The sequence below is a fragment of the Streptomyces sp. NPDC102441 genome (genome assembly GCF_044765585.1).
Lineage (GTDB): Bacteria > Actinomycetota > Actinomycetes > Streptomycetales > Streptomycetaceae > Streptomyces.
Genome location: NZ_JBIWKH010000013.1, coordinates 182,109 through 235,218, shown reverse-complemented (window position 1 = coordinate 235,218; position 53,110 = coordinate 182,109). Strand labels below are relative to the sequence as shown.

Sequence of the window (53,110 nt, the reverse complement as noted above, 5' to 3'; positions counted from 1 at the left end):
GCCACCAGTCGTCCGGAGGCCGTCTGCACGGCGAGCGTGCGGCCGAAGCGGGGGCTCAGCAGGTGGTCCAGATACCGGTCGGCGTCACGGACCGGACCGTGGTAGCGCAGGCCGAGGGTGTGCTCGGAGCAGCGTCCGTGCATGGCGAGGGCGGAGTCGAGGTCGCCGCGGTCCGCGCGGCGCACGGTGATCTCGTTTCCCTCGGGCAGGGTGAGGACGTCCTCACTGCGCGGCACGCGCGGGCCGAGCCGTGCGTCGAGCTCGACCAGCGCCCGGGCGCGGGCGAACTCCGTCGGGGTGAAGGGGAGGTAGGGGCGCTCCACGGTGATGACGCCGCCCGACGGATCGCACAGCCTCATCACGGTGTCCTCCAGGACACCTTCGACCGGTGCGTTCTCCCCGGTAGGGCGGCCCGTGGCCGACTGCGCGGGCAGCGAGTGGATGGTGCACCGGCCCAGGAGCTGACGCAGCGCCAGCGGCAGCTCCGCCGCGTCCAGCGCGGTGCGTGTGGCGAGGCCGAGCACCCGGGTGGGTGTGTCCACCAGGTCGTGGGCGTCCGCGCGCTCGATCCAGGTGGCGGACCCGCCCGCGGCTGAGATCTCCCGGGTGAGCTGCTGGGCCGGCAGCACCGCGGGGGCACGCAGCAGGAACTCGTCGACCGTGCCCTCGGCCAGCGGGTGTGTCTGCAGGGTCAGGACGTCGATCCGGTGACGGGCCAGGGCGACGCAGAGGGAGGCCAGGGTGCCTGGGGTGTCCCGCACGGTCGTCCGCATCCGCCAGAGCACCGTTCCGGCACCCTCTTCGGCGTCCGCGTCCGCGTCCGCCTCGGCGTCGGCGGAGGGAAGCTCCGGACCGGTGCCGGTGCCGGTGTCCGGGGGTGGTGCGTGGCTGTGCCGTCGCGCCCACCATGTGTGGAAGGCGGCCGTGGCGACCAGGGCCACGGCCGAGGCCATGAGCAGATAGGGCCCGTCGGGCTGGTGCCCGATCAGGTTGGCGATCGCGTCGGCCACGGCCACGGCGGTGAAGAGCGCGGCCAGTTCGATCAGGTCCCGCCGCCAGTGGTGCGGACGGCGGGCACTCTTCGCGGATGTCACATCAGTCATGCCTTCACTGTGACCCAACGGTGTTGCCTGGTCACGAACGCATTGTGACTGATGGGTTACGTGTGGATCTGGTCGCCTTCAGTACGTTATTCGAGCAGTCACTGTGCAGTGCGCCCCGGCTGCAGCACCTTGCTGAACAGGACCGCCCCTCCCTGTGCCCGGAGCCGCACGGTCAGCTCCCCGCTCCCGCCGTCGATGTCGACCTCTCCGAAGAACTGCGGCTGCTCCATGGGGGACACGTTCTCCCGGTCGGGCGCTCGGACGAAGACCCGCTCCGGGCCGAACGTGCCGTCCAGCGCGTTGGCGGGGAAGCTGCCCGCGGCCAGTGGGCCCGAGACGAACTCCCAGAACGGCGCGAAGTCCTTGAAGGCCGCACGCTCGGGCGCGTAGTGCTGGGCGGAGGTGTAATGCACGTCGGCCGTCAGCCAGACGGTACCGGTGATACGCCGGTGCTTGATGTAGCGCAGCAGCTCGGCGATCTGCAGTTCGCGCCCCAGGGGTGCGCCCGGGTCACCCTGGGCGACCGCCTCGAAGTCCGTGGCTCCGTCCGGGACCACCAGCCCGAGCGGCATGTCGGCGGCGATCACCTTCCACACCGCACGCGACTTCGACAGTTCGCGCTTGAGCCAGCTCAGCTGTTCGGCGCCGAGGATGCCCGTGATGTCGTCGGGCTGCCGGCCGGGGGAGTTGGCGTTGCGGAAGGACCGCATGTCCAGCACGAACACATCGAGCAGCGGACCGTGCCGCACGACGCGGTGCATGCGCCGCTCGTCGGGAGAGACCTGGAGCGTCGGTACCGGGAAGTACTCGCGGAACGCCCGCATCGAGCGCGCCGCGAGCCGGTCCACGTTCTTCTCGGTGTACCGGACGTCGTCGAGGATCTGTCCGGGGTACCAGTTGTTGCGTACCTCGTGGTCGTCCCACTGGATGATGGAGGGAACCTGCGCGTTGAACGCCCGCAGATTGGCGTCGAGCAGGTTGTACCGGAAGTTCCCGCGGTACTCGTCCAGGGTCTCGGCGACCTTCGACTTCTCGGGGGTGGTGACGTTGCGCCAGATCCGCCCGTCGGGCAGCGTCACGCTGGGCTCGAGGACCCCGTCCGCGTAGATGTTGTCGCCGCTGCACAGGAAGAAGTCCGGGTTCAGTCGGCGCATCTCGTCGTACACCCGGTAGCCGCCGATGTCGGGGTTGATGCCCCAGCCCTGCCCCGCGATGTCGCCGGACCAGAGGAATCGCACCCCGTCACGCCGGCGCGCCGGTGCCGTGCGGAAGGTGCCGTACACCGGCTTGCCCGTGCGGCGGGGGTCGTGCGGGTCCGCGAGTGTGACGCGGTAGTGCACCTGCTCACCGGCCGGCAGTCCGTACAGCGGGGTCGTGCCTGTGAAGTCCGTACCGGCGCCGACCAACGGGCCGTGCCATGTGCGGGCGCGGCGGAAGGACTCGGTCGCGGAGGTCTCCACCACCATCTGTGCGGGGCGGTCCGAACGGATCCACACGAGGGCTGACGACGCCGTGACATCACCGACCTGCACGCCCCAGGACGCGCTCGGCCGGCCCGACAGCGCGAACGCGGGAGCCGTGGTGACCGCTGCGGGTACGGCGACCGCGGCCGAGGCCAGGAGCGAGCCACGCAACACGGTGCGACGGCCGGGGGCCGGGACGAGGGGACGGTTCGACATCGATGCGCCTCCATGGGCGAGAGGGCTGCCGGAGCAGCGGGGGCGGACAGGCTGATTACAGACCTATGCCTAGTCCCTGGCAGCGGCGGGCACGCCAACCGCAGATGAACAACCGGTCGGTCCGTCCCTACGCCTCGACCGCCAGGGCCTGGCCGCCGGGCCACTCGGACCGCCTCGGCCAGCAGCCGGACACCGTGCTCGATGGCGGCGGGAGCCAGATGCGCGGGCCCAGTCGAGCAGCTCGCCGCGCCGCCGGGCTGAGTACGCGATTCCGGCGGGGAACTGGTGAGCCGGGGTCGTCACCACCGCGCGCACGCCGGAGCGCAGCAGCGGTTCCACCGCCAGTCCTTCGTCGCCGAGCGGCAGCGGAACCGTCGTCAGGCCGGCGGAGGCGAACAGCGAGGCGTACTCGGGGCTGCCGGGATCCTCGGCACCCACCGCTGTCGTGCCACGCTCGCGCAGGACGAACCCCAGCAGAGTCGTCGCCTGGGCCACCCCCGAGCACACCACCAGCCGCTCCGGATCGGCCACCACGCCACGGCGCCTGGTGAGCAGGGACGCCATCGACCTAGCCGTCCTGGCCGCGGAACGTACGGCCGAACCAGCGGTACCGGGAGTGCTCGTCGGCTGCGCGCCCATCGTCGTCGGCGTCCTCGTGCCCGCCCTGGGAGGGCGCCGCCCCGCCCGGGCCGTCCTTACGCGGCGGGTCTCGTGGCCGTCGGCGCCTTCACCGTGCAGGGGTGGGGCCGGACCGACCTGGCGAGCCTCCACTCGGTGGGCGCGCTGGGCGGAGAGGTCGGCTTCGCGGTCCTCTCCGTGCCTGTGCTGCGCCCCCCCTCGGACCGAAACTGCTGTAGGCGGCCGTGTGCGCCGTGGCGGCCGTCGAATCCGCGCTGCTCGGCGTTCTCCTCGACGGAGGAGTCCTTCTGCCGACGCCCACCGTGGGGGGAGGCCCTGGCGTTGCTCTGGCAGGCGGCTGTGGTCACCGTCATCGGCTTTGTGTGCTGGTACAGCGGTATGCGCCGCATCGGGGCCGAGCGGGCCACGCTCTTCTCCGGGCCGATCCCCGTATCGGCCGCGCTGACCGCACCGCTGGTCGGCACGGGGACGGTACGGCGCGGGTCAGGGCGTGGGGAGCCTGTTGGTGGGTCTGGGGGTGGCGCTGGTCTCAGGCGTTCTGGGACGGCGCGGCAACGGTGCGTCGGCGGCTCGTGTCGAGGATGACCCGCGCGACGGCGGCAGGGTCGTCGTTCATCGGGACGTGGCCGCAGCCAGGAAGGCGGACGAGCCGGGCGCCCGGTATCACTTGCTTGGCCCTGACGCCCTGCCGGTGCAGCAGCAGACGGTCCTTGCTGCCCCAGGCGATGCTGACGGGGACGTCCGGTATGTCGTCGGTGAACGCGACGGTCAGCCCGGCCTCCAGAGTCTGCCGGAAACCTGTGGCCTCGCGCAGGGCGACGGTCTCCGACACGACCGCACCGGGTGAACGGCGGCCGGGGCGTGCGTAGATGGTGCTCGTCAGCACGGTGCGACCGGGTGAGCTCTTCGACAGCCGCTCGATCAGCGGCATCGGCATCGAGAGGGCTGCCCCGCGCATCGCCCGCAGCACCCCGAAGGCGTAGCGGCGCTCGCTCTGTGTCCAGAACCCCGCGGGGGACAGGGCCGTCACCGAGCGAACGAGCCTCTCTCGGCCCGACTCCAGTGCCAGCAAGCCGCCCAGGGAGTTCCCGGCCACATGCGGCCGTGCCACGCCGAGTGCGTCGAAGAACGAGCCGAGGACCGTAACCATGGTCCGCGGGTCATGGCTGAGCCCCTCCGGAAGCGCGGGCGAGGCGCCGAATCCGGGCAGGTCCACAGCGATGACGTCCCGCTCGGCAGCCAGGATGTGCAGGACCGGGTCCCACGCCTGACGGTGATGGCCGATCCCGTGCAGGAGCACCAACGGGTCACCCGAACCGGTTCGTTCGTGCGACACGTCGACCGTGTGGCGGCCGGCAGGAGAGCCCACTGTGAACGAGACCGTGGTGGCCATGCTGCTCCTCGGGACGAGTGTGCCGGGCCGGCGCGGGCGGCGCCGGCCAGGCGGGGACGGGCGGTCTGCCAGGCGAGGAGGGACGGTCTGCCAGGCGGGGGCGGACGGAATGAGACGCCGTGTCAACAATGATTACCGCCGGGTAGCCCGAAGTTCAAGGGGCTCGTGCGATTCCTCCTGGACACCCTCAGGCGCGTCGGCTGGGATGGAAGGGTGACTGCCGACACCGTGACCGATCTCTTCGAAGAACACCGTCCTTTCCTCACCGGGGTCGCCTACCGCATGCTCGGCCGCGTCGCCGACGCCGAGGACGTGGTGCAGGAGGCATGGCTGCGCTGGTCGTCGGCGGGGCGAGATGAGGTGCGGGAGCCTCGGGCCTTTCTCGTGCGGATCACCACACGTCTGTCCATCGACCGGCTGCGCCATCTGCGGTCCCGGCGTGAGGCGTACGTGGGGCCCTGGCTGCCCGAACCCGTGATCACCGAATTCGGCCCGGCCGCCCCTGATTCCGCCGAGCGTGCGGTGCTCGCGGACTCCGTGTCCGTCGCCGTGCTGGTCGTCCTCGAAACCCTGTCCCCGCTGGAGCGTGCGGTCTTCGTCCTGCGCGAGGCCTTCGGCTTCCCGTATGCGGAGATCGGCGCCGCCCTCGACCGGTCCGAGGCAGCGGTACGCCAGCTCGCCGGCCGCGCGAAGCACCATGTGGAGGAGCGTAAGCCGAGGTACGAGGTGGACCCGGCCGTACGACGCGAACTCACCCAGCGCTTTCTCGCCGCCGCTTCGGGCGGGGACCTCGAGCAACTGCTCGCCCTGCTGGCCCCTGACGTGCGCCTCGTCAGTGACGGCGGGGGCAAGGCGAAGGCCGCCCGGCGGATCATCGAGACCGCTGACAAGGTCGGCCGGTTCCTCCTCGCAGTGGGCAACGGTCTGCCGTCCGGTACGGAGGTGAGGCCCGCGGAGCTCAACGGGGGCCCTGCTCTGGTGTTCAGCGTCGACGGGAAGGTGGACACCGTCTTTCAGGCGGAGGTCAGCGATGGGGTGATCCGATGCGTCTACCTCATGCGCAACCCGGACAAGCTGGCTGGGGTCCACGTGCATTAGGGCCTCCGGCGGCCCGGATCCCGCCGGGCTCCGCTCCACGCGCTCGCGGCCCCGGACAGTTCCGCGAGTCCGTTGTTCCCCGAAAGCCCCACGGACGGTGCCGTCCGTGGGGCTTCGTGTTGCCGCGTCCCACAGCGGCAAGAACGTCCCGTGAACGCTCTGCGGCAGGAGGCCGTTCCACAGCGTGACGGCACGAGGATTGGTCTTGACCAAGGTGGTTCGCCGTCCTAAGGTCTGAACGATAAGGCAGGAACCTTTAATAAATAACGTCGCGGAAAACAAGCCACCGGGCGGATGCGGAGGACAAGGTGGGGACCACGCAGCTGGAATCGGTGCAGGAGCCGAAGTACTGGCACCTCAGGACCGTGCTCAGTGAGGCACTCGACTCGGACTTCGCGGTGGGAGAGGTACTGCCCAACGAGCGGGATCTCGCGGCGCGCTTCGGCGTCGCACGGGCCACTCTCCGGCAGGCACTGGAGCAGCTGGAGCTCGAAGGCAGGCTGCAGCGACGCCGCGGCGTGGGCACGACCGTCGCACCGCCCCGGGTCGGAGTAGCCGTCGCGACCGCGCAGCACGGGTGGGCGGGCGGCGATACCGACGAGGCATGGCAGCCCGTCGAGTGTGCCACCGATACCGCTCCTGCCCAGGTCACAGCGCTGCTCGGCACGGATTCCGGTGAGCCCGTGCACGTGGTGCGCCGTATCCGTGTCGCGCAGGGGCAGGCCGTAGCGGCCGAACTCCTGTATGTGCCGACGTCGTCGGTGCCCGAACTCTCGGCCATCGAAGCGCCTTCCGGGCCTGCCCGGGCGCGAAGTGTCCTCAGGGAACTGCACCGCCTCGCCCTCGACGGCCAGGACCGCTCCGTCGAACTCGGTTCGGCCCGCGCGGACGACGCGAAGGAGCTCGACCGGCTCCCCGGCGCACCGGTTCTCGTGGTCACCACGCGGCATTTCGCCGCCGCCGGCACCGCGGCGGTATCGGTCGCCACCTACAGGGCCGACACCTGCCGGCTCACCTTCGGGGATTCCGGGGCGCTGGAGATCAGCCACGACGAGCAGGAGCGCAAAGCCTCCTGACGTCCGAAAAGCTTCCCGATGTGATCGGGAGGCCGGCTTCGCGGACCATGTCCGCCCCGAATTCCCTGCTCCGGTACCGGAGTCCGGTCCTCCTTACGGCCCGTCGCTGTCAGCGGCGGGCCGTCACCGTTCCTTCCACGGCGAAGAGCTCTTCCTCCACGTGGTCCAGTGCCAGCCGCAGCGCGCCGGTGGCCACGGCTACCTCGCCGAGGAGCGACAGGGTCACCCGGGGAGGCCGCAGACAGTAGAGGGCGAGCTTGTCGCGGAGCGGATCGAGGACGCCGTCCAGGCCGGCGGCCCATCCGCCGATGACCACGAGCTCAGGATCCAGTGCCAGCACCAGAGCGGCGACATCGTGCACCAGACGCTGTATGAAGCGCGCGACCGCGGCCTGCGCCCCGGCATCGCCGTGCTTGGCCTTGGCGAAGACCGCGGCCACGGCGTGTTCGTCCAGGGGGTCCAGCGGGGTGTCCGTCGTGGAGAGCAGGTGTTCAGGCGTGACGTCGCGGCCCAGGAGATGCAGCGCGCCGATCTCCCCGGCCGCGCCGCCGAATCCGCGGTGCAGCCGGCCGCCGATGAGCGACCCGGCGCCAGGGCTCAGACCGGCCAGGACGAAGACGATGTCGTCGGACTCGGTCGCCGCGCCCTTCCAGTGTTCGGCCACCGCGGCCGCGTTGGCGTCGTTCTCCACCAGGACGGGGCACCGGAAGGAGCGCCGCAGCCTCTCGCCGAGCGCGAGGCCGGTCCAGTCCGGCAGGGCCGTGCCCAGCCGGACGGTGCCGTCGGCCTCCACGATGCCGGGGCTGCCTACTCCTACCGCACGCAAACTGCTCCGCTGCACTCCGGCACGGCGCAGAACATCGGCGATCATGCCTCTGACCTGGTCGAGTCTGTCATCCGCGCACGCAGTCTCGGAGACGTCCCGTGAGCCCGCGCCGACGATCCGGCCGTCCAGTCCGGAAAGCAGGGCGGAGATCCGGTGCGGTCCGATCTCGATGCCCAGCAGATACCCGGCCTCGGCACGGAACCTGAAGCGTCTCGCGGGCCGGCCCTGTCGCCTGGTGCCGCTCTCGTCGGGCAGCGCCTCCACCACCAGGCCCGCCCCGAAGAGCCCTTCGACGACACCTTCGACAGTGGGACGCGACAGACCTGTGATGCGGGTCAAGTCTGTGAGCGTCGGTGAATCAGCCCCTCGCAGGGCGTGCAACACCACCGCGGAATTGATCCTCCGCAGCAGAGACGGGTCCCCACCGGTCAGCCGGCCCACCGTGTGTCCTCCCAGGTCGTGCCCATGTCTGCCGGATCGTACTCGCTGACACCGACCTCGGCGACCAGCACCCGGAGAGAGACAACCGGCACCGGCCCCGGCCCCCAGCACGGCTCCGCCGGCATGGGGCCGGTAAGGCCCGCGTGGATCCACGAAGGCCGGTCCGGCGCCAGGAAGGCACCGACCCGGTGCCCCGAAATCAGCCTGGCGCCACGAACCCCGACTCGTAGGCCGCGATCACCGCCTGAGTACGGTCCCTCGCGCCCAACTTCGCGAGCACCGCGCTGACATGTGTCTTCACGGTCTCCACTCCCACGACGAGCTCGGCGGCGATCTCCGCGTTGGAACGGCCCCGTGCCATCAGGCGGAGCACCACCGCTTCGCGGTCGGTGAGGGCTGCCCGGTCCATCGCGTCCCGCGCCTTGCTCGTGCCGTACTCCGCGGCGAGCTGCCGGACCGCGGCGGGGAAGAGCAGCGACTCGCCCTCCGCCACCAGCCTCACCGCGTGGACGATCTCCGCGGGCCGGGCCCGCTTGAGCAGAAACCCGTCCGCCTCGTCACCGTGCTGGCCTCCTCCACCGTCGGGCAGGCAGAAGCGGGCAACCCGGGTAACGATCTTCTCTTCTCCGCCTTCTACGCGCTGAACTTCGGCCAGATCGCGGCCATCAGCTTCGGCGCGACCGCTCTGTCGTCCGAGTTCCTGAACGGTGCCCTACGGACATCGCTCACAGCCGTCCCCAGCCGCAGCCGCTTCTACATCGCAAAGATGGCGATGATCGGTGGGCTCACCCTGGTCATCGGGCTGATCACCAGCTTTGCCGCATTTCTGGTGGGGCAGCTGTTCATGGGCGAGTACAGGATCCGTCTGGGGGAACCAGGCACCCTGCGTGCTGCGTTCGGTGGTGGCGTCTACCTCGCTCTGATGGCGCTGTTCGCAGCGGGGCTGACGGCGGTGTTGCGCAGCGCGGTTGCTGTGCTCAGTCTGCTCATTCCCTTCATTCTGGTCGTCTCCTTCGTGGTCGGAGACATAGCGGGAGGCGTCGCCCAGTACCTCCCCGACCGAGCAGGGCAGTTGGTGCTCCGCGGACAACATGCGGGGGGCCTCGGACCTTGGACGGGGCTGGCCGTCACCGCGGGGTGGGCGGCGGTCGCACTGGTCGCCGGCTGGTGGGCCCTCAGGAAGCGAGACGCCTGAGGCGCGGCGCCGGAGTGGGCGCGGCTCGCACCCACAGCCCGTATGGCCGGCTTCCAGCATCGTCGCGTGGTCGGCTCACAGCACCTCGGGAGAGCAAGGGACGTTCTGGCCGGCGCCATGTGTCAGTGCGAGGCGGTTTACTGACGGTATGACCACCGCACATCACCTCCGCCTCATCGACGGGATGCGCACCGAGGTATTTCCCTCGGAGCGCGGTCCGTCGGGCTCGGGAATCAGCGGACCTGGCTACCACACAGCGCTCCTCCTGGGTGAGGACGACCAAGGGGACGGAGACGAGGCGGACCGCCTCGAGCTCCGGGCGCAATGCCTGGCGGAACACGACGCCCTGCTCGCGCTGCTCACCTCGCGCTGGGGCGAACCGCAGCCTGTCAGCCTGTGGAGCGCACAGGAACGGATGATGGCGGGGGAGGTGATAGCCGAACCCTGGGCCGACCCCGTCGCGAGCTGTGAGCATCTTCAGCTCTGGCGGGCGGAGGACCGTTGGATCGCCGTCGTGCTGTACCTGGAGGACGACGGACCGGGCTGCGAGCTCGGGATACTGGTCACCGTGGTCGACCCGCCCTGAGTCACCCACGACGCCCTGTCGCCGGCCCTGTCAATGGCCGCCGCGGCCGACCGCCGCCGACAGACGGGCGTACTCGTCGGCCATGGTGCTCACGGTCCAGTGTGCGTTCAGACCGCTCGGGTTGGGCAGCGCCCAGACACGCGCGCCGCCGATGGTCCGCTCCTGCGGACCGATCCGCGCACGGCGATCGCCGAAAGACGTGCGATAAGCGGTGACCCCGACCACGGCCAGCCACAGCGGGCCCAGTTCTTCCACCTTGGCCGACAGTACTTTTCCGCCCTCACGGAATTCGTCCGGGCTCAGCTCGTCCGCCCGCGCCGTGGCCCTGGCCACCACATTGGTGATGCCCAGGCCATATTGCGGAAGCTGATCCTGCTCCGACGGTTTCAACTGCCGGGGTGTGAACCCCGACCGATGCAGCACCGGCCAGAACCGATTGCCCGGATGGGCGAAATGGTGCCCCGTGGCGGCTGTCATGAGGCTCGGGTTGATTCCGCAGAACAGCACACGCAGACCACCCGCGACCACGTCGGGTACGACGCGATCGCGGGCGGCCAGTAGCTCTTCGGGTGTCATCCGGCAGTGGAGCAGGCCGTCAGAGGATGGAACCGGGGGTGTACGCCGCGGCCTCCGGGTGCTGCTTGGCGATCTCCTCGATCCTGGACACCAGAACGGCGACCTGATCGCCCGCCGCACCGGTGAACGAGAGCTTGTCCGCCATCAGGGCATCGAGCTCACCGCGGTCGAGCGGGATCCGCTCGTCGGCGGCCAGCTTGTCCAGCAGCTCGTTGCGCTCGGCTCCCTGCTCACGCATGGCGAGAGCCGAGGCGACCGCGTTCTCCTTGATCGCCTCGTGCGCGACCTCGCGGCCGACCCCGGCGCGTACCGAGCCCATCAGCACCTTGGTCGTGGCGAGGAAGGGGAGGTACCGGTCCAGCTCACGTGCCACGACCGCGGGGAAGGCGCCGAACTCGTCGAGCACGGTGAGGAACGTCTCCAGCAGACCGTCGAACGCGAAGAAGGCGTCAGGCAGCGCGACCCGGCGGACCACGGAGCAGGACACATCGCCCTCGTTCCACTGGTCGCCCGCCAGCTCGCCCGTCATCGACGCGTAGCCCCGCAGGATCACCATCAGGCCGTTGACCCGCTCGCAGGAGCGCGTGTTCATCTTGTGCGGCATCGCCGACGAGCCGACCTGGCCCGGCTTGAAGCCTTCCGTCACCAGCTCGTGTCCTGCCATCAGCCGGATGGTCTTGGCGACCGACGAGGGGGCCGCGGCCAGTTGCACCAGCGCGGTGACCACGTCGTAGTCGAGGGAACGGGGGTAGACCTGGCCGACGGAGGTGAAGGCATGGGCGAAGCCCAGGTGCCCGGCGACGCGCTGCTCCAGGTCGGCGAGCTTGCTCGCGTCGCCACCCAGCAGGTCCAGCATGTCCTGCGCAGTGCCGACGGGTCCCTTGATGCCGCGCAGCGGGTAACGGCCCAGCAGGTCCTCCAGCCGCCCGTACGCCACGAGCAGCTCGTCCGCGGCGGTCGCGAAGCGCTTGCCGAGCGTGGTCGCCTGTGCGGCCACGTTGTGCGAACGGCCCGCGATGACCAGCTCGCTGTACTCCGCCGCCAGCTTGCCCAGCCGCGCCAGGACCGCCACCGTACGGTCGCGCATCAGCTCCAGCGAGAGCCGGATCTGCAGCTGCTCGACATTCTCGGTGAGGTCCCGGGAGGTCATGCCCTTGTGGACCTGCTCATGGCCGGCGAGAGCGTTGAACTCCTCGATCCGTGCCTTCACGTCGTGCCGGGTGACCTTCTCACGCTCGGCGATCGAAGCGAGGTCGACCTGGTCGATCACGCGCTCGTAGTCGGCCGGCGCAGCGTCGGGTACCTCGATCCCGAGGTCCTTCTGAGCGCGCAGCACCGCCAGCCACAGCTGACGTTCCAGCTTCACCTTCTGCTCGGGGGACCAGAGGACGGCCAGCTCCGTGGAGGCATAGCGGCCGGCCAGGACATTGGGGATGCGAGGCTTCGCAGACACAGCAGTCACGTGTCCGGATTCTACTGGCGGTTTCTGCAGGTCCGCGCCGCGGGCCGGTATGTGGCTTCCTACGAGGACCGGCCTCCGGCTCCTCAGGGCTTCGCGGCCACGAAGCCCCACTGGTCCACGGGCTCACCCGCCGGGGGCTCCTCGGGACGCCACAGGCTGATCGACCCGAATCCGGGTTCGACGAGATCGAGCCCGTCTGCGAAGGAACCCACGATCTCCCTGGGGCGGGAGATGTACGGCATGGCGCCACCGCTGGCGTACTCGTCGGAGGCTGCCCGGGTCTCCTCGGTCTCGATGGTGTCGCACAGCATCAGGAAGCTCCCGGCGGGGACCGCGTCGAGGTAGCCGCGCAGAAGGGAGGCAGCCTCATCCGGGTCGGCGATGTGTCCCAAGGTGGAGAGCACCATCAGCGCCACCGGCTGCTGAAGGTCCAGGGTCCGGGCGGCCTCCCGCAGCACGGTCTCCGTGTCCAGGAGATCCGCGTGCACGTAGTTCGTGGCGCCCTCGGGGCTGCTTGTCAGCAGTGCGCGCGCGTGGGCCAGCACAATCGGGTCGTGATCCACGTACACCACGCGCGCCGACGGGGCGACAGCCTGCGCGACCTCGTGCGTCGCGTTCGCGGTCGGCAGGCCGGTGCCGAGATCGAGGAACTGCCGGATCCCCACATCCTCGGCCAGATAACGCACCCCCCGGGCCTGGAAGCGGCGGGAGGCCCGGGCGATGTCGATGATCTGCGGGTAGAGCTCTTCCATCGTCGCGCCGAGCCGACGGTCCACCTCGTAGTTGTCCTTGCCGCCCAGCCAGTAGTTCCAGACCCGTGCCGAGTGAGGCGTGCCGGTGTCGATCCCGTCCGCCGGTTCCTGGATGTCCGGTACGCCGCTCATGGGCACTCCCCGCTCCGGTGCCCAGGGTGTTCCTGCGCGCTGAACACCCATGCTGTCCCACCAGTCACATGCGCAACAGGAGCAACTGCGCCAACCCGTCAGCCGTCCAGCCGGCCCAGTCCGCGCCAACCCGTCAGCCGTCCAGCCGACGCCAGCCGGACACCGGGCCGGGGGCCCCCGCGTCCTCCGGAGCGACCCAGAACGCCTTCCCCAGCCCCGAGTCGAACTGCGCGCCGGCCCTGCCGTCGCCTGACGAGCGCCCGGTCAGGCGCCGTCCGATCCATGGCATCAGATGCTGCCGGGCGAACCGGACGTCGTCGACCCGTCGCCGCGCCCACCGTGCGGGCGCGGACACCGGCATCGGGGTCTGCCAGTCACTCTCCGCGGGCAGCCCCAGCGTCTGCCAGACGGCCTCCGCGACCCTGCGATGCCCCTCGGCCGTCAGATGCAGCCGGTCGACGTCCCACATCCGCGGATCTCCCAGCGACGCCGCTCCGTACAGGTCGGTCACCACTGCGCCATGCCGCTCGGCCAGATCGCCGACCAGGGAAAACAGCTCCTCCATGCGGGGGCGGAAGCGTTCCATCACCGGACCGTTCCGGCCGGGGCTGCGCATCAGCACCAGGGTCTTGCACGACGGAGCGAGACGTTCCACCGCCTCCTCCAGCCGGCCGCGGACCATCGCCATGTCGCACTTCGGCCGGAGGGTGTCGTTGAGCCCGCCGACGAGCGTGATCACGTCCGGCTGTAGTGCGGCGGCCACCGCGACCTGCTCGTCCACGATCTGGCCGATGAGCTTTCCCCGTACGGCGAGATTGGCATACCGGAATCCGGGCGTGCGGGCCGCGAGACGGGCGGCGAGGACATCCGCCCAGCCGCGGTAGGAACCGTCCGGCAGCAGATCCGACATGCCCTCGGTGAACGAGTCGCCGACCGCGACGAGACTGGTGTAGGAGGCATTCAATTCCATGGCGCTGTCGATCGTACCGCGACCGCGGCCCGCTCCCAGGGGCCCATGAGCGCGGAAGAGGGGCGAGACCGTGGCCACGCCCCTCTCCGTGCCGCTCGTCACCTGATGGCGATGTCAGCGGGCCTGTGGCCTGCCCACCAGCTCACGCAGTACGTCCTCCATCGTGATCATGCCGGCCAGCCGGCCGTCCTCGTCCAGTACGACCGCCAGATGCGTACGGCTCCGCCGCAACGCGGTCAGGACGTCGTCCAGCGGGGTCGCCGCGCGGACCCGGGCGATCGGCCGCAGAGCCGTCACCGGGAACGGCACATCGCGCGGCGTGGCGTCCAGGGCGTCCTTCACATGGAGGTATCCGATGATGCGCTGCTCGCTGTCCATCACCGGGAAACGCGAGAAGCCGGACTCGTGCGTGAGCCGCTCCAGCTCCTCCGGGGTCGTGCCGACCCTGGTGTACAGCACCCGGTCGACCGGGAGGAGCACGTCCCGGACCGGGCGGCGGCCCAGTTCCAGCGCGTGGCGCAGACGGTCCGCCGAGCGGTCGTCGACGAGCCCGGAGTCCTCGGCGTCCTTGACGAGGCGTGCCAGTTCGTCGTCGGAGAAGGTCGCGGAGACCTCGTCCTTGGCCTCCACCCGCAACAGCTTGAGCAACGCGTTCGCGAAGGCGTTGATCGCGAAGATCACTGGCTTCAGCGCCCTGGCGAGCGTCACCAGCGGCGGCCCGAGCAGCAGCGCCGTACGGACGGGCTCGGCCAGCGCGATGTTCTTCGGCACCATCTCGCCCAGCAGCATGTGCAGATACGTCGCCACGGTCAGGGCGATGACGAACGAGATCGGGTGCACCAGCCCGTGCGGCACCCCCACCCCGTCGAAGACGGGTTCCAGCAGGTGGGCGATGGCGGGCTCGGCGACGATGCCCAGCACCAGCGTGCAGAGTGTGATGCCGAGCTGCGCCGCCGCGAGGAGTGCCGACACGTGCTCCAGGCCCCAGATGACGCTGCGGGCCCGCCGGTTCCCCGCTTCCGCCTCGGGCTCGATCTGACTGCGGCGTACGGAGATCAGCGCGAACTCCGCGCCGACGAAGAAGGCGTTGACCACCAGGGTCAGCAAACCGATGAAGAGCTGGACGGCGATCATCGTTCGTCCTCCGCCGGCTCGTCGTCACCGGGCAGCGGTGCGTGCAGCAACGCCCGTGCGGCGCGATGCCCCGAAGCGTCCACCACGTCGATGCGCCATCCCGTGAGCTCGACGGTGTCGCCGGCCACCGGAATGCGGCCGACCTCCGTGGCGATCAGACCCGCCAGCGTCTCGTACGGTCCGTCCGGTACCCGCAGCCCGATGGTGCGGAGCTGGTCCGTGCGGGCCGCTCCGTCGGCGGACCACAGGGTGCGTCCGTCCGCGTCCTCGCCCGCGGCCGCCAGGTCGGGTGTCTCGTGCGGGTCGTGCTCGTCCCGCACCTCGCCGACGACCTCCTCCACGATGTCCTCCAGAGTCACGACTCCCGCCGTGCCGCCGTACTCGTCGATGACCACGGCCATGGCCAGCTTTCCGGAGAGCCGGTCCAGCAGTCGGTCCACGGTGAGCGTCTCGGGCACCAGCAGCGGTTCGCGCAGCATGTCCGACACCCGCTTACGGGGCCGCTGGTCCGCGGGGATGGCCAGCACGTCCTTGATGTGCGCGACGCCGACGACCGTGTCCAGGCTGCCCCGGTACACGGGGAACCGGGAGAGGCCGGTGGCCCGGGTGGCGTTCGCGACGTCCTCGGCGGTCGCCCGCACCTCGAGGGCGGTGACCTGGACGCGGGGGGTCATCACGTTCTCCGCGGTCAGTTCGGACAGGTTGAGGGTACGTACGAAGAGCTCGGCGGTGTCCGCCTCGAGGGCGCCCGCCTTCGCGGAGTGGCGCGCCAGAGCCACCAGCTCCTGCGGGCTACGCGCGGAGGCCAGCTCCTCGGCCGGCTCGAGGCCGAAGCGGCGCAGGATCCGGTTGGCGGTGTTGTTGAGATGGCTGATGAAGGGCCGGAAGACCGCCGTGAACGCGCGCTGCGGCGTGGCGACGGTCCGGGCCACGGCCAGAGGGGAGGAGATCGCCCAGTTCTTGGGGACGAGCTCACCGACGACCATCAGGACCACGGTGGACAGCGCGGTGCCGATCACGAGTGCCAGCGACGAGGACATCCCGGGGGAAAGCCCGGTCGCTTCCACCGGCCCCTGGATCAGCTTGGAGATGGACGGCTCGGAGAGCATGCCCACGACGAGGTTGGTGACGGTGATACCGAGCTGCGCGCCGGAGAGCTGGTAGGTGAGGCTGCGTACGGCCTTGAGCGCTCCCGCCGCGCCCCGGTCCCCTCGCTCGACGGCCCGTTCGAGCTCGCCGCGCTCCACGGTGGTCAGGGAGAACTCCGCCGCCACGAACGCGCCGCAGGCGAGAGAGAGCAGTAGCGCCACGAGGAGCAGAAGCACTTCGGTCATCGGTTCACCTCCGTCCCATGATCGGGCAGGGGCAGAAGGTTCGCTCGATGTCGGCGATGGTGACTACTGGGGGGCTCGCCCATGGGCGGACGCTCACACCTTTCGAAAGGATCGGACGGTCGAGGATCCATAGTAAAGGATCGGCAAAATGCCCTGTCCGGGTGGACGGTCGGCAGCTGATCGCGGCCTTCGGGCGGTCCTGGGCGTGGTCACAGGGACTTGACCCAGCGCCGCCAGTGTTCCTCGCGATGGTAGCCAGTCGCGCCCCATGCGTGATGCGCCCGCTCGTTGGCTTCGAGGACCATGGCGTCGACGCGTCGCCCGCCCAGAGCGAGGAAACGCTCTTCAGCGGCGTCCAGCAGAGCGCTCGCGACCCCTTGCCGGCGGCAGTCGGGGTGCACGGCCAGCCGGTACGCGGAGCACCGCCATCCGTCGAAGCCGGCTATGACGGTCCCGGCGATCCGGCCGTCGCGCTCCGCGAGGAGCAGGGCCTCGGGGTCCCGCGAGATCAGCCGGGCGACTCCGTCGTGGTCGTCGCTGATGCTGGTGCCTTCCGCGGCCTCGCGCCAGAAGCGCAGTACGGCGTCGACGTCGGTGGGAGTGGCGCAGCGGATGTCGAGATCATTCATGGACCGAGCCAATCAGAGCGCGGGAGGAAAGGGCGAACTGTTTCGCGCGGGCGCCGCCGGTGCGTCGTCCGGCTCCCCTTGCGGCTGCTAGCGCACACGCGCTAGCGTGATGGTGTGCCCAAGACTCAGCTGAACGTTCGAGTGGACGAGGCCACCGCCGAGGCGGCGCGACAGCGCGCTCTGCAGCGGGGGATGAGCGTGAACCGCTATATAGAAGAGCTCGTCAAACAAGATGCGGGCGAGGTGGGACACACCTTCGTCGAGGCCGCGGCCGACTTCATGAAGCAGTACGAGTCGGTATTCGCCGAGGAGTTCGGCCCGGAGCGCAAAGGCACCCGTTGAACCTGCAGATCGACCTTTCCTGGCTGCTCATGGTCGCCGAGCACAAGACGCCCGGTGATCCGCAGGTTGTCGACTGGGGCGCGCTCGTCGCCGCTGTCAGCCGGCACGAGGCGGAGATCTTCGGCAGCCCCGTCTACAGCGACCCGCACTCCCGGGCCGCCGCCCTGCTGCAGCTGCTCCTCCATGTGCCCGCGCTCGAGCACTCCAACGCGATGTTCGCCTCCGCCGTCGCCTACGGCTATCTCGTCGCCTCCGGGCTGAAAGTCATCACCTCGCCCGAACAGGTCCGGGACCTCGCCCGGCTCGTGAAGGAGGGCAAGGCCGACGTCCGCTCCATCGCCGACGAGCTGCGCCGCTGGAGCCTGTGACCGCTCCTCAGCCGGCCTCCGCCGAGCGGACCACGACGGCGGACCGGCGGGCCACGCCGAGCACACAGGGGGAGCTCGGCAGCTGCACGCCCCGGTCCGGGATGCGGAACCTGCGGCACACCCCCAGTTCGAAGCCGGCCTCCTCGATGGCCGCCACCGTGTCGCGCGCCGTGTGGCAGCCCCCGAAGAGTCGCGGCCAGAGGGTGCGGTCCACCGCACGCTGCGCCGTCGCCAGCGCCCGCCCGGAGGCCAGGGTGTGCTCGAAGAAGCGCAGCTCACCCCCCGGCCTCAACACCCGCTTCATCTCCGCCAGCGCCCGGGGCAGGTCCCGCACGGTGCACAGGACCAGCGAGGCCACCGCCGCGTCGAACGCCTCGCTCTTGACCGGCAGCGCCTCGGCCGTGCCCGGCACCACGTCGACCGGCACCTCCGCGCGCAGCGCCGCACCGGCCGCCAGCTGTCGCAGGCTGCGCTCCGGCTCGATCGCCACGACTTCGGACACGGCCCCGGGATAGTGCGCGAAATTGAGACCGTTGCCCGCGCCGATCTCGATGACGCGGCCGGAAAGACCGGCGAGGAGCTCGTCGCGACGGTCCGCCACACCCCCCTTGAGGTCGGCCGTGACGCTCATCCGGGCGTAGAAGCGGGCGAAGACCGGGTGGTGTACCGCGTCCCGGGGGACAGGTGTGCTGCGCCGACGCATGATCGGGCCTCCTCGGAGGGCACGTGGATACGGCTCTCCTTCGATTCTCCCCCGTACGGCTCCGCTCAGCCGTTCCTGCGGTTCCCACCGAGCTCCGGTGCCAGCCAGCCCGCGGCCCGCGCACGGAAGTCGGCCGGTTCCAGCGCCCCCGCGCCGGCCGGCACCGCGCCGAGCAGCGCGGCGCCAGCGGCGACCGGAAGGTCGTCGATGTTGCACCGGGACGCCAGATCAGGATCGGCCGGCATGCTCCCCACCACCACTCCGGGACACGTGAGTCCTCGCGAGCGCAGCGCCTCCGTCGTCAGAGCGGTGGCGTTGAGGGTGCCCAGGCCTGCGGGTGCCACCACCAGCACGGGCGCCCCCATCAGCCGCGCGGCGTCCGCGAGCGTGGCCCCCTGCTCGTCGTAACGGACGAGCAGACCGCCCGCTCCCTCGACCAGCACCAGGTCGTGCTCCGTCGCCAGCTTCTGGGCGGCCTCGGCGATCTCGTACGGGCGTACGGGCATGAGACCTGCCCGGCGTGCCGCTGTCTCAGGTGCCAACGGCTCAGGGAACCGGGCCAGTTCCACCGCGGTCACATGAGCGCCGGCCAGCCGCGCCACCTCGGCGGCGTCTCCAGGTTCGCCCGGCGCGAGACCCGTCTGGGCGGGCTTCAGCACCGCGACCCGGAGGTCACGGTAGGCGGCCGCCACCGCCGCGGTCACGATCGTCTTGCCGATCTCGGTGCCCGTACCCGTCACCACGAGGATCGTCATCTCAGCCCTCCCTCGCCGCGGCGCACACGGCCCGGCAGATCCGTGCCACATCGTCGTCGCCGGTCACATACGGCGGCATCGTGTACACGAGATCGCGGAACGGGCGCAGCCACACGCCCTCGCGGACCGCGGCCCGTGTCGCGGCCTCCATGTCCACGTCGTGATCGAGCTGTACGACGCCGATCGCTCCCAGCACCCGCACGTCCCGCACGCCCGGCGCATCTGCGGCCTCGGCCAGCCCCAGGCGCAGCCCCGCGCCGATCCGCTTCACCTCCAGCTCCCAGTCCTGGCCCAGCAGGAGGTCGACGGAGGCGCAAGCCACCGCGGAGGCGAGTGGATTGCCCATGAACGTAGGCCCGTGCGCCAGCACCGGCACGTCTCCGCTGGAGATGCCCTCCGCCACCCGCGAGGTGCACAAGGTCGCCGCGAGCGTGAGATAGCCGCCGGTCAGCGCCTTGCCGACGCACATGACATCCGGTGACACCCCGGCGTGCCCGGCCGCGAACAACTGCCCGGTGCGGCCGAAGCCCGTCGCGATCTCGTCGAACACCAGCAGCACGTCGTTCTCGTCGCACGCCTCCCGGAGCACCCGCAGATAGGCGGGGGAGTGGAAGCGCATCCCACCCGCCCCCTGGACCACGGGCTCCACGATCACCGCTGCCAGCTCGTCGGCGTGTGCGGCTATCAGGTTCCGCAGATGCCTGATGTAGGCGTCGTCCGGCTCGGCATCGAAGCCGTCCGGAGGGGCGTCCGCGAAGATCTGCCGGGGGAGGGACCCCGACCACAGCTCGTGCATCCCGCCCTCGGGGTCGCACACGGACATCGGCTGCCAAGTGTCCCCGTGGTATCCGCCGCGCCAGGTCAGCAGCCGGTGCTTGGCGGGCCGCCCCGCCGAACGCCAGTACTGAAGGCACATCTTCACCGCGACCTCGACGGAGACCGACCCGGAATCGGCGAGGAAGACGTGCTGCAGCGGTTCCGGAGTGATCTCCACGAGCCGGGTCGCCAGCCGGACGGCGGGCTCGTGCGTGAGCCCGCCGAACATCACATGGCTCATCCGGTCCAGCTGGCCGCGGGCGGCCTCGTTGAGCACCGGATGGTTGTAGCCGTGGACCGCCGACCACCAGGACGACATGCCGTCCACCAACTCGTGCCGGCCTTCGGCGGGTTCGGCGAGCCGGAGACGCACCCCGGACGCGGACTCCACGACCAGCGGCTCCTGCCGGCCCGGCATCGGGCCGTAGGGGTGCCAGACGTGAGCCCGGTCCAGGGCGCGGAGTTCGGCGGGGCGGAGCGGATCAGGCATTGGGCGCGAGGTCCGTTCCGGTACCGCGACGGCGGACCGCCACCAGATCCGTACGCGCCGCACGTACCTCGGACGACTCCGGAACGTTCTCGGCGGTGTCGCCGCACGGAGCGCAGCCGCCCTCGTGCGAAGCGCAGCCGCCTCCCGTGGGGGCGCGGTGCTCGGGGAGCGTCGTCGTGTCCGCGCCCTCCACCTCGAAGCCGGCGTCCGCGATCATGTCGAGGTCGGACTGGCCCGACTGGCCCTCGGTGGTCAGGTAGTCGCCCAGGAAGATCGAGTTGGCCAGGTTCAGTGCGAGCGGCTGCATCGAGCGCAGATGGACCTCGCGCCCGCCCGCGAGCCGCACCTCGACGTCCGGGCAGACGAACCGGACCATCGCGAGAATGCGCAGGCACCGCTGGGGGGTGAGGTGCCACTCCTTGGCGAGCGGGGTGCCCTCGATCGGAATCAGGAAGTTCACCGGCACGGAGTCCGGGTCCAGCTCGCGCAGCGAGAACACGACGTCCACCAGGTCGGCGTCGGTCTCACCCATCCCCGCGATCAGCCCCGAGCACGCCGAGAGCCCGGCGGCCTGGGCCTGCTGGACGGTGTCCACCCGGTCGGCATAGGTGTGGGTGGTCGTGATCTCCCCGTACGTCCCCTCCGAGGTGTTGAGGTTGTGGTTGTACGCGTCGGCGCCCGCCGACCTCAGCCGGTCGGCCTGGCCCTGTGAGAGCAGGCCGAGGCACGCGCACACCTCGACGTCCTCGTGCTGCCCCTTGATCGCCTCGATGGTCTGCGACACCCGGTCGACATCCCGGTCCGTCGGCCCCCGGCCGCTCGCCACCAGGCAGACGCGCTTCGCGCCGCCGGCCACCCCGGCGGCGGCGGCCTTCGACGCCTCGTCCGGCTTCAGCCAGGTGTACTTGAGGATCCCCGCCGTGGATCCGAGCCGCTGCGAACAGTACGAGCAGTCCTCGGGGCAGAGCCCGGACTTCAGGTTCACCAGATAGTTGAGCTTCACCCGCCGCCCGAACCACTGACGGCGTACCTTTCCGGCCGCGGCCACCACGTCGAGCAGTTCGTCGTCGGAGGTCGCCAGTACGGCGAGCGCTTCGTCGCGGGTCGGCAGTTCGCGCCGCAGCCCCTTGTCCACCAGCGTATTCAGCAGGTCCATGGCGTCGATCCTTACGTACGGCACCGCCTTCGGCCAAGGAGGAACCGGACAGTAGAGCCGGTCGATGCTGTGTGTATTGCCACACCCTGGCCTGTTGCGCACCCGGTTAGGGTCTGTGAGCTGCCTACAAAAGGGACCCGCTCATGTCCTATGCCCCGTTCGACTGGATCGACGACGAGGCCCGGCGCCGTGCCGACGCCGGACTCGTCCGGACGCTGCGCCCCCGGCACGCCGGGACGGAGCTGCTGGACCTGGCGAGCAACGACTACCTGGGTCTGAGCCGGAACCCGGAGGTCACCTCGGCCGCCGCCGAGGCGGCACGGACATGGGGCGCGGGGGCCACCGGCTCGCGGCTCGTCACCGGTTCCACCGCACTGCACGCCGAACTCGAGCGCGAGCTCGCCGACTTCTGCGGGTTCGAAGCCGCCCTGGTCTTCTCGTCCGGTTACGCGGCCAACCTCGCCGCCCTCACGGCGCTCTCCGGACACGACTCGCTGATCGTGTCCGACGCGGGTAACCACGCCTCGATCGTCGACGGCTGCCGGCTCGCCCGGGGCGCCACCGCCGTCGTGCCGCACGCGGACCCCGAGGCAGTGCGGAAGGCGCTCCGCACGCACGACGGACGCGCTCTGGCCGTGACCGACTCCGTGTTCTCGGTGGACGGGGACGCGGCCCCGCTGGCCGGACTGGCCGACGTCTGCCGCGACGCGGGCGCGGCCCTCCTCGTGGACGACGCGCACGGACTGGGGGTCCTGGGCGAGGGCGGGCGCGGCGCGCTCGCGGCCGCCGGCTTGGCGGGTGGCGAGGGGGTCGTGGCCACGCTCACCCTCTCCAAGTCGCTCGGCAGCCAGGGCGGAGCGGTACTCGGCCCCGCCCGGGTCATCCACCATCTGGTCAACACGGCCCGTACGTTCATCTTCGACACGGGTCTCGCTCCGGCGGCCGTCGGCGCGGCACTGGGCGCTCTGCGCCTGCTGCGCCGCGAACCCGCGCGCGCGGCGAGGGCCGGGGCGGTCGCCTTCGAACTGCACGGCCGGCTCACAGCGGCCGGACTGACCGCGGTGCGCCCCGACGCCGCCGTGGTGTCGGTGCGCGCGCCCTCGGCGGAGTCGGCGGTGCGCTGGGCCGCCGACTGCCGCTCGGCGGGGCTCGCGGTGGGCTGTTTCCGGCCGCCGTCGGTGCCTGACGGGATCTCCCGGCTGCGGCTGACCGCCCGGGCCGACCTGACGCAGGATCAGATCACGACCGCCGTGAGCACGGTCCTCACGACGGCGCCGCCGGCCGTCAGCTGACCGGGGCGCCGTGCAGACCGGCGACGAAGGACGTCCACGCCGTCACCGAGAAGCGGAGCGGCGGCAGGCCGGTGTTCTTGGAGTCCCGTACCGCGAGCCGGCCACCGCCGAGCGGCGCGGTCTCCACGCAGTTGTTCATTCCGGTGCTGCGGCTGCTGCGCCGCCACCTGGGTGCGGGCTGTGCGAAACGGTCGGACATCGTGCCCCCCTCGGGCAGTCTGAAGGTTCCGCCTGATCGCCGCGGCCTAGTGCGGCGATCAGGTCCAGCGAACGCTCCGGCGACAGCGCGTGAGCCTGCATCGTGCGGAAGGCCGAGCTGTACGCCTCAAGGTCTTCTCTCCGCTCCAGATAGAGACTACTCGTCAAGTGGTCAAGAACGACCACATCCAGATCAGAAGTGTTCGGAAAGGAGAAGATAACGAAAGGTCCGGTGAGGCCGATATAGCTCCCGGCCTCGAACGGCAGTAACTGGAGCGTCACGTGCGGCAGTTGTGCGGCCTGCGCCAGATGGCGCAGCTGCGCCTCCATGACCTGGGTGCCACCGACCCCACGCCGCAGTACGGCCTCGTCGAGTACGGCGCTGAGCCGCAGCGGCCGGGGCGCGTGGAGAACGCTCTGGCGGGCGAGTCTGACCTCCACCAGGGAGTCGAGCTGTGCGGGCGGCAGCCCGTCCAGCGAGGACCGGGTCACCGCTCGCGCGTAGTCGGCGGTCTGCAGCAGGCCCGGGACCACCGAGGTCTCGAGCGTGCGTGCGGCGTCGGCCTGGGACTCCAGGCTGATGAAGTCGCGGTACTGGGGCGGAATGAGTCCGCGATAGGCATGCCACCAGCCGCTCCCGCCTCCGCCGGCCGACCCGGCGAGCGTCTGGAGCAGGGAACGTAACTGCCGGTCGTCCACGCCGTAGGCATCCAGGAGCCGAGTCACGTCACGGGGTGTCACCCCGCTGGCCCCCGTCTCGATCCGGCTCACCTTCGACTGGTGCCAGCCCAGCATCCCGGCGGCGTCCCGGCTCGTGAGTCCCGAGGTGTGACGCAGGCTGCGCAGTTCCTCGCCGAGCTTGCGACGGCGTACCGCAGGTCCGTTGCGCATCGCGGCCTCCTCCCGTTCGTACGGAGAGCCGCCCCGGGCGGGTCCGGCTCGGAAAGGGGCCAGTGTTACGCCCGTGCACGGCTCAGGGCGCAGAGTTCACCGTAATGAGCGACAGATATATGCACATCCTGGTGGATCGCCGTCATCCGGGGTGCCATCGGTGGCAGTCTGGCGCGAAGCACAATCCAGGCCGGCCACGGGGCGGTCGGGGCAGGAAAGGGACGGCGTCGCCATGGCAGACCATCAGGAAGCAACCGTCACTCTGCCGAGCGATCCGGCCTCGGTCTCCACGGCCCGGAGATATGTGGCCGGGGTGCTCGCCGAATGGGGCCTCGCCGAGGACGGGGACACCGCCGACACCATCCGGCTGATCGTCTCGGAACTCGCCACCAACGCCGTGCAGCACACCTTCGGGCAGTCACCCACCTTCACCGTGGACCTCCGTCTCGACCGGGACGTGGAGTTCTATCTCGGCGTGACGGACAGTCATCCCCGCTGGCCCCAGCGGCTGCCCGCCGCGGTCCGCCAGGACAACGGCCGCGGCATGGTGATCATCCGGGCCCTGACGAAGGAGCACGGCGGCCGGCTCAGCGTCAGCCCCACCCCGGACGGGGGCAAGACCGTGTCGATCGCTCTTCCCTGGCCGGTTCCCGCGCAGGCCTGACACCGTCGGGCGGGCCGCCCGCGCAGAACATGGCCGCCCGCGCAGAACATGGCCGCCCGCGAGGGGCAGGGCCGCCCTCAGACGGCCGAGGCCCGGCCGAAGCCGCTGCGCAGCAGTGCCATCAGCGTCGTCGCCGCAGCGGTGTTTCTGTCTCCTCGGTGCGCCACGGAGATCGTCCGCCGGAAGGCCGCGGGTTCCAGGCGCCGGACGGCGAGCGGCGCCGGGGACATCGCGGCCACCATCTCCGGAACCACGGCGACGCCGATGCCCGCGCTGACCAGGGCGCAGACCAGTGCGTAACCGGGAGACTCGCACACCACCGCGGGGGTGGCGCCCGCTTCGGCCAGCGCACGCTCCACTCCGCGCCGAGGAGGGTGACCGGGCGCGCTGCTGATCAGCGGGCGGCCCGCGAGCTCGGCCACAGGCAGCGGGCCGCTGCCCTCGGCCAGCATCTGGCCGAGTGCGGTGACCAGCACCAGTTCCTCGACGAGCAGCGGCTCGGCGGACACCCCCGCCGGCAGGGGGTCGGCGGTCGCAGGCTCGTACGCGTGGGTCAGCGCCAGGTCCACATCGCCCGCCGCCACGGCGGCGACCCCGGCGGGCGGCTCGTAGTCCGTGACGGCCAGCTCCACGTCGGGGTGGGCACGCCGGAAGGCGGTGAGCACCGGCGGCAGCAGGTGGATCCCCGCCGTCACGAACGTGCCCACCCGTAGCCGCCCGCCCGACAGCCCCGCGAGCCCGGACAGCTCGTGCCGTGCCCGGTCCATCTCGTCCAGCACGCGTCTGGCCCGCCCCGCCAGCAGCTCACCGGCGGCGGTCAGCCGTGCCCCGCGGTGGTGGCGGACCAGGAGGGCGGTTCCGGCTTCCCTCTCCAGCTTGGCCAGCTGCTGCGAGAGCGCGGGCGCGGTGTAACCCAGCCGCGCCGCGGCGCGTGTGATGGATCCGGCCTCGGACACCGCCACCAGCGCGGCCAGCCGTGTCGGGTCGAACATTAAGCGTTCCTTTTGGCAGACCCAGAAGATTGCAAGTACATGCTAAGGGCCCCGGTCGGTCAGGGTGGACCCATGGACGCACAACTGCTCGCCTTCGTCGCCGTGGCCGCGGGAATGGTGGCGCTTCCCGGCGCCGACTTCACCGTGGTCGTCCGTAACGCGCTCGCATCCCGGCGGTCCGGGCTCGCCACCGCGGTGGGGGTGGCCGGAGGGCTCGTGGTGCACACCGCGCTGGCCGCCGCCGGGCTCGCCGCCGTGCTCGTGACGGTGCCCGCACTGTTCCGCACCGTTCAACTGCTCGGTGGCGCGTACGTGCTCTACCTCGGGCTGAGCGGCCTGTACGCGATGCGGCGACGGGGCACGGCTTGGGCCGGGGCCGATACCGAAGAGGACGAGGACAGGGCGCCGGGACCGGGGAGGTCTCTGCGCCAGGGCTTCCTGACCAACGCCCTCAATCCGAAGGCCCCGGTGCTCTTCCTCAGTCTGTTGCCCCAGTTCGTTCCCGAGGGCAGTCCGCCCCTGCCCAGGACGCTGCTGCTGGCCTCGGTGGTCGTCGTCCTCGCGCTCGTCTGGTTCCCGGCCGTCGCCCTGCTGGTGGACCGTATGGGGCGGTGGCTGCGCCGGCCGCGTGCCACCCGTGTGATCGAGGGTGGCAGCGGCACGGCGCTCACCGCGCTGGGACTCGTGCTGGTGGCGGGCCCCCTGCTGCACTGAACCGCGAGGGGAGGAGTGTCAGCGGACCCTCCCGTACCAGGCGCTTCCGGACCAGATCTTCTCCAGCCGCACCACGGCACCGGTCTTCGGCGAGTGCCAGATCTTCCCGCTGCCGGCGTAGATACCGACGTGGTACACACTGCGGCCGGCGTGGAAAAAGACCAGGTCGCCGCGTTTCCGCTGCGACCTGGAGATATGGCGGGTCTTGTTGTACTGCTGTTGAGCCGTGCGGGGTAGTTTCTTGCCCGCTTTCTTGAACGAGTAGAGCGTGAGCCCGGAGCAGTCGAACCGATGGGGGCCCGTGGCGCCCCATCTGTAGGGCGCGCCCTTCTTCGAGGCAGCGATCTTGAGCGCCTGCGTGGAGTGGGCGGCTGCCTCGGCGTCGTTCACGAAACCGGGAGCCATCATGGTGGTGCCTACGGCAAATGTCAGAACCGAGGCCGTACCGGCCCGGGCGAACAGAGACGGGACATGAACCTGCGCAGTCATGCGCAACCCTTCGTCAGCCGCCTGTGAAGGATGACCTGTCGGGTTCGGGCTGGCGAAGTTGCCCGGCCGCGCGAAGCGGCTTCACCCCGAGGGCCGTCCGGATCTCCGGTCGGCCCGTTGCGCTCGGGTCCTCCACTCCTGCCGATCCACTTCTGTCGACCAGGCATCCGGACGGCGGCAGGACTCGGCGTCCGCCCGGACCGCCCCGCCGCGGTGGCGGGGGCTTGTCGTCCCAGGGATCTTTACTCACGCGCCGCCGGATTTCCTTGTGAAAGTGGTGATATGTGAGAGTCGTCACGACTGATCCGATCGGGTGGACGCGGCCGGTCCGGAGCCGCGACGGCTGTGCGGGACCAGCCGCGCACCAGGGGCGGAACGATGGATGTCGCTCAGTGTCCGCGCTTGTCGCGCAAGTTGGGCCGTCCCTCGGGCGGGGGAGCGTCTACGCCGATCGAGCGAGGGAAACTCATCGGCCGGCCGGGCGTGTCGAAAAGACGCACCGAAAAGCCGGTCCTGTGGTCGAGTCGGGCGGCGAAGCGCTCAACTCGATGACCCGGGAGGGACGGCGACCCGTCCGGCGCGACGCTCGCCGTCCAGTAGCCGCAGTGCCCTGGCCAGGGTGTGCGCGTGGATCTGCGACTCACCCCGCTCGTGCATCAGCACGAGGGCGTCGCGAAGGGCGGTGGCCCGGGACGCGAGGGCCTGTGCCGCGCGGAGCGCTCCGTACGTGTCGCTGCCACGGGCGGGGTTGATGCGGCCGATCTGGTCCAGCACCTCCAGGTAGCAGTCGATGAACTCGGACTCGGCGCGGGTCAGGGCGGGAAGCGGCGGGAACTGGGGTGAGAGCATCGGGTGTTCACCTCGAGGGACGCGGCGGCTGGGACGGCGTGCGGTTCTCCATGACGTGGTCCACCAGTCCGAACGCCAGGGCGGCCGGGGCGTCGAGGATGGTGTCCCGTTCGAGGGCGGCGCTGATCTCCTGTGTGGAACGCCCGGTGTGCCGGGCCAGCATGGCCGTGAGCGTCTCGCGCTCCCGCATCAACTCACGGGCCTGGATCTCGAGATCGGAGGGCTGACCCTGCACCGGCTCGTCCAGGGAGGGTTGCTGAATGACTACCCGGGCGCCCGGCAGTGCATGTCGGCGTCCGGGTGCGCCGGCCGCGAGCAGCACCGCGGCGCCGGCACCCGCCTGGCCCAGGCAGAAGGTCTCCACCTCGCAGGCGAGGTAGTGCATGGTGTCGTAGATCGCCGTCATGGCGTTGAAGGTGCCACCGGGCGAGTTGATGTACAGGGACAGGGGTCGGTCGGGGTCCGCGTGCTCCAGGTACATGAACTGCGCGATCAGGTCGGTCGCCGCGGTGTCGTCGACGGGCGTGCCGAGAAAGACGATCCGCTCGGAGAGCAGCTTCGAGTACGGATCCATGCTCTGGGACCCGTAGGCGGTGCGCTCGGTGAACTCGGGCAGGACGTAGCGGGCGGCGGGACGGAACATGGCGATGCCTCTCCTCTGACCACAACGGATCGCAGTACGTAAAAAATGTACAGGACGTACAGGAGGTTATGATGGGGGTATGGCCTACGAGATTCCGGTGACGCAAGCCCGGGCGGAGCTCGCCGAACTGATCAACCGCGTCGTCTACGGGGGCGAACGGGTCGTGGTGACGCGGCACGGGAAGCCCCTGGTGGCCCTGGTTTCGGCCGCTGACCTGCAACGACTCGAGAGCGACGAGGCGGCGGCGCAGGAGGCGGCGGCCGAGGAGCAGGTGATCAGTTCGGTCTCCTCGTTCCGCTCCGTGTCGTCCGCTCAAGGCGAACAGCCCCGGTTCGGGCTCGCGGCGGAGCACCGCGGCCACGAGGACCGGGGCCGCTGACGCAGAACCCCGCACCCCTGTCTGCCGCCGAACCACGAAAAGCCGAGCCCCCACCTGTCCTGGCGGGGGCTCGGCTCGTCCGGGAGGCGTCAGCCCGTGAGGACCGGTTCCCGGCGGTGTCCGGGGGGTTCGGCCGGGCTGCCCGCTTGCGGCTGCCGACGGCCGCCGATCAGTACGGCTGCCAGACCGAGCGAGGCCCAGACCGTCAGGGTCAGTGCGGCCCCGCCCGCCGTGGCGCCGTCGAAGAAGGCCACCGACCTCAGCAGTGAGCCGCCCGCGCCCGGCGGGAGCCACTGGCCGATCGCGCCGACCGGTTCGGGCAGCAGTTCGGGTGCGCTCGTGACGCCCGAGAAGGAATTGCCGAGCAGCACCATCAGCAGCGCCCCCACCCCTATGCCCTTCGAGCCGAACAGTGCCGCGAGGCCTCCTACGCCCGAGGCGATGGCCAGCACGGTGAGTCCGATGGCGCCTGCTTCCGTCCACCAGTCGCCCGTCACCACGCCCAGCCAGCTGTGGGCGACCGCCGCGGCGGCGATACCCACCAGTGCCGACGCACCGGCCAGGCTCACGACCGCCCTGCCGCCGCGCAGCTTCATCGCCGTCACCAGCGCTCCGGCGGCGACGCCGGCGAGGGCCAGCGGGAGGATGCTCGCGCCGAGCGCCGCGCCGCGCGGATCCGCCGCGGGTGCCGCGACGACGTCGGTGACAGGAACGGCCGTCCCTGCGGGGGCCGCGCCCTTGGTCGCCTCGGTCAGCAGCTGGGAGACGACGGGGCTCGCCGCGGAGGCGGTGAGCAGCCGTGGCCCCTGCCCGGTGACGACGACGGCGCCGTATACGACGCGGTCCTCGATCGCGTCGCGGGCCGCGGCCTCGTCGTCGTAACGGTGGATCTCGAAGGCGCCCTCGCGCTGTTCGAACCGGCTCTGCAGCTGGTCGGCCGCCGGTGCGGCACCCGCGATGCCCACGGGCAGATCACGCGGGGCGATCCGGGCGGCAGGCCAGGAGAACGCCCAGAGGCTGAGCGTCACGATCAGCGGGACGAGAAGGATGACCGCGACCGCGCGGCGGTTCGGCGCAGCAGACATGACGACTGCCTCAATTCAAAGAGAAGGATCGTTCGTTTTACGGAATACGGTCACTGTCTCTCCGGGTCGGTCACTTGTCAAGAAGGAACGTTCGTTTTAGATTGCTCGCATGGCACGTGTATCCCAGGAGCACCTCGACGCCCGCCGCCGGCAGATCCTCGCCGGCGCGGCCCGCTGCTTCGCCCGCAACGGCTTCCACGGCACATCGATGCAGGACGTGCTGAAGGAGGTCGGGCTGTCGGCCGGAGCCGTCTACCGCTACTTCGCGGGCAAGGAGGACCTGATCGCGGCCATCGCCGACGAGGCGTTCCGCGGCATCCGGCGCGCCTTCGAGGACGCCGCGGAGCTCACCCCGCCGCCCACTCCCGACGTGCTGCTCGGCAGGGTGCTGCGCGGGGTCTTCGAGGGGCAGATGTACGGGATGGAGCGGCGCGTGTGTGCCGCGCTCATCGTCCAGGTGTGGGCGGAGACCCTGCGCAACGACCGGCTGGCGAAGACGCTCGAGGACGGCTATACCGGCATGCGTGCGGCCTGGGCGAAACTGGTGGACGCCTACCGGGCCGCCGGTCTCATGCACTCCGACGTCCCGGCCGACGATGTCGCCCGCACCATGATCGCCACCGCTCAGGGATTCATGGCGCAGGAGGCGCTGTTCGGCGGAGTCGAGCCCCGCGTCCTGGAGAACGGGCTGCGAGGGCTGATGTCCATGGATCCGTCAAAGATCAGTTAACGCGCCGGAAAAACTTCCGCCCTAACGTGCAATACCTGGCCGCGGAATCCTCTTCTTCGTTCAACAGAGTGTTGAAGGCGGGATAGGGTCCCGCTGCGTCCGGGGCAGGTACCGGGCGGGAGACGAAGAGGGTGGAAGCGTGCAACTGACTCCGCACGAACAGGAACGCCTGCTCATCCACGTGGCGGCCGACGTCGCAGAGAAGCGCCGGGCGCGCGGACTGCGGCTGAATCACCCCGAGGCGATCGCGCTGATCACGTCGCACCTTCTGGAAGGCGCCCGCGACGGCCGGACCGTGGCCGAACTGATGGCCTCCGGCCGGAAGGTCCTCACCCGCGACGACGTCATGGACGGCATCCCCGAGATGATCCACGACGTTCAGGTCGAGGCCACCTTCCCGGACGGCACCAAGCTGGTCACCGTCCACGAACCGATCGTCTGACGGGAAGCGGCCGATGATTCCCGGAGAGATCCTGTTCGCGGAGGGGCGGGTCGCGCTCAACGAGGGGCGCCCCGTCACCCGTCTCACCGTCCTCAACGCCGCGGACCGGCCCGTCCAGGTCGGCTCGCACTACCACTTCGCCGAGGCCAACCCCGGCCTGGACTTCGACCGCCGTGCCGCCCACGGGCTGCGGCTGAACATCGCCGCCGGAACCGCTGTGCGCTTCGAGCCCGGTATCCCCGTCGACGTCGAACTCGTCCCGCTCGCAGGTCTGCGCATCGTCCCCGGACTGCGCGGCGACACCGGAGGTTCCCTCGATGCCTGAGCTCAGCCGCCCCGTGTACGCCGATCTGTTCGGGCCCACCACAGGCGACCGCATCCGTCTCGCCGACACCGACCTCGTCGTCGAGATCGAGGAGGACCGTTCGGGGGGCCCCGGACGGGCCGGTGACGAGGCGGTGTTCGGCGGGGGCAAGGTGATCCGTGAGTCGATGGGCCAGGCGCGGACCACCCGCGCCGAAGGCGCCCCGGACACCGTCATCACGGGCGCCGTCATCATCGACCACTGGGGCGTCGTCAAGGCCGACATCGGCATCCGCGACGGCCGGATCACCGGGATCGGCAAGGCAGGGAACCCGGACACGATGGACGGCGTCCACTCCGAGCTGGTCATCGGCCCCGAAACCGAGATCATCGCGGGCAACGGCAAGTTCGTCACCGCCGGTGCCGTCGACGCGCACGTCCACTTCATCTCGCCGACCCTCGTCGACCAGGCGCTCTCCTCCGGGATCACCACACTCGTCGGTGGAGGCACGGGCCCGGCCGAGGGGACCAAGGCCACGACGATCACCCCGGGCCCCTGGCACCTTGCCCGGATGTTCGAGGCGCTCGAGGGGTACCCGGTCAACATCGGTCTGCTCGGCAAAGGCAACACGATGTCCCGGGAGGCCATGCACTCCCAACTGCGGGCCGGAGCGCTGGGATTCAAGATCCATGAGGACTGGGGTGCCACCCCCGCCGTCATCGATGCCTGCCTGGGTGTGTGTGAGGAGACCGGCGCCCAGCTCGCCATCCACACGGACACACTCAACGAGGCCGGGTTCGTCGCCGACACGCTGGCGGCCATCGCCGGGCGCTCCATCCACGCCTACCACACCGAAGGCGCGGGGGGCGGGCACGCTCCCGACATCATCAGTGTGGTCTCGGAGCCCTACGTCCTGCCCAGCTCCACCAACCCGACACGGCCGCACACCGTCAACACCATCGAGGAACACCTCGACATGCTGATGGTCTGCCACCACCTCAACCCCACGGTGCCCGAGGACCTCGCCTTCGCCGAGTCCCGGATCCGGCCCTCGACCATCGCGGCAGAGGACATCCTCCATGACCTCGGGGCCATTTCGATCATCTCCTCGGACTCCCAGGCTATGGGCCGTATCGGCGAGGTCATCCTGCGTACCTGGCAGACCGCCCATGTGATGAAGCGGCGACGCGGAGCCCTGCCGGGCGACAGCCGTGCCGACAACCACCGGGCACGTCGCTATGTCGCCAAATACACGATCAACCCGGCGGTGGCCCAGGGACTGGACAGCGAGATCGGCTCCGTCGAGACCGGCAAACTCGCCGACCTCGTGCTGTGGGATCCGGCGTTCTTCGGCGTCAAGCCGCAGACCGTGATCAAGGGCGGCCAGATCGCGTACGCGCAGATGGGCGACGCCAACGCCTCGATCCCCACCCCGCAACCGGTCATGCCGCGCCCGATGTTCGGCGCTGTGGGCCGGGCGCCGGCGGCCAACTCCCTCAACTTCGTGTCCTCGGCCGCCATCGAGGCAGGGCTGCCGGAGCGCCTGGGGCTCGGCAAGGAGTTCGTGCCGATCACCAGCACCCGTGGCGTCACCAAGGCGGACATGAGGGAGAACGACGCCCTGCCCCGGGTCCAGGTCGACCCCGACAGCTTCGCCGTCACCATCGACGGTGATCCGGTCGAGGCCGCCCCCGCCGCTGAACTCCCCATGGCCCAGCGCTATTTCCTCTTCTGAACGCAGGACGGCACTCCATGACGACGCGCGCGGCCCTGCTCGTCCTCGCCGACGGCCGGTTCCCCGCCGGTGGGCACGCCCACTCCGGTGGTGCCGAGCCGGCCGTCAAGGCGGGACGCATCCGGAACGCCGAGGACCTGGCGGACTTCTGCCTGGGCCGGCTCCACACCACCGGACTCACCTCCGCCGCCCTGGCCGCCGCCGCGACCCAGGGCCTCGATCCGCTCGCCCTCGACGAGGCCGCGGACGCCCGGACGCCTTCGCCCGCCCTCAGGAACGTGGCCCGCAAGCTGGGCCGGCAGCTCATGAGGGCGGCGCGGGCTACCTGGCCGAGCGCCGAACTGGCCGCGCTCGCCGAAGCCCGGCCACGCGGTGCCCACCAGCCGGTCGTCCTCGGGCTCACCGCACGTGCCGCCGGTCTGGAACCCGCCGACGCCGCACACTGCGTCGCCTACGAAACGGTCAGCGGCCCGGCCACGGCGGTGGTCCGTCTGCTGTCCCTGGACCCCTTCGAGGCCACCGCTGTCCTCGCCCGGCTCGCGCCCGCCCTCGACCAGGTCGCCGAACAGGCCGCCGAGGCCGCGCGGCACGGCATCGAAGCCCTGCCCGCCGCTTCCGCCCCGCTGCTCGACATCTTCGCCGAGGCCCACGCGGCCTGGTCCGTCCGCCTGTTCGCGTCCTGATCCCGCGAACCCCAGCTCACCGTCATCACCAGGAGCCGCACCCATGCATCTCGACCACGCGCACCACGGCCCGGCTGCCGTCAGCGCCGACTCCACGCGCCCCGACGGCACCCGCCGCGCGCTGCGGATCGGCCTGGGGGGACCGGTCGGATCGGGCAAGACGGCCACCGTCGCCGCCCTCTGCCGCACACTGCGCGACCGGGTCTCCATCGCCGTCGTCACCAACGACATCTACACCCGCGAGGACGCCGCCTTCCTGCTCCGCAACGCGGTGCTGCCGCCCGAGCGCATCCAGGCCGTCGAGACCGGCGCCTGCCCCCACACCGCGATCCGGGACGACATCTCCGCCAACCTCGAAGCGGTCGAGGACCTGGAGGCCTCCGTGGGGCCCCTCGATCTCATCCTCGTCGAGTCGGGCGGGGACAACCTCACCGCGACCTTCTCCAAGGGCCTCGTCGACGCACAGGTCTTCGTGATCGACGTCGCGGGCGGTGACGACATCCCCCGCAAGGGCGGTCCAGGTGTCACCACCGCCGATCTGCTCGTCATCAACAAGACCGACCTCGCCCCCTACGTCGGCTCCGACCTGGACCGGATGGCACGCGACTCCGCCGAACAGCGCGGTGACCTCCCCGTGGTGTTCACCTCACTGACGGGTGCCGACGGCGTCGCCCCCGTCGCCGACTGGGTGCGGGCACGGCTCGCGGACTGGACCGCATGAGCGTCACGGCCACCGCCAGGATCACGGCGGCCACAGACGGGCGGGGGTCCACCGTGCTCCCGGTCCTCGAGAGCGAGGGGCCGCTCGCCCTGCGCCGGACCAGATCGCCGGATCCCGCCCGCGCGCGTGTCACCGTTGTCGGCGCGATGAGCGCACCGCTCGGCGGCGACCGGCTCGCCGTCGAGGCCCGGGTGGAGAACGGCGCCCGGGTGACGGTGGACTCCGCCGCCGCCACCGTGGCGCTGCCGGGGGCCGGCCCGGACGCCGGCGCCGCCTCGTACGACGTGCGCCTCGGCGTGGGGGAGGGGGCGGAACTCCACTGGATCCCCGAACAGATCGTCTCCGCGCACGGCAGCGAGCTCGACATGACCACCCGGGCAGAACTCGCCGGCACCGCACGCCTGGTGCTGCGTGAGGAACAGATCCTGGGCCGGCACGGCGAGCTCACCGGCCGGCTCTCGACGCGTCTGACCGTGCGCAGAGCCGGGCGGCCGCTGCTCGACCAGCAGTTGGCCTACGGGCCTGGAGCGCCCGGCGGCTGGGACGGCGGGGCCGTCCTGGGCGGCCACCGTGCCGTGGGGCAGCTGCTGCTCGTCGACCCCGCGTTCGACGGCGGCCTTCCCGCGCCACGGCTGCTCGGCCCCACCGCCGCGCTCACCCCCCTGGCCGGCCCCGCCGTCCTGGTGACGGCGCTCGCCGCCGACGCACGGCTGCTGCGCGCGGTGCTGGACGAGGCGCTGGAAGGTCTGCTGAAGGAGGCAAAGGCCCTTCGAGGAGCGTGAGTTCGCTCAGCGGGACAGAGGTCTCCGGTTATTGGTTCGGTAAAGAAACATGCGTACGCCCTGTTCTCAGCAGCCTCACAGACGAAAGGATCCTCCTGGACGCATGAACCAATGCGCCGCGAGCGTGCGGCGCATCACACAGGGGGAGGTTCCACTTGAGACGCACAGCGATGCTCGGTTCGGCCGGCACTCTGATCGCGGGCACGCTCATAGCGGGGGCGATAGCCGCACCGGCCGCCGGTGCCGACGGCCGGCACCACGGCGACCAGGAGGCGCGCGGTGTCCAGATCGCCGCGGCCCGGGCGGCGAAGGCCGGAATCGACTGGACGGACTGTCCGGCCGACTGGGCGATCGCCGCACCCATCCAGTGCGGCTGGGTGAGCGTTCCGCTCGACTACGCCAAGCCGAACGGCAAGCGGATCAAGCTCGCGGTCGACCGGCACGTCAGCACGGGCACGAAGGACGAACGCCAGGGCGCGCTCGTCTACAACCCCGGAGGCCCCGGCGGCTCGGGCATGGCGTTCCCCAAGCGCGTCGTCACCAAGAACCCGCTCTGGACGAAGACCGCGCAGGCATACGACTTCGTCGGCTTCGACCCGCGCGGGGTCGGCCACTCCGCGCCGATCTCCTGCATCGACCCGCAGGAGTCCGTGAAGGCCCCGAAGGCCGATCCGGTGCCGGGCAGCGAGGCCGACAAGCGGGCCCAGCGCAAGCTCGCGGCCGAGTACGCCGACGGCTGCGCCGAGCGCAGCGGCGACATGCTGCCGCACATGACGACGCCCAACACCGCACGCGACCTCGATGTCATCCGCGCCGCGCTCGGTGAGCGGAAGCTCAACTTCCTGGGTGTCTCCTACGGCACCTACCTTGGCGCGGTCTACGGCACGCTCTTCCCGTCGCACGTACGCCGTATGGTCGTCGACAGCGTGGTCGACCCCGCGAAGGACAACATCTGGTACGAGGCCAACCTCAACCAGGACATCGCCTTCCAGACACGCTGGAACGACTGGAAGGCGTGGGTCGCCGAGAACGACGCGGCCTACCACATCGGTGACACGCCCGAGAAGGTCGAGCAGGCCTGGCTGACCCTGCGCGCCGCGGCCAAGAAGAGCCCGATCGGCGGCGTCCTCGGCCCCGCCGAACTCATCGGATTCTTCCAGGGCGCGCCGTACTACGACTCCGCCTGGGCGCCCACCGCACAGGTCTGGAGCGACTACCTGGGCGGCGACACCCAGGCGCTGATCGACGCCGCGGCACCCGACCTGTCGGACACCGCGGGCAACATCAGCTCGGAGAACGGCAACGCCGTGTACACGGCGGTCGAGTGCGCGGACGCGAAGTGGCCCACCAGCTGGAAGAAGTGGGACCGCGACAACACCCGGCTGCACCAGGAGTACCCGTTCATGACCTGGGCCAACGCCTGGATGAACCTGCCGTGTGCGACCTGGCCGGCCAAGCAGCAGACCCCGCTGGACGTCCGTACCGGCAAGGGCCTGCCTCCGGTGCTGATCGTGCAGTCCACACGCGACGCCGCCACCCCGTACGAGGGCGCCGTCGAGCTGCACAAGCGCTTCAAGGGCTCTCGTCTCATCACCGAGAAGGGCGCCGGCTCGCACGGTGTCACCGGGCTGGTCAACCCCTGCATCAACGAGCGGGTGGACACCTACCTGCTCACGGGGAAGACCGACCGGCGCGACGTGACGTGCACTCCGCACGCCACACCGACGCCGTGATCACCACCTGACGTGAGCGGGCGGCCGATGTCTTCCGGCGGCCGCCCGTTCACCCCTCGGCCCGTGATGGCGTGCTCAGGCCTTCCTGTCGTACCGCTCCAGCCAGGCGTCCTCCGCGGCGTAGTCGAAGAGGGCCTCGCCGTAGCTGCGCAGCATCTTCGGGAAGGCGTGCCTCCAGTCGCGTCCGCGGAGCTGTGCGGCGAGCCATTCGACGGTCGGCGGCAGCGACTCGGCGTACCCCGTCACCGGGCGGTAGCCCAACTCCCGCTCGGCAGCCGACATGTCGTAGACGACGGGATGCGCGACGCTCCACGGTGTCTCCCCGATGCCGCCCTCGGGCGGCGCACCCGTCACCAGCACCGTCTCGGTCTCCAGGCCGAGCACCTCGTCGACGGCTGCGCCGATCTCGGCGACGGTCGGTGCCTGTGGATCCCCCGCGTTGAGCACCCGGGAGCCCGGCCGCAGAGCGGCGAGGCGTATCAGCTCGGCGACGTTGGACACATGGGCCGGATGGAAGCGGCTCGCCCCTTCGTACGCGAGGACTCGCCGTCGGCGTCCGTCCACCAGCCGCTTGACGAAGTACAGCTCGCGCGGCGTCCGGCCATGCGGCCCGTGGATCGCGCCCGCCCGGAGCAGCGTCACCGGCAACGCGTCGCCGGCCGCGAGCAGTTCCTGTTCGAGGAGGACCTTCCGCGTCCCGTACGTCCTGTCACCCGGGGCGACCGTGCGTTGTGTCTCCGGGAGCGGCACCGGATACTCCGGGAAGCCGTCCGGCTTGTCCTGCGTGTCGAAACTGCGGCCCGACGCGTCCTCGTACACCGCGCCGCTGGAGATGACGACCGCAGAGCCCACCCGGCCCGCGAGCCCGGCCAGCTGCGCGGCATGATCCCGGCCGAAGGCGACCACGTCGACGAGGACATCACAGCCGTCGCCCAGCGCCGCCTCCAGCGCCCCCTCCTCCTCGCGGTCCAGCGCGGCGGCGCGGACCCCCTCGCCCCAGTCGTCGTCCCGGCCGCCTCCGCGCGAGGCCGCCGTCACCTCCCAGCCGTCCTCGGCCAGAGCCCGCACCGCGGGACGGCCGATCTGTCCGGTGGCTCCCAGTACGAACGCTCGTCCTCTGCTCATACGGGAACGCTACGGGGGGCCCATCGGCCGGACCAGGGGAATCTGCCCACAGCAGATTCCCCGCTCAGCGTGGCCGACGTGGGAACTTCCTGGGCTCCTCGGCATGCGCCGCCTTCGCCTTGACCGCGTACTCGTCGACGTACTCCTGTCCGGAGAGGCCGAGGATGGCGTACATGATCTCGTCCGTGACCGCCCGGATCGCCGCCTTCTGGTCCTCAAGACCGGCGTAGCGGGAGAAGTCCAGCGGCTCGCCGAACCGGATCGTGACCCGCTTGACCTTGGGCATCTTCTGTCCGGGCGGCTGGATCTCGAACGTGCCGACCATCGCGCACGGCACGACCGGGACGCCCGCCCTGACGGCCATCACCGCGACGCCGACCTTGCCCTTGTACAGCCGCCCGTCGTGGGAGCGGGTGCCCTCCGGATAGATGCCCAGCAGTTCACCCTTGCTCAGCACCCCCAGACCCTCACGGATGGCCGCCTGCCCCGCCTCCTTGCCGGACCGGTCCACGGGGATCTGCCCGATGCTGTGGAAGAACGCCGCTGTCAGCTTCCCCTTGATCCCGGGGCCGGTGAAGTACTCGGCCTTCGCGAGGAACGTGATGCGGCGCTTGAGGATCGCGGGCATCAGGAAGTGGTCGGAGAAGGAGAGATGGTTGCCCGCGACGATGGCGGCACCGTCGTCGGGAATGTGTTCCAGCCCCTCGATACGGGGCCGGAACACCAGCCGGAGCAAGGGGCCCAGCACGACATACTTCAGGACGTAATAGAACACAGCTTCTCTCCTAGCCTTACGGACCGGGCTGTTGGCCGCGTTTCTGCCAGGTCACACGCGGTGTCGTCGCTGTCGGCCGACTCGACGGAGCGGCCGACTGCGGCTCGGCCCGTTGGGACTGGTACCCACTCCTTGTCGCCTCATCTGACGTACGCCGGCCGATGGTCCGTGCGGGGAACCCGCATCTCGGCTCGGGCGGTCGATCGTAGCCCTGTTCCCGGGACCTCCGGGAGGCCCTGCGCGGCGGGTGGCGCAGGTGCGGGACCCGCTGCGCACCGGTGTCACGGCCTCTCGACGGCCGGGCGCGGGGGAGGGTATCAGTTGCGTCCATCCGTCAGACTGGGCCGAGGAGCCGACGCCACGACGACGCCGCCGGCTGGATGATCACGATCCAGGACTGGAGCCTCAGGAATCCCATGGCCGGAATCACCGCCCTCACCCAGCTCTGCCCGCCTCCGGGCCAGGCCATGAACAGCCACTGGCAGGCGGTCGAAGCGAGCCTCGGCATGTCGCTGCCACAGGACTACAAACAGCTGGCCGACCGCTACGGGCCCGGAGTGTTCAACGACTACGTCCACGTCTACCACCCGCAGGGCATGACCGAGTTCGTCAACCTCACGGGCCCCATGCCCGGTCGGATCCGGGCACAGCTGCGCAAGGACGACGAACAGGGGACGCATCCCGTTCCGTACGATCCGGAGACGCTCTTCGCGTGCGCCGGAACCGACAACGGTGAGTACCTCTTCTGGATCACGGACCCCGCGGCGGACCCCGACCACTGGCGCATCGCGGTCAACGAGGCCCGGGGCCCGGGATGGTTCACGTACGACGGGACCTTGACCGCGTTCCTCACCGCGGTCCTCGGCGGGCAGGCCCAGGTACCCCTGTTCCCGGCCGGCCTCGTCGAGCCGTCCGCCCGCTTCGCACCCGCACGCCCCGTCCTCCGGGAGCCGGCCCCTCTCGCCGGCTCGCGGCCCGTCGACACCCGTTCGATCCGCTCCTGGGCACGGGCCCACGGCTACGCCGTGCCGCCCCGGGGACGGATCCCCCTGGGGGTCCGGGACGCCTGGGAGCGCAGGAAGCCGACGGAATGAGGCCCAGGGCCGGGCATGCCGCGTTGACCTTGTCACGGTGACAAGGTCTTCACTGTGGCCCAGGAGGTGGTAGCGATGACCCTGCCACAACAGGACACGCATGTGACGCGTGCCCTCCGAGGGCTGAAGGACGACCGCTCGTCCGTGCGGCTTCGGGCGGCCATGGCGGTCGGAACGGCTCCCGACCCCCGGTTCATCGACACGCTCGTCGAACGCTGCGCGGTCGAACCGGATTTCCAGGTACGCGAAATGCTCACCTGGGCGCTGACCCGCCAGTCGGCTCCGGCGACGGTCCCGGGGCTTCTCGGTGAACTCCGGTCGGAGTGTGCCCAGGCACGGAGCCAGGCCCTGCACACCCTGTCCAAGATCGGGGACCGGCAGGCATGGCCCGCGATCACCCCGGCGTTGCTGTCCGACGCCGACGACGAGGTGGCACGGAGCGCGTGGCGGGCGGCCGTCGTGCTCGTACCCGAAGGCGGGGAAGCCGGGCTGGCCGAGGCGCTGACAGCCCAGCTCGGCCGGGGCGGACGGGAGATGCAGCTGAGCCTCAGCCAGGCGCTGATCGCGCTCGGTGAGATGATCCTGCCGGTCCTGCGCGCGGCGACGGCACACCCCGTCCCGGCTGTGCGCGCCCACGCGATCGCCACGGAACGGCTGCTGCACGACCCGGACGCCGGCTTCGAGTTCGCGATCGAGGAGGCGAAGCGCGTGGTGGCCCTGGGGACGGCCGGAGGAGAGGGAAGCTAGTACGTGTTGATCGGTGAGGTGGCACGGCGGTCCGGGGTCAGCGCGCGCATGCTCCGGCATTACGAGTCGCTCGGGCTGCTGCGGCCGACGGGGAGGACCGGGGGCGGCTACCGGGAGTACTCCGAGGAAGACATCCGGCGGATCTTCCATATCGAGAGCCTGCGGTCGCTCGGCCTGTCGTTGCGTGACGTCGGCCGCGCGCTGGACGACCCGGGCTTCACCCCCTCCGCACTCGTGGAGGACCTGATCCGCGAGACACGCGAACGCGTCGCCCGCGAGACGGAGCTGCTCACCCGGCTCGACCGGATCGGAGCCGCGCAACCCGCCGGCTGGGAGGACGTCCTCCAGACCGTGGCACTCCTCCATGCCCTGAGGTCGGAGAGTGCCGGGCAGCGGCAGCGCGCGGCGCTGTCCTCGGCCGACGAGGCAGCGATGCCGGTGGAAGCACTGGTCGAGGCGGCACTGAGCGAGGCGGACCCGCATGTGGCCGGTGCGCTCCGCTGGGCCCTGGCGCGGTCGGGCGACGGCGGACCGGCGTTGCTGGCGGAGGGGCTCGTCTCACCGGCCGCGGAGGTGCGCAAGCGCGCCGTGCAGGCCCTCGTCGAGATCCCGGGGGACGAGGTGACCGCTCTGCTGCGGGGCGCCCTCGCGAGCGGTGACCTCGTGGTCCGCGGTTACGCGGCACTGGAACTCGGGGCGCGAGGCCTGGCCGAGGCGGTGCCGACGCTCATCGACATGATCGTCGAGGAGATGAGAGACGTCGACGCGGCCGACGCGCTCAGCGCGATGGCCGGGCGTCCCGCGTCGGCGGACCGGATCGCGGGCGGCCTCGTCGAGCGCCTCGCCCGGCCCGCCGCCGATCCGGCCGTACGCAGACGTCTGACCCAGGCCCTCGCGGACATCCCGGGTGCCACGACGGACCGCGCCCTCGAGGAGCTGTCGCACGACGAGGACCGCGGGGTCGCGGTCACCGCGGAATATCTGCTCGGCAGGCGGGCCGCGGAATGACGGCCGCCTCCCCCCGCCGGGCAGGCGGCGGGAGGACCGAGGCCGGGCACTCACACCTCAGGTGTCCCGGGTAGCGAGCATTCCCAGAGTGGCGAGTCCCAGGACCACCCAGCCGAACCAGAGCCAGCCGTTGCTCCCCAGTGCCACCGTGTACGCCGTCACCGCGACCAGCGCGCCGACCGTGAGCACTCCCATGGTTTTCGTGGATCCAGGCATGAGCGCACGCTCCTCACCCGGCCGCACGGCCGGTGAAGCCATGGTCACCCCTCGGGGGTGCCCACCGCTACTGCCCGCGCGCCTGCAATGAGGCGAGATAGGCGTTGTACGCCTTCAGCTCCTGGTCGCCGTCCCGGTCCGCGGCGCGGTCGGTGCGCTTGGCCGTCCGCTGCTCCGAGCGGTACCACTGGAAGACCAGTGCGATCAGCACCAGCACGGACGGGATCTCGCTGAAGGCCCACGCGATGCCGCCGGCCGCGGACTGGTCGCCCAGGGCATCGATGCCGAGCGAGGCCGGGGGATTCTCGTACGCCTTCACCATCGGCTGGCTCGCCATCATCAGCGCGATCCCGAAGAACGCGTGGAACGGCATGCCGGCGAAGAGCTCCAGCATCCGCATCACGTAACCGGGCCTGTGCGGGCCCGGGTCGATGCCCATGATCGGCCAGAAGAACACCAGGCCGACCGCGAGGAAGTGCACCATCATCGCGATGTGGCCCGTCCTCGACCCCATCAGGAAGTCGAACAACGGAGTGAAGTAGAGCCCGTACAGGCTCGCGATGAAGAGCGGGATCGTGAAGACCGGATGCGTGATGATCTTCATATAGCGACTGTGGAGCAGCTTGAGCAGCAGCTCGCGCGGTCCTGTACGGCCCCGCCCCGCCACGGGCAGCGCCCGCAACGTCAGTGTCACCGGGGCGCCGAGGAGCAGCAGGATCGGCGAGACCATGCTGATCACCATGTGCTGCACCATGTGCACGCTGAACATGACCATGCCGTAGTCGTTGAGTGCCGTACACATCACCAGGGCGATGGACAGCACGCCGATGACGAAGAACACGATCCGGTTCACCGGCCAGGCGTCGCCCCGCACGCGCAGCCGCACGACTCCGTAGCCGTACAGGACGAGAGCGGCGACGCAGCCGGCCAGGAAGAAGGGGTCCGCGGAGAACTCGAGCCCGCGTCCCAGCGTGAACGGCGGCAGATCCATGTTCATGCCGTGCCCGCCGTGATCCATCTCTTCACTCCCGCTGGGGACGTCCCCGTTTCGTGCCTGTTGTCCGGTCCAGACTAGAACCGCCCCCGGCCGCGGGTGCGGCCGGGGGCGGTTCCAGGGGTGTCGCGACGGATCAGAGCACGACCTGGGCCTCGGCGTAGCGCTCGGCCGGAACCGTCTTGAGGGTCTCCACGGCCGCCGCCAGCGGAACCATGGTGATGTCCGTGCCGCGCAGCGCCGTCATCATGCCGAACTCACCGCGGTGAGCGGCCTCCACCGCGTGCCAGCCGAAGCGGGTGGCCAGGACACGGTCGTACGCGGTCGGGGTGCCGCCGCGCTGCACATGGCCGAGGATCACCGGGCGGGCCTCCTTGCCGAGGCGCTGCTCCAGCTCACCGGAGAGCTGCGTCGCCACCCCGGCGAAGCGCTCGTGGCCGTAGATGTCCTTCGTGCCCTGGGCGAACTCCATGGAGCCCTCCCGGGGCTTGGCGCCCTCCGCCACGACGACGATCGCGAACTTCTTGCCGTCCGAGAAGCGCTTGCCGACCAGCGCGGTCAGCTCGTCGATGTCGAAGGGACGCTCGGGTACGACGATGGCGTGCGCACCGGCGGCCATGCCCGAGTGCAGCGCGATCCAGCCGGTGTGCCGGCCCATGACCTCGACGATCAGCACCCGCTGATGCGACTCGGCCGTCGTCTTCAGCCGGTCCAGCGCCTCGGTCGCGACCCCGACCGCCGTGTCGAAACCGAAGGTCACGTCGGTGGACGAGATGTCGTTGTCGATGGTCTTGGGCACACCGACGATGGGCAGGCCCGCCTCGGAGAGGAGGTTGGCGGCCTTCAGCGTGCCCTCGCCGCCGATCGGGATGATCGCGTCCAGCCCGAGATCGGCGACATGGCCCTTCGCGCGCTCGACGCCGTCACGCAGGTGCGCGGGCTGGACGCGGGAGGAACCGAGGATCGTGCCGCCACGGGCGAGGATGCCGCCGACCGCGTCGAGGTCGAGCTTGCGGTAGTCGCACTCGAGGAGGCCCTTCCAGCCGTCGTGGAAGCCGATGACCTCGTCGCCGTGGTCGACCACCGCGCGGTGCACGACGGAACGGATGACGGCGTTGAGGCCGGGGCAGTCGCCGCCGGAGGTGAGCACACCAATTCGCATTGCCCGGGAAACCTTTGCAACGTGGGCCGACGCCGGACCACGTCGTCCGGTTGGATCCCCGCCACCCTACCGGCGCGGGGTGGCCGGACCGAACCCACTGTCCGACTGCTGGACGTCCACCGGATGTACACCGGCCACGCACGAGCGGACCGGCCCTTCGGGAAGAGCCGGTCCGCAGGTGAGGTGCAGGGCGGGATACGTCAGGCGGGCTGGGCCGCCGCCGCGATCCGCTCGGCGCGCAGCGCCTCGTACCACCGGTCGTCGCACGGCGGCAGCGCGTTCACATCCAGGGCCAGCTTCAGCAGCAGGTCCGCGATCAGCGGGTTGCGTGCCAGGACCGGCCCGTGCATGTACGTACCGAAGACGGTGTCGTTGTACGCGCCCTCCGTGCCGTCACCCGTGCCGTTGCCCCGGCCGAGACGCACCCGGGCGAACGGACGCGCCGAGGGGCCGAGGTGGGTGATGCCCTGGTGGTTCTCGAAACCGGTCAGCGGCGGCAGCCCCAGGTTGGGATCGATGTCGCCGAGCACGTCGCCCACGCACCGGGCGCCCTCACCCCGGGTCGAGACGACGTCGAGCAGCCCGAGGCCGGGCTCGCGCTCGCCGAGGTCGTTGACGAACTCGTGTCCGAGGATCTGGTAGCCCGCGCAGACCGAGAAGATGATCGCGCCGTTCGCCGCGGCCCTGTTCAGACCGCCGTCACGGCGCAGCCGCTCCGAGGCGAGCCGCTGCGGCCGGTCCTCGCCGCCCCCGATCAGGTAGATGTCGCCCGACGTCGGGATGGGCTGGTCGCTGCGCACGTCCACGCGGGACACGTCGAGACCGCGCTGGCGGGCCCGGCGCTCCACCACCAGAGCATTGCCCTGGTCGCCGTAGGTGCTGAGGAGGTCGGGGTAGACCCACACCAGCCGCAGGCTGTTGTTGCTCATGCTTCGTCCTCTCCGGGGGTTGCCCGCGCGGGGGTCAGTTGCCGACACGACGGCGCAGATCCTGGAAGGCGGTGTAGTTGGCGATGACCTCGATGCGGCCGGGCGGAGCCATCTGGACGGCCTCGTCCAGGGTCTCGCAGACACGGAAGTCCAGTCCGGCCACCTCGAGCCGGACCGCCAGGTCCAGCTTGCGGTCACCGAGCACGAAGATCGGGTGACCGTAGAGCTGGGTGTAGTCGACGTCCCACAGCCAGGAGGTGTCCGTGCCGTCCGCGCCGCGGGCGTTCACCGAGAGGATCACCGGAGTGGGCGGCGGGTCGATCAGGGAGAACGTCTCGAGCCAGCCCGCCGGGTTCTTCGCCAGCAGGAGCCGGAGCTCACGGCCGAGGAAGGTGACGACGTCGTAGCGGCCCGCCACGGCCTGCACCTGGTACATGCGCTCCAGGGCGACCTGCGGGGGCACGCCGAAGACCGCTGCCACGGCGGCGGAGCTCGTGGCGTTGGCCTTGTTGGCCCGGCCCGGCAGCTGGAGGTGGATCGGCCACGCCGAACCGTGCGGGTCCAGGACGTAGTCGCCGTTCAGTGCCCAGCTGGGCGCAGGCCGGCGGAAACCGCACTCGCCGCAGAACCAGTCGTCACCGGGGCGCTGCATCACGCCGCCGCAGGACGGGCAGGACCACGCGTCGTCCTTCCACGCCTGTCCCGCCGCGACCCACACCACGTTGGGGGAGGAGGAAGCGGCCCAGACGATCAGCGGGTCGTCGGCGTTGGCCACGATCACGGCCTTGGAGCCCGACAGGCCCTCACGCCACTTCTCGGCCAGCATCCGGGTCTCCGCCGCGCGGTCCAGCTGGTCGCGGGAGAGGTTGAGCAGCGCGATCACCTTCGGCGTCGTGTCGCGTGCCACACCCGCGAGGTACTTCTCGTCGACCTCGATCACGCCGTACCGCGCGTCCGAGCCGCCTGCCAGCGCGGAGGTGATCCCCGCGGGCATGTTGGCTCCGAGCGCGTTCGACACGACGGGCCCCGCGGCCGTGAGCGCCTCCGCGATCAGCCGGGTGGTGGTCGTCTTGCCGTTCGTCGCGGACACGAGGATCACGTCCAGGTGCTGCGCCAGCCGCCCGAGCAGGTCGGGGTCGAGCTTGAGCGCCACCCGGCCGCCGATCACCGATCCGCTGCCGCGCCCCGCAGCGCGCGACACCGCCGCCGCGGCCTTGCCCGCCGTCACGGCGAGCTTGGCCCGCGGCGACAACGGCTCCGTGTTGCCTGCCATCGTCCTAGATCCTCCTTGCGTAAGTCCTCGCCCAGCCTATCGATGTCCGGCGCGGCGACCGCACCTCGGCACCACGGGGAACGTGGAGGTCACGTGGAACGTACTCTTCTTCCCATGCGAAACCGCCCGATCCCCGGCAGTTCCGGACGCGTTCGTGCCATGAGTCTGCTCGGTGCCCCGGTGCTGCACAGTCCCTGCGACGAGGTCACGGACTTCGGGCCGCGGCTCGCCCGGCTGGTGGAGGACATGTTCGCCACCATGTACGCCGCGAACGGTGTGGGGCTCGCCGCGAACCAGATCGGTTTCCCCCTGAGGGTGTTCGTCTTCGACTGTCCGGACGATGACGAGGTCCGGCACCTGGGCCATGTCGTCAATCCGGTACTCGTCGAGGCGGACGGCATCACCGTACGCGGAGCTGAGGGCTGCCTCTCGCTCCCGGGGCTCGAGGCGGGCACCCCGCGTTTCGACCACGCGGTCGTGGAGGGCCGGACGGTGACGGGGGAGCCGGTGCGGATCACCGGCACCGGCTGGTTCGCGCGCTGCCTGCAGCACGAGTGCGACCACCTCGACGGTCTGGTCTACACGGACCGGCTGACGGGCCTGCGCCGCGCCAGGGCGCTGCGCGCGGCCCGGCGGGCTCCATGGGGGCGCAGGGCCGCCGACGGCTGATCCCCCGGGCCCGCGGGACACCGAAGGCCCGGGCAGGAAGCCTCCGGGCTCAGAACGGCTGGCCGCCGGGCAGGTCACCGGCCTCGGCGAGCCTGCCCCAGAGCAGGTCGGCGAGGCTGCGTACGAGCTGCTCGCGTGAGCACGGCCGGTCACCCAGCCACCAGTCACCGGCGGCGTGCATCATGCCGACGATGCCGTGGCCCCAGATGCGGGCCATCTGCTCGCTGTCGGGACCGAGATCGACCCGCTCCGCTATCACCTTTCCCAGCTCCTCGCCGAGTCGGCGCAGCAGCGGCGCGGAGTGCCGGCCGACGTCGAAGCCCTGTTCGGGCGAGGGGGCCGCGTCGTCGGACGGGTGCATCAGGAAGCGGTAGACCTGGGGGCGCGCCTCGATCGCCGCGAGGTAGGTGTCCAGGGTCGCCTCGACCCGCTGGCGCCGCTCGGACGGTGCGTCGAGCGAGGCCCGCAGGGCGCTCAGCAGCGCGTCGGTGTGGCGTTTGGCGAGAGCCCGGTAGAGGCCGCCCTTGTCGCCGAAGTGCCGGTAGAGGATGGGCTTGGTGATCCCGGCCTCCGCGGCGATGGCGTTCATCGACGCCTTCGGGCCGTCCCTGAGCACCACCCGGTCCGCTGCTTCGAGCAGCTCCCGGCGGCGTCGTTCGGCCGCGGTCCGCTGCCGTTCGGCACCTCTTGTGGTCTCCATGTCGTCTTCTCCCGCCCCGCCCAGCTGTCCTGCGATCTCGTCACGCCCGGGCAACGTAACACCCTGGTCTGCCGTGTGCGGATCCGCAGTTGACCGGTTGACAGAGGCTACTTGCTGGTAACAGACTGTTGTTACCGCTAGTAACGGGTTTATCCGGAAGTGCATGGAGGGAACCATGGCCGAGTTCACGCTCGAGCTCAACGACGACCAGAAGCAGGTCCGTGACTGGCTGCACGGATTCGCGGCCGAGGTGATCCGGCCGGCCGCTTCGGAGTGGGACGAGCGTGAGGAAACGCCCTGGCCCGTCATCCAGGAGGCGGCGAAGGTAGGCATCTACTCCCTGGACTTCTACGCGCAGCAGTTCTTCGACCCTACGGGGCTCGGCATCCCCATGGCGATGGAGGAGCTCTTCTGGGGTGACGCGGGCATCGCCCTGTCGATCGTCGGTACGGGCCTGGCGGCCGTCGGCGTCCTCGCCAACGGCACCGAGGAGCAGATCGGCACCTGGATCCCGCAGATGTACGGTGACGCCGACGACGTGAAGGTCGCCGCCTTCTGCTCCTCCGAGCCGGACGCGGGCTCCGACGTCGCCTCGATGCGTACCCGCGCGGTGTACGACGAGGCCAAGGACGAGTGGGTCCTCAACGGCACCAAGACCTGGGCGACCAACGGGGGCATCGCCAACGTCCACGTCGTCGTCGCCGTCGTCGACCCCGAGCTGGGCTCCAAGGGCCACGCCTCCTTCATCGTCCCGCCGGCCACCCCCGGTCTCTCGCAGGGGCAGAAGTTCAAGAAGCACGGCATCCGCGCCTCGCACACGGCCGAGGTCGTCCTCGAGGACGTCCGCGTCCCCGGCCATTGCCTGCTCGGCGGCAAGGAGAAGCTCGACGAGCGCCTCGCCCGGGCTCGCGAGCGCGCCAGGGCCGGCGGTGGCGAGCGGGTCAAGAACGCGGCCATGGCGACCTTCGAGGCCTCCCGCCCGGCCGTCGGCGCCATGGCGGTCGGCACCGCCCGCGCCGCCTACGAGGTCGCGCTCGACTACGCGAAGACGCGGACCCAGTTCGGCCGCCCGATCATCGACAACCAGGGCATCGCCTTCCAGCTGGCCGACATGCGTACGCAGATCGACGCCGCACGGCTGCTCGTCTGGCGCGCCTCCTGGATGGCGAGCGCCGGTAAGCCGTTCACCGCGGCCGAGGGCTCGATGTCCAAGCTCTACGCGAGCGAGACGGCCAAGACGGTCACCGCCCAGGCCGTGCAGATCCTCGGCGGCAACGGCTTCACCCGTGAGTACCCGGTCGAGCGCATGCACCGGGACGCCGCGATCTACACCATCTTCGAGGGCACGAGCGAGATCCAGCGCCTGGTCATCGCCCGCACCCTGTCGGGGATGCCGATCCGCTAGTGCCGCAGCAGGCAACGTTCGCCCCGTCGCGACGCCCGGCACGCACTCTCGCCGCACCGGCCGAAAGCCCGAGTACGTCCAGTACGAGGACTTCCGGCCGGCACACCGAGAGCACGCACCGAACGCCGCTCCTTGACGGGCAAACATTGCCTGCCGCGGCACTAGTGACACGGCGGGGCCGGACCGTATGCCGGTCCGGCCCCGCCGTGCTGTCCGCAGTGTCACCGAGGCAGCTGCGCCTCGACGGCCGCGACGACCTCGGGTGCCTCCGGCTCGGTGCGGGGGCGGATCCGGGCGACCGGCTCGCCGGCCGGGGAGATCAGGAACTTCTCGAAGTTCCACTGGACGTCCCCGGCCGCACCCTCGGCGTCGTCGAGCTTCGTCAGCTCCGTGTACAGCGGGTGCCGGTTCTCGCCGTTGACGTCGATCTTCTCCAGCAGCGGGAAGCTGACCCCGTACGTAGTCGAGCAGAACGTCTGGATCTCCTCCGCGGTGCCCGGCTCCTGGCCCGCGAACTGGTTGCAGGGCACTCCGAGAACGGTGAAACCACGGTCCGCGTACTCCTTCTGGAGCCTCTCCAGGCCGGCGTACTGCGGAGTGAGCCCGCACTGGGAAGCGACGTTCACCAGCAGGACCGCCGAGCCCTCGTAGGCGCCCAGGGTGGTCGGTTCACCGGCGAGCGTGCGGAGCGGGATGTCGTGCAGCGTCATGGGATATCTCCTCGGTGGCTTGGCGTCCCCCTCATTGTGACGGCCCCCGCGGGGAAGCCTCCCGCGGGTCGAGCGTCCGGTAGTAGTACGTGGTCGCCCTGAGCGCGCCGTACGGGTCCGCCGCGTAGTCCGGTACGGAGCCGCAGGGTGTCCAGCCCGCCGAGCGGTAGAGCCTCTCGGCGTCGCTTCCCGTCTCGGTGTCCAGGACCAGCAGTGTCAGCCCCTGATCGGCTGCGGACCGTTCGACCGCGCTGAGGAGGGCCCGGCCGACCCCCCTGCCCCGTGCCGACGGCCTGACCACGAGCTTCGTCACCTCCGCGCGGTGGCGGGCGTTGGGCATGGGTGCCTTGACCAGGCTGATCGTGCCCGCCAGCCGCTCGTCGTCCCGGGCGATCCAGACCTGGTGGCTTCCCGCCTCGACGGCGGCGGCCCGCTCCCGCCACCAGACGGCCGCCGCCTCGCGGTCCAGCGGGGCGAGGAACCCGACCGAGGCCCCGCCCTCCACGGCCTCGATCAACAGGGCGGCGAGCTCATCGGCGTACGTGATCAGCTCGGGGCCGGAAACGGGGACGATCTCGGTCATGAAGCGGGTCCTTTCACATTCACGGCAGGACAGAGGAGGTGAGGCCGTGTCAGGCTGATGAACTCTTCGGTGGGGCGATGGCCGTCTTCGAAGGCATCGCGGCCAGCGCCAAGGACGACCTGTTCGTCTCCACGCGCGACTACCTGTTCAAGTTCAGTCTGACGGGCTGGGGCTGGGTGCATCTCATCCTGGGGATCGTCCTCGTCATCTGGGCGCTGTGTGCGGGGCCGCGGAAGGCCGGTCGAGCCTGAGCGCGAGGACGTACGAGACGACGACCGAGACGATCACGAGCGGCATGACGGTGATGCCCTCGGAACCCAGCAGCAGCGTGGCCAGCAGGACCGACGTCATCGGCAGCTTGAGCATCGCCACGCACATGGCTCCGATCCCCATCGCGAAACCCGAGGTGGCGTCCAGGCCGGGCAGGTGCGAGAGCGCCAGCCCGCCCGCCGCCCCCAGGAACATCGAAGGGAAGATGGGGCCGCCCCTGAAGGCGCTCAGTGACGCGGAGTACGCGAGTGCCTTGCAGACGGCCAGCAGGAGGAGCGTCCCCACCGTGTACGTGGCGTCCTCGGCGAGCAGACCGCCGAGGGCGTCCTGGCCCGAGTAGAGCACCTCGGAGGCGTTCCTTCCCGTGCTCTCGGCGTAGAGCAGTGCGAGTACGCCCACGGTCAGGCCCATCATCACGGTCGCGATCACCCGCCGCTGCCCGACCCGCCCCTGCAGGGACAGGGAAAGCCTCCTGACGCCCGTGCCAACGAGGGCCGCCGCGGCCCCGAGGGCGATGGCCCAGCCGAACTCGGCAACCGTGGGCTGGGGGGCGTGCGGGACATGGGGGAGGGTCAGCGAGTACGTGCCGAGCCCGGTCCACGATCCCAGGCCGATGAAGATGAGCGACCCGATGCCCGAAGCGAGGAGTCCCGGTACGAGCACGAGGCCGAGCGTCATCCCGGCGAGGCCGGACGCCTCCATCAGCAGGAACGCGCCGAGGAGCGGGGACCCCAGAAGGGCGCTGACGGCGGCGAAGCTCCCCGCCGCCGCCACCATCGCGGCCGCGCTGGGCGCCAGGCCCGGCTTCAGCAGCCGGGCCGCACCGACGGCCAGCCCGCCGCCGAGGGCGATGAGCGGGGCCTCGGGGCCGAGGACCGCGCCGAGGCCGAGGGATGCCAGTGCGGCGAGCGCGACCCCCGGCAGCTCCGAGGCGGTGGGCGCCCCCGTGTTCACGAAACCCTCGGCCGGCCTGTGCCCGCCCGTTCCCGGTAGGTGGCGAACCGCCAGTGCGGTCAGCAGACCCGCGACGGCGAGCAGCGGGATCGGCCACCACGACGGCGTACTCCCGAAGCCCAGCGCGTGGGGCAGATCCTTGTAGGTCAGGGACTGGATCTCGTGGACGAGTGCCAGGAAGCCGAACGCCGCGGCGGAGATCGGGACTCCCAGGGCCGCCACGATGACGAGAAGGACCGCGTACGCGCGGGTGCGCACCACGGCGAGAGGATCCGGCTGCTCGGTCGCGGGTGCTGTCCCCTGTTCGGCCGGCATCGTCATGGTCTCCTCCGCGTCGGGCCCCGGCCGGAACACGCTGTCCCGCCGGGATCCACACGGTGATACCACGATGTGGCGTTATGTCCGCGATGTACCCGCTGTGGAGGAGTGACGATTCGGACCGTGCTCCCGCACGTGGCCACGCCGCGGCGGGGCCGGCCGAGCGAAGGGGAGCTCCGGCTTGAGATGATCCTCCGGTGGAGTCCCCCGAGCCCTTTCCCGGCTTTCCCGAACCGCCGGCCGAGCCGGAGCGGCCGGCCCCCCGCCGGCCGGTGCGCTGCGCACTGTGCGGGCGTCCCCTCACCGGCGCGGAATCACGCCGTACCGGACTCGGCCCGGCCTGTGACGCCAAGCTGCACCCGGCAGGGCCGGACATCCGGACCCGCCGCCACGAGGTCGATCAGGACCCGCTGCCCGGCACCTGAGCGGCCCCGGGCGCCCGGTCTACGCGCCCTCCAGACGGCGGAACAGCCCCTCCTGCACCACGGACACCAGCAACTGCCCCTGACGGTCGTAGATCCGCCCCCTGGCGAGCCCGCGGCCACCCGTGGCGATCGGCGACTCCTGGTCGTAGAGGAACCACTCGTCCGCCCGGAACGGCCGGTGGAACCACATGGCGTGGTCCAGCGAGGCCATGTCGAAGCCGCGCGGGCCCCACAGCGGCTCGACCGGGATGCGTACCGCGTCCAGCAGCGTCATGTCGCTCGCGTACGTCAGCGCACAGGTGTGCACGAGCGGATCGTCGCCCAGCGGCCCGACCGCGCGCATCCACACCGCGCTGCGCGGGTCCGCGTCCTTGATCTCCTCGCGCGTCCAGCGCAGCCGGTCGACATAGCGGATGTCGAAGGGCTGGCGCCGGGCCATCCGCTCCAGCGCCTCCGGCAGACCGCCCAGGTGCTCGCGTACCTCGTCGGCGACCGTCGGCAGCTCCTCCGGACCGGGCACGACGCGGGCCGGCGGCAGCTGGTGCTCGAAGCCGGCCTCCTCCGGACGGTGGAAGGACGCCGTCAGATTGAAGATCGTCCGCCCCTGCTGCACGGCCGTGACCCGGCGCGTGGTGAAGGACCGGCCGTCCCGCACCCGCTCCACGTCGTAGACGATCGGCACGCCGGGCCGGCCGGGACGCAGGAAGTAGGCGTGCAGCGAGTGGACGGGACGGTCCCCGTCGGTCGTGCGGCCGGCCGCGACCAGAGCCTG

60 protein-coding genes, 2 pseudogenes and 1 riboswitch (2 of these 63 only partly in view) are annotated in these 53,110 nt (G+C 70.8%); of the genes and pseudogenes, 26 read left to right on the top strand and 36 right to left on the bottom strand.

Annotated elements, in window-relative coordinates; translation table 11 throughout:
- The 3 genes from ACIREO_RS27650 to ACIREO_RS27640 form a co-directional block, all read right to left on the bottom strand.
- Nucleotides 1–1,094, bottom strand: the 5' portion of a protein-coding gene (locus ACIREO_RS27650) for a GNAT family N-acetyltransferase (RefSeq protein ID WP_404115098.1). It extends 307 nt beyond the left edge of the window; the window shows 1,094 of its 1,401 coding nt (coding positions 1–1,094); the start codon lies at nt 1,092–1,094; its stop codon lies off the left edge, out of view.
- 107 nt (nt 1,095–1,201) lie between these two features.
- Nucleotides 1,202–2,782, bottom strand: a complete 1,581-nt coding sequence (locus ACIREO_RS27645; protein WP_404114932.1) for an alkaline phosphatase D family protein — start codon at nt 2,780–2,782, stop codon at nt 1,202–1,204.
- Nucleotides 2,783–2,851: 69 nt separating this feature from the next.
- A complete protein-coding gene (locus tag ACIREO_RS27640) occupies nt 2,852–3,346 on the bottom strand; it encodes a hypothetical protein (RefSeq protein WP_404115106.1) in 495 nt (164 codons plus the stop codon).
- 1 nt (nt 3,347) lies between these two features.
- On the opposite strand from ACIREO_RS27640, the pseudogene ACIREO_RS27635 reads away from it, so the two are divergent.
- A pseudogene (locus ACIREO_RS27635) lies at nt 3,348–3,989 on the top strand (EamA family transporter); the annotation flags it as partial.
- Here the strand turns inward: ACIREO_RS27635 and ACIREO_RS27630 are convergent.
- Nucleotides 3,951–4,814, bottom strand: a complete 864-nt coding sequence (locus tag ACIREO_RS27630) for an alpha/beta fold hydrolase (RefSeq protein ID WP_404114930.1) — start codon at nt 4,812–4,814, stop codon at nt 3,951–3,953. The pseudogene ACIREO_RS27635 and the gene ACIREO_RS27630 sit on opposite strands and share 39 nt — an antisense overlap.
- 213 nt (nt 4,815–5,027) lie before the next feature.
- On the opposite strand from ACIREO_RS27630, the gene ACIREO_RS27625 reads away from it, so the two are divergent.
- Both ACIREO_RS27625 and ACIREO_RS27620 read left to right on the top strand, forming a co-directional pair.
- Entirely contained in the window at nt 5,028–5,912 is an 885-nt protein-coding gene (locus ACIREO_RS27625; protein WP_404114928.1) for an RNA polymerase sigma-70 factor, read from the top strand.
- A gap of 308 nt (nt 5,913–6,220) precedes the next feature.
- Entirely contained in the window at nt 6,221–6,988 is a 768-nt protein-coding gene (locus ACIREO_RS27620; protein ID WP_404114925.1) for a GntR family transcriptional regulator, read from the top strand.
- Between the two features lie 109 nt (nt 6,989–7,097).
- On the opposite strand, the gene ACIREO_RS27615 is transcribed toward ACIREO_RS27620, so the two are convergent.
- Together ACIREO_RS27615 and ACIREO_RS27610 are read right to left on the bottom strand one after the other, a co-directional pair.
- Nucleotides 7,098–8,255, bottom strand: a complete 1,158-nt coding sequence (locus ACIREO_RS27615) for an ROK family protein (protein ID WP_404114922.1) — start codon at nt 8,253–8,255, stop codon at nt 7,098–7,100.
- Between the two features lie 199 nt (nt 8,256–8,454).
- Nucleotides 8,455–8,808 (bottom strand): annotated as a pseudogene (locus tag ACIREO_RS27610) (response regulator transcription factor); the annotation flags it as partial.
- Here ACIREO_RS27610 and ACIREO_RS27605 point away from each other — a divergent pair.
- Complete coding sequence (locus ACIREO_RS27605; protein ID WP_404114920.1) at nt 8,761–9,450, top strand: ABC transporter permease; 690 nt, start codon at nt 8,761–8,763, stop codon at nt 9,448–9,450. The pseudogene ACIREO_RS27610 and the gene ACIREO_RS27605 sit on opposite strands and share 48 nt — an antisense overlap.
- Nucleotides 9,451–9,598: 148 nt before the next feature.
- A complete protein-coding gene (locus ACIREO_RS27600) occupies nt 9,599–10,036 on the top strand; it encodes a hypothetical protein (RefSeq protein ID WP_404114918.1) in 438 nt (145 codons plus the stop codon).
- 30 nt (nt 10,037–10,066) lie between these two features.
- Here ACIREO_RS27600 and mug read toward each other — a convergent pair whose 3' ends face one another.
- The 7 genes from mug to ACIREO_RS27565 all read right to left on the bottom strand — a co-directional run bounded on the left by mug (nt 10,067) and on the right by ACIREO_RS27565 (nt 17,025).
- Nucleotides 10,067–10,612, bottom strand: coding sequence for a G/U mismatch-specific DNA glycosylase (gene mug / locus ACIREO_RS27595; protein ID WP_404114915.1), 546 nt, complete (start codon nt 10,610–10,612; stop codon nt 10,067–10,069).
- Nucleotides 10,613–10,631: 19 nt separating this feature from the next.
- Nucleotides 10,632–12,074, bottom strand: coding sequence for an adenylosuccinate lyase (gene purB, locus ACIREO_RS27590; protein WP_399234446.1), 1,443 nt, complete (start codon nt 12,072–12,074; stop codon nt 10,632–10,634).
- Between the two features lie 83 nt (nt 12,075–12,157).
- Entirely contained in the window at nt 12,158–12,958 is an 801-nt protein-coding gene (locus tag ACIREO_RS27585) for an SAM-dependent methyltransferase (protein ID WP_404114912.1), read from the bottom strand.
- Nucleotides 12,959–13,091: 133 nt separating this feature from the next.
- Nucleotides 13,092–13,928: an SGNH/GDSL hydrolase family protein gene (locus ACIREO_RS27580; protein WP_404114910.1), complete on the bottom strand. Its 837-nt coding sequence runs from the start codon at nt 13,926–13,928 to the stop codon at nt 13,092–13,094.
- A 114-nt stretch (nt 13,929–14,042) separates the two neighbouring features.
- The gene (locus ACIREO_RS27575) at nt 14,043–15,062 is read right to left on the bottom strand and encodes a hemolysin family protein (protein ID WP_404114908.1); all 1,020 of its coding nucleotides are present in this window, start codon (nt 15,060–15,062) and stop codon (nt 14,043–14,045) included.
- Nucleotides 15,059–16,396 carry a hemolysin family protein gene (locus ACIREO_RS27570; protein WP_404114906.1) on the bottom strand — a complete coding sequence of 446 codons (1,338 nt, stop codon included), beginning with the start codon at nt 16,394–16,396 and terminating at the stop codon, nt 15,059–15,061. The genes ACIREO_RS27575 and ACIREO_RS27570 overlap by 4 nt, the downstream gene beginning before the upstream one ends.
- 209 nt (nt 16,397–16,605) lie before the next feature.
- Nucleotides 16,606–17,025, bottom strand: coding sequence for a GNAT family N-acetyltransferase (locus tag ACIREO_RS27565; RefSeq protein WP_404114904.1), 420 nt, complete (start codon nt 17,023–17,025; stop codon nt 16,606–16,608).
- Nucleotides 17,026–17,139: 114 nt separating this feature from the next.
- On the opposite strand from ACIREO_RS27565, the gene ACIREO_RS27560 reads away from it, so the two are divergent.
- Nucleotides 17,140–17,367, top strand: coding sequence for a hypothetical protein (locus ACIREO_RS27560; RefSeq protein ID WP_030921856.1), 228 nt, complete (start codon nt 17,140–17,142; stop codon nt 17,365–17,367).
- The gene (locus ACIREO_RS27555) at nt 17,364–17,735 is read left to right on the top strand and encodes a fic family toxin-antitoxin system, toxin component (RefSeq protein WP_404114901.1); all 372 of its coding nucleotides are present in this window, start codon (nt 17,364–17,366) and stop codon (nt 17,733–17,735) included. The genes ACIREO_RS27560 and ACIREO_RS27555 overlap by 4 nt, the downstream gene beginning before the upstream one ends.
- A gap of 7 nt (nt 17,736–17,742) precedes the next feature.
- On the opposite strand, the gene ACIREO_RS27550 is transcribed toward ACIREO_RS27555, so the two are convergent.
- The 4 genes from ACIREO_RS27550 to bioB form a co-directional block, all read right to left on the bottom strand.
- Nucleotides 17,743–18,438 carry a class I SAM-dependent methyltransferase gene (locus ACIREO_RS27550; RefSeq protein ID WP_404114898.1) on the bottom strand — a complete coding sequence of 232 codons (696 nt, stop codon included), beginning with the start codon at nt 18,436–18,438 and terminating at the stop codon, nt 17,743–17,745.
- Between the two features lie 65 nt (nt 18,439–18,503).
- Nucleotides 18,504–19,193, bottom strand: coding sequence for a dethiobiotin synthase (gene bioD, locus ACIREO_RS27545; RefSeq protein WP_404114895.1), 690 nt, complete (start codon nt 19,191–19,193; stop codon nt 18,504–18,506).
- A gap of 1 nt (nt 19,194) precedes the next feature.
- Nucleotides 19,195–20,499, bottom strand: a complete 1,305-nt coding sequence (locus ACIREO_RS27540; protein ID WP_404114892.1) for an adenosylmethionine--8-amino-7-oxononanoate transaminase — start codon at nt 20,497–20,499, stop codon at nt 19,195–19,197.
- Nucleotides 20,492–21,655, bottom strand: coding sequence for a biotin synthase BioB (gene bioB / locus ACIREO_RS27535; RefSeq protein WP_404114889.1), 1,164 nt, complete (start codon nt 21,653–21,655; stop codon nt 20,492–20,494). The genes ACIREO_RS27540 and bioB overlap by 8 nt, the downstream gene beginning before the upstream one ends.
- Nucleotides 21,656–21,798: 143 nt before the next feature.
- Here bioB and ACIREO_RS27530 point away from each other — a divergent pair, with 143 nt between their 5' ends.
- A complete protein-coding gene (locus ACIREO_RS27530) occupies nt 21,799–22,947 on the top strand; it encodes an 8-amino-7-oxononanoate synthase (protein WP_404114887.1) in 1,149 nt (382 codons plus the stop codon).
- On the opposite strand, the gene ACIREO_RS27525 is transcribed toward ACIREO_RS27530, so the two are convergent.
- Both ACIREO_RS27525 and ACIREO_RS27520 read right to left on the bottom strand, forming a co-directional pair.
- Nucleotides 22,940–23,146, bottom strand: a complete 207-nt coding sequence (locus ACIREO_RS27525; RefSeq protein ID WP_404114885.1) for a DUF397 domain-containing protein — start codon at nt 23,144–23,146, stop codon at nt 22,940–22,942. The two genes, ACIREO_RS27530 and ACIREO_RS27525, sit on opposite strands and share 8 nt — an antisense overlap.
- On the bottom strand, nt 23,083–24,036 hold the full coding sequence (locus ACIREO_RS27520) for a helix-turn-helix domain-containing protein (protein ID WP_404114883.1): 954 nt from the start codon (nt 24,034–24,036) through the stop codon (nt 23,083–23,085). The genes ACIREO_RS27525 and ACIREO_RS27520 overlap by 64 nt, the downstream gene beginning before the upstream one ends.
- A gap of 232 nt (nt 24,037–24,268) precedes the next feature.
- Here ACIREO_RS27520 and ACIREO_RS27515 point away from each other — a divergent pair, with 232 nt between their 5' ends.
- Nucleotides 24,269–24,700, top strand: coding sequence for an ATP-binding protein (locus ACIREO_RS27515; protein ID WP_404114881.1), 432 nt, complete (start codon nt 24,269–24,271; stop codon nt 24,698–24,700).
- A gap of 77 nt (nt 24,701–24,777) precedes the next feature.
- Here ACIREO_RS27515 and ACIREO_RS27510 read toward each other — a convergent pair whose 3' ends face one another.
- Nucleotides 24,778–25,692 (bottom strand): LysR family transcriptional regulator, encoded by a 915-nt coding sequence (locus ACIREO_RS27510; RefSeq protein WP_404114879.1) that lies wholly within the window; start codon nt 25,690–25,692, stop codon nt 24,778–24,780.
- A gap of 72 nt (nt 25,693–25,764) precedes the next feature.
- Between ACIREO_RS27510 and ACIREO_RS27505 the strand changes: the two genes are divergently transcribed.
- Entirely contained in the window at nt 25,765–26,406 is a 642-nt protein-coding gene (locus ACIREO_RS27505) for a LysE family translocator (RefSeq protein ID WP_404114876.1), read from the top strand.
- An 18-nt stretch (nt 26,407–26,424) separates the two neighbouring features.
- On the opposite strand, the gene ACIREO_RS27500 is transcribed toward ACIREO_RS27505, so the two are convergent.
- The 3 genes from ACIREO_RS27500 to ACIREO_RS27490 all read right to left on the bottom strand — a co-directional run bounded on the left by ACIREO_RS27500 (nt 26,425) and on the right by ACIREO_RS27490 (nt 28,387).
- A complete protein-coding gene (locus ACIREO_RS27500) occupies nt 26,425–26,895 on the bottom strand; it encodes a C40 family peptidase (RefSeq protein ID WP_404114874.1) in 471 nt (156 codons plus the stop codon).
- 3 nt (nt 26,896–26,898) lie between these two features.
- Nucleotides 26,899–27,071, bottom strand: a riboswitch (cyclic di-AMP (ydaO/yuaA leader).
- A gap of 364 nt (nt 27,072–27,435) precedes the next feature.
- Nucleotides 27,436–27,744: a hypothetical protein gene (locus tag ACIREO_RS27495; protein ID WP_404114871.1), complete on the bottom strand. Its 309-nt coding sequence runs from the start codon at nt 27,742–27,744 to the stop codon at nt 27,436–27,438.
- A 7-nt stretch (nt 27,745–27,751) separates the two neighbouring features.
- Nucleotides 27,752–28,387 (bottom strand): ATP-dependent Clp protease proteolytic subunit, encoded by a 636-nt coding sequence (locus ACIREO_RS27490; RefSeq protein WP_404114868.1) that lies wholly within the window; start codon nt 28,385–28,387, stop codon nt 27,752–27,754.
- Nucleotides 28,388–28,466: 79 nt separating this feature from the next.
- Between ACIREO_RS27490 and ACIREO_RS27485 the strand changes: the two genes are divergently transcribed.
- A complete protein-coding gene (locus tag ACIREO_RS27485; RefSeq protein ID WP_404114866.1) occupies nt 28,467–28,766 on the top strand; it encodes a type II toxin-antitoxin system Phd/YefM family antitoxin in 300 nt (99 codons plus the stop codon).
- 89 nt (nt 28,767–28,855) lie between these two features.
- Here the strand turns inward: ACIREO_RS27485 and ACIREO_RS27480 are convergent, their stop codons facing one another.
- Nucleotides 28,856–29,851, bottom strand: a complete 996-nt coding sequence (locus tag ACIREO_RS27480) for an ABC transporter permease (protein ID WP_404114864.1) — start codon at nt 29,849–29,851, stop codon at nt 28,856–28,858.
- 109 nt (nt 29,852–29,960) lie between these two features.
- On the opposite strand from ACIREO_RS27480, the gene ACIREO_RS27475 reads away from it, so the two are divergent.
- The 8 genes from ACIREO_RS27475 (at nt 29,961) to ACIREO_RS27440 (ending at nt 36,981) form a co-directional block, all read left to right on the top strand.
- Nucleotides 29,961–30,581: a TetR/AcrR family transcriptional regulator gene (locus ACIREO_RS27475; protein ID WP_404114862.1), complete on the top strand. Its 621-nt coding sequence runs from the start codon at nt 29,961–29,963 to the stop codon at nt 30,579–30,581.
- Between the two features lie 139 nt (nt 30,582–30,720).
- On the top strand, nt 30,721–31,023 hold the full coding sequence (locus ACIREO_RS27470) for an urease subunit gamma (RefSeq protein ID WP_104790628.1): 303 nt from the start codon (nt 30,721–30,723) through the stop codon (nt 31,021–31,023).
- Between the two features lie 13 nt (nt 31,024–31,036).
- Nucleotides 31,037–31,348 (top strand): urease subunit beta, encoded by a 312-nt coding sequence (locus ACIREO_RS27465; RefSeq protein ID WP_404114860.1) that lies wholly within the window; start codon nt 31,037–31,039, stop codon nt 31,346–31,348.
- The gene (locus ACIREO_RS27460; RefSeq protein ID WP_404114858.1) at nt 31,341–33,062 is read left to right on the top strand and encodes an urease subunit alpha; all 1,722 of its coding nucleotides are present in this window, start codon (nt 31,341–31,343) and stop codon (nt 33,060–33,062) included. Before ACIREO_RS27465 ends, ACIREO_RS27460 begins: the two co-directional genes overlap by 8 nt.
- A 17-nt stretch (nt 33,063–33,079) precedes the next feature.
- Nucleotides 33,080–33,745: an urease accessory protein UreF gene (locus tag ACIREO_RS27455; RefSeq protein WP_404114856.1), complete on the top strand. Its 666-nt coding sequence runs from the start codon at nt 33,080–33,082 to the stop codon at nt 33,743–33,745.
- Between the two features lie 43 nt (nt 33,746–33,788).
- The gene (ureG, locus tag ACIREO_RS27450; protein ID WP_404114854.1) at nt 33,789–34,466 is read left to right on the top strand and encodes an urease accessory protein UreG; all 678 of its coding nucleotides are present in this window, start codon (nt 33,789–33,791) and stop codon (nt 34,464–34,466) included.
- Nucleotides 34,463–35,248, top strand: a complete 786-nt coding sequence (locus ACIREO_RS27445; RefSeq protein WP_404114851.1) for an urease accessory protein UreD — start codon at nt 34,463–34,465, stop codon at nt 35,246–35,248. Before ureG ends, ACIREO_RS27445 begins: the two co-directional genes overlap by 4 nt.
- 170 nt (nt 35,249–35,418) lie before the next feature.
- On the top strand, nt 35,419–36,981 hold the full coding sequence (locus ACIREO_RS27440) for an alpha/beta hydrolase (RefSeq protein WP_404115096.1): 1,563 nt from the start codon (nt 35,419–35,421) through the stop codon (nt 36,979–36,981).
- 75 nt (nt 36,982–37,056) lie between these two features.
- Here the strand turns inward: ACIREO_RS27440 and ACIREO_RS27435 are convergent, their stop codons facing one another.
- Together ACIREO_RS27435 and ACIREO_RS27430 are read right to left on the bottom strand one after the other, a co-directional pair.
- Nucleotides 37,057–38,106: an NAD-dependent epimerase/dehydratase family protein gene (locus tag ACIREO_RS27435; protein ID WP_404114848.1), complete on the bottom strand. Its 1,050-nt coding sequence runs from the start codon at nt 38,104–38,106 to the stop codon at nt 37,057–37,059.
- A gap of 64 nt (nt 38,107–38,170) precedes the next feature.
- On the bottom strand, nt 38,171–38,881 hold the full coding sequence (locus ACIREO_RS27430; protein WP_404114846.1) for a lysophospholipid acyltransferase family protein: 711 nt from the start codon (nt 38,879–38,881) through the stop codon (nt 38,171–38,173).
- Nucleotides 38,882–39,297: 416 nt separating this feature from the next.
- Here ACIREO_RS27430 and ACIREO_RS27425 point away from each other — a divergent pair, with 416 nt between their 5' ends.
- From ACIREO_RS27425 to ACIREO_RS27415, 3 genes are all read left to right on the top strand, one after another.
- On the top strand, nt 39,298–39,975 hold the full coding sequence (locus ACIREO_RS27425) for an SMI1/KNR4 family protein (protein WP_404114844.1): 678 nt from the start codon (nt 39,298–39,300) through the stop codon (nt 39,973–39,975).
- A 75-nt stretch (nt 39,976–40,050) separates the two neighbouring features.
- On the top strand, nt 40,051–40,722 hold the full coding sequence (locus ACIREO_RS27420; RefSeq protein WP_404114841.1) for a HEAT repeat domain-containing protein: 672 nt from the start codon (nt 40,051–40,053) through the stop codon (nt 40,720–40,722).
- A gap of 3 nt (nt 40,723–40,725) precedes the next feature.
- Nucleotides 40,726–41,730 carry a MerR family transcriptional regulator gene (locus ACIREO_RS27415; RefSeq protein WP_404114839.1) on the top strand — a complete coding sequence of 335 codons (1,005 nt, stop codon included), beginning with the start codon at nt 40,726–40,728 and terminating at the stop codon, nt 41,728–41,730.
- Nucleotides 41,731–41,787: 57 nt separating this feature from the next.
- Here ACIREO_RS27415 and ACIREO_RS27410 read toward each other — a convergent pair whose 3' ends face one another.
- The 5 genes from ACIREO_RS27410 to ACIREO_RS27390 all read right to left on the bottom strand — a co-directional run bounded on the left by ACIREO_RS27410 (nt 41,788) and on the right by ACIREO_RS27390 (nt 46,304).
- A complete protein-coding gene (locus ACIREO_RS27410) occupies nt 41,788–41,946 on the bottom strand; it encodes a hypothetical protein (RefSeq protein ID WP_107103313.1) in 159 nt (52 codons plus the stop codon).
- 67 nt (nt 41,947–42,013) lie between these two features.
- Nucleotides 42,014–42,964 (bottom strand): cytochrome c oxidase assembly protein, encoded by a 951-nt coding sequence (locus ACIREO_RS27405; RefSeq protein ID WP_404114836.1) that lies wholly within the window; start codon nt 42,962–42,964, stop codon nt 42,014–42,016.
- A gap of 112 nt (nt 42,965–43,076) precedes the next feature.
- Nucleotides 43,077–44,102, bottom strand: coding sequence for a 6-phosphofructokinase (locus ACIREO_RS27400; RefSeq protein WP_404114833.1), 1,026 nt, complete (start codon nt 44,100–44,102; stop codon nt 43,077–43,079).
- Nucleotides 44,103–44,302: 200 nt separating this feature from the next.
- The gene (locus ACIREO_RS27395) at nt 44,303–45,031 is read right to left on the bottom strand and encodes a type 1 glutamine amidotransferase (RefSeq protein ID WP_404114831.1); all 729 of its coding nucleotides are present in this window, start codon (nt 45,029–45,031) and stop codon (nt 44,303–44,305) included.
- Nucleotides 45,032–45,065: 34 nt separating this feature from the next.
- Entirely contained in the window at nt 45,066–46,304 is a 1,239-nt protein-coding gene (locus ACIREO_RS27390) for a MurT ligase domain-containing protein (RefSeq protein ID WP_031094061.1), read from the bottom strand.
- Nucleotides 46,305–46,418: 114 nt separating this feature from the next.
- Between ACIREO_RS27390 and def the strand changes: the two genes are divergently transcribed.
- Nucleotides 46,419–46,973 (top strand): peptide deformylase, encoded by a 555-nt coding sequence (gene def / locus ACIREO_RS27385; protein WP_404114829.1) that lies wholly within the window; start codon nt 46,419–46,421, stop codon nt 46,971–46,973.
- Nucleotides 46,974–47,022: 49 nt separating this feature from the next.
- Here def and ACIREO_RS27380 read toward each other — a convergent pair whose 3' ends face one another.
- Nucleotides 47,023–47,673: a TetR family transcriptional regulator gene (locus ACIREO_RS27380; protein ID WP_404114827.1), complete on the bottom strand. Its 651-nt coding sequence runs from the start codon at nt 47,671–47,673 to the stop codon at nt 47,023–47,025.
- Between the two features lie 175 nt (nt 47,674–47,848).
- Between ACIREO_RS27380 and ACIREO_RS27375 the strand changes: the two genes are divergently transcribed.
- The gene (locus ACIREO_RS27375) at nt 47,849–49,078 is read left to right on the top strand and encodes an acyl-CoA dehydrogenase family protein (RefSeq protein ID WP_404114825.1); all 1,230 of its coding nucleotides are present in this window, start codon (nt 47,849–47,851) and stop codon (nt 49,076–49,078) included.
- Between the two features lie 221 nt (nt 49,079–49,299).
- Here the strand turns inward: ACIREO_RS27375 and ACIREO_RS27370 are convergent, their stop codons facing one another.
- Nucleotides 49,300–49,788, bottom strand: coding sequence for a glutathione peroxidase (locus ACIREO_RS27370; protein WP_404114823.1), 489 nt, complete (start codon nt 49,786–49,788; stop codon nt 49,300–49,302).
- Nucleotides 49,789–49,819: 31 nt separating this feature from the next.
- Entirely contained in the window at nt 49,820–50,371 is a 552-nt protein-coding gene (locus ACIREO_RS27365; RefSeq protein ID WP_404114821.1) for a GNAT family N-acetyltransferase, read from the bottom strand.
- Nucleotides 50,372–50,448: 77 nt separating this feature from the next.
- Here ACIREO_RS27365 and ACIREO_RS27360 point away from each other — a divergent pair, with 77 nt between their 5' ends.
- Nucleotides 50,449–50,622, top strand: coding sequence for a hypothetical protein (locus ACIREO_RS27360; RefSeq protein WP_404115103.1), 174 nt, complete (start codon nt 50,449–50,451; stop codon nt 50,620–50,622).
- On the opposite strand, the gene ACIREO_RS27355 is transcribed toward ACIREO_RS27360, so the two are convergent.
- Nucleotides 50,576–51,910, bottom strand: a complete 1,335-nt coding sequence (locus tag ACIREO_RS27355; protein ID WP_404115094.1) for a chloride channel protein — start codon at nt 51,908–51,910, stop codon at nt 50,576–50,578. The two genes, ACIREO_RS27360 and ACIREO_RS27355, sit on opposite strands and share 47 nt — an antisense overlap.
- A gap of 200 nt (nt 51,911–52,110) precedes the next feature.
- Between ACIREO_RS27355 and ACIREO_RS27350 the strand changes: the two genes are divergently transcribed.
- Nucleotides 52,111–52,338 carry a DUF6011 domain-containing protein gene (locus tag ACIREO_RS27350; protein ID WP_404114819.1) on the top strand — a complete coding sequence of 76 codons (228 nt, stop codon included), beginning with the start codon at nt 52,111–52,113 and terminating at the stop codon, nt 52,336–52,338.
- 19 nt (nt 52,339–52,357) lie between these two features.
- Here ACIREO_RS27350 and ACIREO_RS27345 read toward each other — a convergent pair whose 3' ends face one another.
- Nucleotides 52,358–53,110, bottom strand: partial view of an acyl-CoA thioesterase gene (locus ACIREO_RS27345; RefSeq protein ID WP_404114817.1) — the 3' portion only. 123 nt of this gene lie beyond the right edge of the window; only the last 753 of its 876 coding nucleotides appear in the window; its start codon lies off the right edge, out of view — the gene reads right to left on this strand; its stop codon occupies nt 52,358–52,360.

What these genes read in the sequence shown, in the direction of transcription:
- ACIREO_RS27425 (WP_404114844.1), top strand. Translation starts at nt 39,298, where the DNA reads ATGGCCGGAATCACCGCCCTCACCCAGCTCTGCCCGCCTCCGGGCCAG.
- ACIREO_RS27490 (WP_404114868.1), bottom strand. Translation starts at nt 28,387, where the DNA reads ATGTTCCGTCCCGCCGCCCGCTACGTCCTGCCCGAGTTCACCGAGCGC.
- ACIREO_RS27520 (WP_404114883.1), bottom strand. Translation starts at nt 24,036, where the DNA reads ATGCGCAACGGACCTGCGGTACGCCGTCGCAAGCTCGGCGAGGAACTG.
- bioB (WP_404114889.1), bottom strand. Translation starts at nt 21,655, where the DNA reads ATGGACCTGCTGAATACGCTGGTGGACAAGGGGCTGCGGCGCGAACTG.
- ACIREO_RS27440 (WP_404115096.1), top strand. Translation starts at nt 35,419, where the DNA reads ATGCTCGGTTCGGCCGGCACTCTGATCGCGGGCACGCTCATAGCGGGG.
- bioD (WP_404114895.1), bottom strand. Translation starts at nt 19,193, where the DNA reads ATGACGATCCTCGTGGTGACGGGTACGGGCACCGAGATCGGCAAGACG.
- ACIREO_RS27515 (WP_404114881.1), top strand. Translation starts at nt 24,269, where the DNA reads ATGGCAGACCATCAGGAAGCAACCGTCACTCTGCCGAGCGATCCGGCC.
- ACIREO_RS27420 (WP_404114841.1), top strand. Translation starts at nt 40,051, where the DNA reads ATGACCCTGCCACAACAGGACACGCATGTGACGCGTGCCCTCCGAGGG.
- ACIREO_RS27550 (WP_404114898.1), bottom strand. Translation starts at nt 18,438, where the DNA reads ATGCGTCGGCGCAGCACACCTGTCCCCCGGGACGCGGTACACCACCCG.
- ACIREO_RS27360 (WP_404115103.1), top strand. Translation starts at nt 50,449, where the DNA reads ATGGCCGTCTTCGAAGGCATCGCGGCCAGCGCCAAGGACGACCTGTTC.
- mug (WP_404114915.1), bottom strand. Translation starts at nt 10,612, where the DNA reads ATGACACCCGAAGAGCTACTGGCCGCCCGCGATCGCGTCGTACCCGAC.
- ACIREO_RS27575 (WP_404114908.1), bottom strand. Translation starts at nt 15,062, where the DNA reads ATGATCGCCGTCCAGCTCTTCATCGGTTTGCTGACCCTGGTGGTCAAC.
- ACIREO_RS27485 (WP_404114866.1), top strand. Translation starts at nt 28,467, where the DNA reads ATGGCCTACGAGATTCCGGTGACGCAAGCCCGGGCGGAGCTCGCCGAA.
- ACIREO_RS27455 (WP_404114856.1), top strand. Translation starts at nt 33,080, where the DNA reads ATGACGACGCGCGCGGCCCTGCTCGTCCTCGCCGACGGCCGGTTCCCC.
- ACIREO_RS27510 (WP_404114879.1), bottom strand. Translation starts at nt 25,692, where the DNA reads ATGTTCGACCCGACACGGCTGGCCGCGCTGGTGGCGGTGTCCGAGGCC.
- def (WP_404114829.1), top strand. Translation starts at nt 46,419, where the DNA reads ATGCGAAACCGCCCGATCCCCGGCAGTTCCGGACGCGTTCGTGCCATG.
- ACIREO_RS27525 (WP_404114885.1), bottom strand. Translation starts at nt 23,146, where the DNA reads ATGTCCGACCGTTTCGCACAGCCCGCACCCAGGTGGCGGCGCAGCAGC.
- ACIREO_RS27405 (WP_404114836.1), bottom strand. Translation starts at nt 42,964, where the DNA reads ATGGATCACGGCGGGCACGGCATGAACATGGATCTGCCGCCGTTCACG.
- ACIREO_RS27480 (WP_404114864.1), bottom strand. Translation starts at nt 29,851, where the DNA reads ATGTCTGCTGCGCCGAACCGCCGCGCGGTCGCGGTCATCCTTCTCGTC.
- ACIREO_RS27640 (WP_404115106.1), bottom strand. Translation starts at nt 3,346, where the DNA reads ATGGCGTCCCTGCTCACCAGGCGCCGTGGCGTGGTGGCCGATCCGGAG.
- ACIREO_RS27445 (WP_404114851.1), top strand. Translation starts at nt 34,463, where the DNA reads ATGAGCGTCACGGCCACCGCCAGGATCACGGCGGCCACAGACGGGCGG.
- ACIREO_RS27540 (WP_404114892.1), bottom strand. Translation starts at nt 20,499, where the DNA reads ATGCCTGATCCGCTCCGCCCCGCCGAACTCCGCGCCCTGGACCGGGCT.
- ACIREO_RS27580 (WP_404114910.1), bottom strand. Translation starts at nt 13,928, where the DNA reads ATGGAATTGAATGCCTCCTACACCAGTCTCGTCGCGGTCGGCGACTCG.
- ACIREO_RS27495 (WP_404114871.1), bottom strand. Translation starts at nt 27,744, where the DNA reads ATGCTCTCACCCCAGTTCCCGCCGCTTCCCGCCCTGACCCGCGCCGAG.
- ACIREO_RS27355 (WP_404115094.1), bottom strand. Translation starts at nt 51,910, where the DNA reads ATGCCGGCCGAACAGGGGACAGCACCCGCGACCGAGCAGCCGGATCCT.
- ACIREO_RS27395 (WP_404114831.1), bottom strand. Translation starts at nt 45,031, where the DNA reads ATGAGCAACAACAGCCTGCGGCTGGTGTGGGTCTACCCCGACCTCCTC.
- ACIREO_RS27410 (WP_107103313.1), bottom strand. Translation starts at nt 41,946, where the DNA reads ATGCCTGGATCCACGAAAACCATGGGAGTGCTCACGGTCGGCGCGCTG.
- ACIREO_RS27365 (WP_404114821.1), bottom strand. Translation starts at nt 50,371, where the DNA reads ATGACCGAGATCGTCCCCGTTTCCGGCCCCGAGCTGATCACGTACGCC.
- ACIREO_RS27380 (WP_404114827.1), bottom strand. Translation starts at nt 47,673, where the DNA reads ATGGAGACCACAAGAGGTGCCGAACGGCAGCGGACCGCGGCCGAACGA.
- ACIREO_RS27475 (WP_404114862.1), top strand. Translation starts at nt 29,961, where the DNA reads ATGGCACGTGTATCCCAGGAGCACCTCGACGCCCGCCGCCGGCAGATC.
- ACIREO_RS27645 (WP_404114932.1), bottom strand. Translation starts at nt 2,782, where the DNA reads ATGTCGAACCGTCCCCTCGTCCCGGCCCCCGGCCGTCGCACCGTGTTG.
- ACIREO_RS27460 (WP_404114858.1), top strand. Translation starts at nt 31,341, where the DNA reads ATGCCTGAGCTCAGCCGCCCCGTGTACGCCGATCTGTTCGGGCCCACC.
- ACIREO_RS27630 (WP_404114930.1), bottom strand. Translation starts at nt 4,814, where the DNA reads ATGGCCACCACGGTCTCGTTCACAGTGGGCTCTCCTGCCGGCCGCCAC.
- ureG (WP_404114854.1), top strand. Translation starts at nt 33,789, where the DNA reads ATGCATCTCGACCACGCGCACCACGGCCCGGCTGCCGTCAGCGCCGAC.
- ACIREO_RS27465 (WP_404114860.1), top strand. Translation starts at nt 31,037, where the DNA reads ATGATTCCCGGAGAGATCCTGTTCGCGGAGGGGCGGGTCGCGCTCAAC.
- ACIREO_RS27565 (WP_404114904.1), bottom strand. Translation starts at nt 17,025, where the DNA reads ATGAATGATCTCGACATCCGCTGCGCCACTCCCACCGACGTCGACGCC.
- ACIREO_RS27585 (WP_404114912.1), bottom strand. Translation starts at nt 12,958, where the DNA reads ATGAGCGGCGTACCGGACATCCAGGAACCGGCGGACGGGATCGACACC.
- ACIREO_RS27375 (WP_404114825.1), top strand. Translation starts at nt 47,849, where the DNA reads ATGGCCGAGTTCACGCTCGAGCTCAACGACGACCAGAAGCAGGTCCGT.
- ACIREO_RS27570 (WP_404114906.1), bottom strand. Translation starts at nt 16,396, where the DNA reads ATGACCGAAGTGCTTCTGCTCCTCGTGGCGCTACTGCTCTCTCTCGCC.
- ACIREO_RS27400 (WP_404114833.1), bottom strand. Translation starts at nt 44,102, where the DNA reads ATGCGAATTGGTGTGCTCACCTCCGGCGGCGACTGCCCCGGCCTCAAC.
- ACIREO_RS27500 (WP_404114874.1), bottom strand. Translation starts at nt 26,895, where the DNA reads ATGACTGCGCAGGTTCATGTCCCGTCTCTGTTCGCCCGGGCCGGTACG.
- ACIREO_RS27600 (WP_404114918.1), top strand. Translation starts at nt 9,599, where the DNA reads ATGACCACCGCACATCACCTCCGCCTCATCGACGGGATGCGCACCGAG.
- ACIREO_RS27505 (WP_404114876.1), top strand. Translation starts at nt 25,765, where the DNA reads ATGGACGCACAACTGCTCGCCTTCGTCGCCGTGGCCGCGGGAATGGTG.
- ACIREO_RS27370 (WP_404114823.1), bottom strand. Translation starts at nt 49,788, where the DNA reads ATGACGCTGCACGACATCCCGCTCCGCACGCTCGCCGGTGAACCGACC.
- ACIREO_RS27435 (WP_404114848.1), bottom strand. Translation starts at nt 38,106, where the DNA reads ATGAGCAGAGGACGAGCGTTCGTACTGGGAGCCACCGGACAGATCGGC.
- ACIREO_RS27390 (WP_031094061.1), bottom strand. Translation starts at nt 46,304, where the DNA reads ATGGCAGGCAACACGGAGCCGTTGTCGCCGCGGGCCAAGCTCGCCGTG.
- ACIREO_RS27530 (WP_404114887.1), top strand. Translation starts at nt 21,799, where the DNA reads ATGTCCTATGCCCCGTTCGACTGGATCGACGACGAGGCCCGGCGCCGT.